The sequence below is a fragment of the Nocardioides fonticola genome, from assembly GCF_039536805.1.
In the GTDB taxonomy this organism is placed as follows: Bacteria; Actinomycetota; Actinomycetes; order Propionibacteriales; family Nocardioidaceae; genus Nocardioides; species Nocardioides fonticola.
Map to the genome: position 1 here is coordinate 115,344 of NZ_BAAAZH010000001.1, position 45,776 is coordinate 161,119.

Annotated in this window: 38 protein-coding genes and 1 tRNA gene (1 of these 39 only partly in view); 12 read left to right on the plus strand and 27 right to left on the minus strand. The window is 70.8% G+C overall.

Translation table 11 applies throughout. The features are described 5' to 3' along the window. The 3 genes in view from ABD671_RS00515 to ABD671_RS00525 are tightly spaced (at most 46 nt apart) and all read left to right on the plus strand, a layout consistent with a single transcriptional unit that may run on beyond the window. A protein-coding gene (locus ABD671_RS00515; protein ID WP_344731225.1) for a hypothetical protein crosses the window boundary here: on the plus strand, positions 1–2,273 show its 3' portion. 1,996 nt of this gene lie to the left of the window's left edge; 2,273 of the gene's 4,269 nt are visible here — the last part of the coding sequence; its start codon lies beyond the left edge, outside the window; its stop codon occupies positions 2,271–2,273. Positions 2,274–2,311: 38 nt separating this feature from the next. Beyond that, on the plus strand, positions 2,312–3,106 hold the full coding sequence (locus ABD671_RS00520; protein WP_344731226.1) for a septum formation family protein: 795 nt from the start codon (positions 2,312–2,314) through the stop codon (positions 3,104–3,106). A gap of 46 nt (positions 3,107–3,152) precedes the next feature. Next, positions 3,153–4,058 carry a septum formation family protein gene (locus ABD671_RS00525; protein WP_344731227.1) on the plus strand — a complete coding sequence of 302 codons (906 nt, stop codon included), beginning with the start codon at positions 3,153–3,155 and terminating at the stop codon, positions 4,056–4,058. A 16-nt stretch (positions 4,059–4,074) separates the two neighbouring features. Here ABD671_RS00525 and era read toward each other — a convergent pair whose 3' ends face one another. The 8 genes from era to ABD671_RS00565 all read right to left on the minus strand — a co-directional run bounded on the left by era (position 4,075) and on the right by ABD671_RS00565 (position 11,775). Continuing rightward, positions 4,075–5,001, minus strand: coding sequence for a GTPase Era (gene era, locus ABD671_RS00530; protein ID WP_344731228.1), 927 nt, complete (start codon positions 4,999–5,001; stop codon positions 4,075–4,077). Next, positions 4,994–5,803 carry a siderophore-interacting protein gene (locus ABD671_RS00535; RefSeq protein ID WP_344731229.1) on the minus strand — a complete coding sequence of 270 codons (810 nt, stop codon included), beginning with the start codon at positions 5,801–5,803 and terminating at the stop codon, positions 4,994–4,996. Before ABD671_RS00535 ends, era begins: the two co-directional genes overlap by 8 nt. Before the next feature lie 14 nt (positions 5,804–5,817). Further along, a complete protein-coding gene (locus ABD671_RS00540) occupies positions 5,818–7,104 on the minus strand; it encodes a class I SAM-dependent methyltransferase (protein ID WP_344731230.1) in 1,287 nt (428 codons plus the stop codon). After that, positions 7,101–8,519, minus strand: coding sequence for an FAD-binding oxidoreductase (locus tag ABD671_RS00545; protein WP_344731231.1), 1,419 nt, complete (start codon positions 8,517–8,519; stop codon positions 7,101–7,103). The genes ABD671_RS00540 and ABD671_RS00545 overlap by 4 nt, the downstream gene beginning before the upstream one ends. A 108-nt stretch (positions 8,520–8,627) precedes the next feature. Further along, positions 8,628–8,981 carry a cytidine deaminase gene (locus tag ABD671_RS00550; RefSeq protein ID WP_344731233.1) on the minus strand — a complete coding sequence of 118 codons (354 nt, stop codon included), beginning with the start codon at positions 8,979–8,981 and terminating at the stop codon, positions 8,628–8,630. Continuing rightward, the gene (locus ABD671_RS00555; protein WP_344731234.1) at positions 8,962–10,299 is read right to left on the minus strand and encodes a hemolysin family protein; all 1,338 of its coding nucleotides are present in this window, start codon (positions 10,297–10,299) and stop codon (positions 8,962–8,964) included. Before ABD671_RS00555 ends, ABD671_RS00550 begins: the two co-directional genes overlap by 20 nt. Positions 10,300–10,321: 22 nt before the next feature. Continuing rightward, positions 10,322–10,783 (minus strand): rRNA maturation RNase YbeY, encoded by a 462-nt coding sequence (gene ybeY, locus ABD671_RS00560; protein ID WP_344731235.1) that lies wholly within the window; start codon positions 10,781–10,783, stop codon positions 10,322–10,324. Continuing rightward, complete coding sequence (locus ABD671_RS00565; RefSeq protein ID WP_344731449.1) at positions 10,780–11,775, minus strand: PhoH family protein; 996 nt, start codon at positions 11,773–11,775, stop codon at positions 10,780–10,782. The genes ybeY and ABD671_RS00565 overlap by 4 nt, the downstream gene beginning before the upstream one ends. Positions 11,776–11,993: 218 nt before the next feature. On the opposite strand from ABD671_RS00565, the gene ABD671_RS00570 reads away from it, so the two are divergent. Continuing rightward, positions 11,994–14,795 carry an ATP-binding protein gene (locus ABD671_RS00570; protein ID WP_344731236.1) on the plus strand — a complete coding sequence of 934 codons (2,802 nt, stop codon included), beginning with the start codon at positions 11,994–11,996 and terminating at the stop codon, positions 14,793–14,795. Between the two features lie 27 nt (positions 14,796–14,822). Here the strand turns inward: ABD671_RS00570 and leuA are convergent, their stop codons facing one another. Both leuA and polA read right to left on the minus strand, forming a co-directional pair. Next, positions 14,823–16,508 carry a 2-isopropylmalate synthase gene (gene leuA, locus ABD671_RS00575; RefSeq protein ID WP_344731450.1) on the minus strand — a complete coding sequence of 562 codons (1,686 nt, stop codon included), beginning with the start codon at positions 16,506–16,508 and terminating at the stop codon, positions 14,823–14,825. Positions 16,509–16,932: 424 nt separating this feature from the next. Beyond that, the gene (gene polA / locus ABD671_RS00580) at positions 16,933–19,632 is read right to left on the minus strand and encodes a DNA polymerase I (RefSeq protein ID WP_344731237.1); all 2,700 of its coding nucleotides are present in this window, start codon (positions 19,630–19,632) and stop codon (positions 16,933–16,935) included. A gap of 43 nt (positions 19,633–19,675) precedes the next feature. Between polA and ABD671_RS00585 the strand changes: the two genes are divergently transcribed. Further along, positions 19,676–20,125, plus strand: a complete 450-nt coding sequence (locus tag ABD671_RS00585; RefSeq protein ID WP_344731238.1) for a hotdog fold thioesterase — start codon at positions 19,676–19,678, stop codon at positions 20,123–20,125. A gap of 22 nt (positions 20,126–20,147) precedes the next feature. Here ABD671_RS00585 and ABD671_RS00590 read toward each other — a convergent pair whose 3' ends face one another. Further along, the gene (locus tag ABD671_RS00590) at positions 20,148–20,840 is read right to left on the minus strand and encodes a GNAT family N-acetyltransferase (protein ID WP_344731239.1); all 693 of its coding nucleotides are present in this window, start codon (positions 20,838–20,840) and stop codon (positions 20,148–20,150) included. A gap of 35 nt (positions 20,841–20,875) precedes the next feature. Between ABD671_RS00590 and ABD671_RS00595 the strand changes: the two genes are divergently transcribed. From ABD671_RS00595 to ABD671_RS00615, 5 genes are all read left to right on the plus strand, one after another. After that, a complete protein-coding gene (locus tag ABD671_RS00595; RefSeq protein WP_344731240.1) occupies positions 20,876–21,625 on the plus strand; it encodes a DUF554 domain-containing protein in 750 nt (249 codons plus the stop codon). A gap of 47 nt (positions 21,626–21,672) precedes the next feature. Beyond that, on the plus strand, positions 21,673–22,500 hold the full coding sequence (locus ABD671_RS00600; protein ID WP_344731241.1) for an ABC transporter substrate-binding protein: 828 nt from the start codon (positions 21,673–21,675) through the stop codon (positions 22,498–22,500). A 1-nt stretch (position 22,501) separates the two neighbouring features. Beyond that, positions 22,502–23,290, plus strand: coding sequence for an amino acid ABC transporter permease (locus ABD671_RS00605; protein WP_344731242.1), 789 nt, complete (start codon positions 22,502–22,504; stop codon positions 23,288–23,290). Continuing rightward, positions 23,287–24,024 (plus strand): amino acid ABC transporter ATP-binding protein, encoded by a 738-nt coding sequence (locus tag ABD671_RS00610; protein ID WP_344731243.1) that lies wholly within the window; start codon positions 23,287–23,289, stop codon positions 24,022–24,024. The genes ABD671_RS00605 and ABD671_RS00610 overlap by 4 nt, the downstream gene beginning before the upstream one ends. A gap of 134 nt (positions 24,025–24,158) precedes the next feature. Next, entirely contained in the window at positions 24,159–25,235 is a 1,077-nt protein-coding gene (locus ABD671_RS00615; RefSeq protein ID WP_344731244.1) for an NAD(P)-binding domain-containing protein, read from the plus strand. Here the strand turns inward: ABD671_RS00615 and ABD671_RS00620 are convergent. From ABD671_RS00620 to ABD671_RS00650, 7 genes are all read right to left on the minus strand, one after another. Further along, on the minus strand, positions 25,232–25,945 hold the full coding sequence (locus tag ABD671_RS00620) for an ABC transporter ATP-binding protein (RefSeq protein ID WP_344731245.1): 714 nt from the start codon (positions 25,943–25,945) through the stop codon (positions 25,232–25,234). The two genes, ABD671_RS00615 and ABD671_RS00620, sit on opposite strands and share 4 nt — an antisense overlap. Continuing rightward, positions 25,935–26,720, minus strand: a complete 786-nt coding sequence (locus ABD671_RS00625; RefSeq protein WP_344731246.1) for an ABC transporter ATP-binding protein — start codon at positions 26,718–26,720, stop codon at positions 25,935–25,937. The genes ABD671_RS00620 and ABD671_RS00625 overlap by 11 nt, the downstream gene beginning before the upstream one ends. Beyond that, the gene (locus tag ABD671_RS00630) at positions 26,713–27,933 is read right to left on the minus strand and encodes a branched-chain amino acid ABC transporter permease (protein ID WP_344731247.1); all 1,221 of its coding nucleotides are present in this window, start codon (positions 27,931–27,933) and stop codon (positions 26,713–26,715) included. The genes ABD671_RS00625 and ABD671_RS00630 overlap by 8 nt, the downstream gene beginning before the upstream one ends. Further along, entirely contained in the window at positions 27,930–28,946 is a 1,017-nt protein-coding gene (locus ABD671_RS00635; protein WP_344731248.1) for a branched-chain amino acid ABC transporter permease, read from the minus strand. Before ABD671_RS00635 ends, ABD671_RS00630 begins: the two co-directional genes overlap by 4 nt. Before the next feature lie 87 nt (positions 28,947–29,033). Then, a complete protein-coding gene (locus tag ABD671_RS00640) occupies positions 29,034–30,176 on the minus strand; it encodes a branched-chain amino acid ABC transporter substrate-binding protein (RefSeq protein ID WP_344731249.1) in 1,143 nt (380 codons plus the stop codon). Positions 30,177–30,368: 192 nt separating this feature from the next. Further along, entirely contained in the window at positions 30,369–31,007 is a 639-nt protein-coding gene (locus ABD671_RS00645; RefSeq protein WP_425574866.1) for an ANTAR domain-containing response regulator, read from the minus strand. Further along, a complete protein-coding gene (locus tag ABD671_RS00650) occupies positions 31,004–31,180 on the minus strand; it encodes a hypothetical protein (protein ID WP_344731251.1) in 177 nt (58 codons plus the stop codon). Before ABD671_RS00650 ends, ABD671_RS00645 begins: the two co-directional genes overlap by 4 nt. A 114-nt stretch (positions 31,181–31,294) precedes the next feature. Between ABD671_RS00650 and ABD671_RS00655 the strand changes: the two genes are divergently transcribed. After that, positions 31,295–31,367, plus strand: a tRNA-Leu gene (locus ABD671_RS00655). Positions 31,368–31,415: 48 nt separating this feature from the next. On the opposite strand, the gene pyk is transcribed toward ABD671_RS00655, so the two are convergent. From pyk to trpC, 9 genes are all read right to left on the minus strand, one after another. Further along, on the minus strand, positions 31,416–32,870 hold the full coding sequence (gene pyk, locus ABD671_RS00660; protein ID WP_344731252.1) for a pyruvate kinase: 1,455 nt from the start codon (positions 32,868–32,870) through the stop codon (positions 31,416–31,418). 595 nt (positions 32,871–33,465) lie between these two features. After that, positions 33,466–33,858 (minus strand): hypothetical protein, encoded by a 393-nt coding sequence (locus ABD671_RS00665; RefSeq protein WP_344731253.1) that lies wholly within the window; start codon positions 33,856–33,858, stop codon positions 33,466–33,468. 672 nt (positions 33,859–34,530) lie between these two features. Then, positions 34,531–35,997, minus strand: a complete 1,467-nt coding sequence (locus ABD671_RS00670; RefSeq protein ID WP_344731254.1) for a glutamate synthase subunit beta — start codon at positions 35,995–35,997, stop codon at positions 34,531–34,533. A 56-nt stretch (positions 35,998–36,053) separates the two neighbouring features. Continuing rightward, complete coding sequence (gene gltB / locus ABD671_RS00675; protein WP_344731255.1) at positions 36,054–40,610, minus strand: glutamate synthase large subunit; 4,557 nt, start codon at positions 40,608–40,610, stop codon at positions 36,054–36,056. Positions 40,611–40,738: 128 nt separating this feature from the next. Next, entirely contained in the window at positions 40,739–41,749 is a 1,011-nt protein-coding gene (gene lgt, locus ABD671_RS00680) for a prolipoprotein diacylglyceryl transferase (protein WP_344731256.1), read from the minus strand. Beyond that, a complete protein-coding gene (locus ABD671_RS00685; protein ID WP_344731257.1) occupies positions 41,746–42,369 on the minus strand; it encodes an SCO family protein in 624 nt (207 codons plus the stop codon). Before ABD671_RS00685 ends, lgt begins: the two co-directional genes overlap by 4 nt. Next, positions 42,362–43,174, minus strand: a complete 813-nt coding sequence (trpA, locus tag ABD671_RS00690; protein WP_344731259.1) for a tryptophan synthase subunit alpha — start codon at positions 43,172–43,174, stop codon at positions 42,362–42,364. The genes ABD671_RS00685 and trpA overlap by 8 nt, the downstream gene beginning before the upstream one ends. Then, positions 43,171–44,439, minus strand: a complete 1,269-nt coding sequence (gene trpB, locus ABD671_RS00695; protein WP_344731260.1) for a tryptophan synthase subunit beta — start codon at positions 44,437–44,439, stop codon at positions 43,171–43,173. Before trpB ends, trpA begins: the two co-directional genes overlap by 4 nt. Further along, entirely contained in the window at positions 44,436–45,218 is a 783-nt protein-coding gene (trpC, locus tag ABD671_RS00700) for an indole-3-glycerol phosphate synthase TrpC (RefSeq protein WP_344731261.1), read from the minus strand. The genes trpB and trpC overlap by 4 nt, the downstream gene beginning before the upstream one ends. 130 nt (positions 45,219–45,348) lie before the next feature. Here trpC and ABD671_RS00705 point away from each other — a divergent pair, with 130 nt between their 5' ends. Then, a complete protein-coding gene (locus ABD671_RS00705; protein ID WP_344731262.1) occupies positions 45,349–45,750 on the plus strand; it encodes a DUF4190 domain-containing protein in 402 nt (133 codons plus the stop codon). The last annotated feature ends 26 nt before the right edge of the window (positions 45,751–45,776 follow it).

Sequence of the window (45,776 nt, forward strand, 5' to 3'; positions counted from 1 at the left end):
CGGCCGACCCCGCGACGGTCTCGGTCGGCGACACGACCGCCTGGACCCTCACCGTCACCAACGCCGGTCCGTCGGCGTCGACCGGCTCCACGATCGTCGACCAGCTGCCCGACGGCCTCTCCTTCGTCTCCGGCAGCCCCGGCTGCGTCAGCGGCGGGACGGCGTCCCAGGTGGTCTGCGAGGTCGGCGCCCTGACGCGCGGTCAGCAGGCGTCGGTGACGATCCGCACCCGGGCCGACCTCGGCACCGCCGGCGCCACGCTCACCAACAGCGCGACCGTCGTCGCCCACGAGGACGACCCCGACCACACCGACGACACCGCCACCGCGGACCTGTCGGTGCGACCGGTCGACCTCGCCGTCACCGCCCGCATCGACGGCGACCCGACCACCCTGACCCCGGGGACGCCGTACACGTGGCTCCTCGACGCCCGGAACCTCGGAGGCTCACCGGCCGCCGACTCCGAGCTGCGCTTCACCCTGCCGAGCGGCGTCACGGTCGACACCGGCGCCCTCGACCCGCGCTGCCACCTCGACGGCTCCGCCGGACCGGGCAGCACGCAGGTCGTCTGCCCGCTCGGCACCGTGGCGGCGAACGCCACCGTGCCGCGGGTGCGGGTGACCGCCACCGTCGGCACGCCGGCCCCTGCCGTCGTGGAGGCCAGGGCGACGGTGAGCACCACCGAGCCCGACGTCGACGTCTCCAACAACACCGCCCTCACCTCGACGCCCACCGGCGGCGCGGGCACGGCGTCCCTCTCGATCACCAAGACCGCCGACAAGGCGAGCGCGGCACCGGGCGACCAGGTGACCTACACGCTGACCGCCCGCAACGACGGCCCGGGCGTGGCGAAGGACGTCGTCATCACCGACGCCCTGCCCGCCGGCGTCACCTACGTGGCCGCGAGCGAGAGCACCTGCCACGTGACGAGCGGCGTCCTGAGCTGCCTGGTCGGCGACCTGGCGGCCGGCGAGGAGTCGACGGTCGACGTGCAGACCACCGTCGACGCGGTGGCCGCGGCCACCGGCAGCGAGACCCACCAGCTCGACGTCACCAAGGTGGAGACCCACCTCGCGGTGCCGGCCGGCGGGACGGCGACCGCGCAGGCCGACTGCCCCAGCGGCTACCTGGCCACCGACGGCTCGGTGCGCCTCGACGACCTCGACCAGGGCACCGGCTCGATCGCCGACACCGAGGTGCTCACCAGCACCGCCACCGCCGACGGCACCGGCTGGATCGGCACGGTCCGCAACCCCGCGACCGGCCAGTTCCAGGGCAAGGTCGAGGTGGTCTGCCTCTCGGCGCGCACCGTCTCCGGCGAGGACCACCAGCACCCGGTGGTCGTCTCCGCAGCCGTCACCAGCCACGTCGCGGCTGCCGCCGGCATCGCGAGCACCGACCTGGCGTGCGGCCCCGGGCAGGTCGCCATCGCCCCGGGCTGGCAGATCACCGACGGCGTCGCGCACGTGACGACGAGCCGCCGCGACGGCGACCTCGACGGCACCGGCTGGACCTTCGGCGCCACCATCCCCGACCACGTCGAGGGGACGGTCTCGATCCGCTGCCTCAGCACGACGCTGGGCGTCGCCCAGGGGCACACCCATGCGCTGCGGCTCACCCAGCTGCGCGACACGGTGACCGTGCCCGCCGGGCAGACCGTGCAGGCGCAGCTGACCTGCGCCGACGAGGCCAAGGGCATCGTGGCCTCCTGGGCGGTCGACCCGGGCCTGGTGTTCCGGGGCACCGACCCGCAGCCGAAGACCCGCCTGTTCCGGTTCACGAACCCCACCGGCGCGACCCTCCAGGCCCGCATCGGCCTGCTGTGCCTGGAGACCCGCACCACCGCCGAGCTCGGCCTGACCCAGGTCGTCAACACGGCCACGGTCACCACCAGCAGCCCCGACGCGACCACGGACGACGACACCGCCTCGGCCACCGTCGACATCGCTCCCGCGAGCTCGGGCACCGTCGTGTGCACCTCCTCGCGCGCCCGGGTCGACGACGCCGCCCGCCGCGTGGTCCTCACCCTGCGGGCCGCGACCGCGAAGCGCGCGACGGTGACCGTGCGGGCCGCCGGCACCGGCGGCGGCGTCCACCGTGGCGACCTGCTCGGCCACCGGGCGGTGCGTCTGGGCGCCGGCGAGCACCGGGTCGGCATCCCGCTGCGGGCCGCCGTCCGGAAGGCCGTGCGCACGGGGCGGATCGACCGGGTGCAGGTCGTCGTCCGCACCGCCGACGGAGCGAGTGCGAGCCGTACCCTGCGCCTGGGCTGAGGTCGGACGGAGCGCACGGCGGCGTTAGAGTCGCCGCCGTGCGCTCCGTGCTCCTCGCAGGTCTCCTGACGCTCGCCCTCGCGGGCTGCGGCGGGACCGCCCAGGAGCAGGGCTCCCACGCCGATCCCGACCAGGTCGACGCCGTCGCCGTGCCGACGGTGGGCGCCTGCCGCGATCTCACCGGCGCCGACCTGGCGCTGCCGACCAACGCCTCCCGCACCGTGCCGTGCACCGAGGACCACACGGCCGTCACCATCGAGGCCGAGGAGTTGCCCGAGGACCTCGCCGACCTCGACGTCGACGACCCCCAGATCGTCCAGTGGGTCGGCCGCACCTGCACGACCGCCTTCGAGCGCTACCTCGGGGCGGAGGAGTCGACGGCGATGCGCACCATCCTCGACTGGGTGTGGTTCCGGCCCTCCGACGCCGCCTGGGACGACGGCGCCCGCTGGTACCGCTGCGACCTGACCGGCGGAGCGCCGGGTGCACGGCCGCTGGCCCTGCCGGCCGACGCCGAGGGCCTGCTCGCCGGCGTCCCCCAGGATCGCTGGATGGCCTGCGCCCGCGGCGACCGCGTCGACGACGCCCCGCGGGTGCCGTGCACCCGCCCCCACGACTGGCGGGCGGTCACGACCATCAAGCTGGGCGAGCCCGACGACCCCTACCCCGGCGACAGCGTCTCGGAGAAGCGCACGTCGGCCTTCTGCCAGGATTCCGTGGCGGCCTGGCTGCGCTACCCCGAGACCTTCGACTTCGGTTACACGTGGTTCCATCGGGCAGAGTGGGAGCGGGGGAATCGCCGCTCGGTGTGCTGGGCGATGACCACCCACTGATCCCCGCACCCGACCCGCCGACCAGCAGACGACCGGAGAGCCCACCTTGGCCGCCCCTCGACGCCGTGCGAAGCCACGCCGCCAGCCCGCCGTCCTCGCCGTCGTCGCCGTGCTGGCCCTGGTCGCGGTCATCCTCGTCGTCGTCACCCGCGTCGGCGGCTCCGACCGGCCCGCCGGCTCCAGCGACTCGGCCGCCGGCCCCGGCACGTCGGCGTCGGACGCCAGCACGCCGTCGGCGTCCCCGACTCCCCCGCCGCGGCCCCGGCGCGCCCAGTGCCGCGAACTGAGCTACCAGGCCGCGCTGGCGACCAGCGACGACAGCACCCCGATCTCGTGCGCCCTGCCCCACACCGCGATGACCATCGCCGTCGAGGCGCTGCCGCGCGACACCGCCGGCACCCTCCTGCCCACCACCACCGTGCGCTCCCGCGCCCGCGTGGCGGCGACGTGCCGGCGTGAGGCCGCCGCGTTCCTCGGCGGCACCGCCGAGGAACGCGAGCTGAGCATGCTCCAGGTCGTGTGGTTCGTGCCGACACCCGCGCAGATCGAGGCCGGAGCCGACTGGTTCCGCTGCGACCTCATCGCCCTGCGCGCCGAGGCCCGGCTGCTGCCGCTGACCGGCCGACTGCGCGACGTCATCGCCGGCGACGGAGCGGCCCGTTACGCCATGTGCGGTACCGCCGCACCGGGCACCACCGGCTTCTCGCGTGTCGTGTGCTCGGGCCCGCACCGCTGGCGGGCGATCAGCATCGTCCCGCTCGCCGACGCGGCCGGGGCCCAGGGCCGCTACCCCGGCCAGGACGTCGTCCGCGAGCGGGGGCAGGAGCCGTGCCAGAACGCGGGGCAGGACGCCGCCGACGACCCGCTCGACTTCCAGTGGGGCTACGAGTGGCCGACCGCCGAGCAGTGGAGCGCCGGGCAGACCTACGGGATCTGCTGGATCCCCGCCTGAGCGTGACGCGGAGCAGTCAGAAGCCGAGCCGGCGCAGCTGACGCGGGTCGCGCTGCCAGTCCTTGGCGACCTTGACCCGCAGGTCGAGGTAGACCGGGGTGCCGAGGATCGCCTCGATCTGCTGGCGCGCGGCCTGGCCGACCTCGCGCAGCCGGGCGCCCTTGTGGCCGATGACGATGCCCTTCTGGGAGTCGCGCTCGACGAAGAGGTTGGCGTGGATGTCGAGCAGCGGCTTCTCGGCGGGCCGCCCCTCACGCAGGCCCATCTCCTCGACGACCACCGCGATCGAGTGCGGCAGCTCGTCGCGGACGCCGTCGAGCGCGGCCTCGCGGATCAGCTCCGCGGCGATGGCCTCCTCGGGACTGTCGGTGAGCTCGCCGTCGGGGTAGAGCGCCGGCCCCTCGGGCATGCGGGCGATGAGGAGATCGGCGAGCAGCTCGATCTGGTCGCCGGCCACGGAGCTGACGGGCACGATCTCTGCCCAGTCGGTGCCGGTCTCGGTGCCGAGCCGCGCGATGTCGAGCAGGTGCTCGCCGATGCGGTCGGGGGTGGCGAGGTCGGTCTTGGTGGCCACCGCGATCTTGATCGTGCGCCGTACCTTGGCCAGCTCGGTGACCAGGAACCGGTCGCCGGGGCCGATCTTCTCGTTGCTCGGGAAGCACACCGCGACGACGTCGACCTCCGCCCAGGTGGTCTTCACCAGGTCGTTGAGGCGCTCGCCGAGGAGGGTGCGGGGGCGGTGCAGGCCCGGGGTGTCGACGAGGATCAGCTGGGCGTCGGGGCGGTGCACGATGCCGCGCACCACCGTGCGGGTGGTCTGCGGCTTGTCGCTGGTGATGGCGACCTTGGTGCCGACCAGGGCGTTGGTCAGCGTGGACTTGCCGGCGTTGGGGCGGCCGACGAAGCAGGCGAACCCGCTGCGGTGGGGAACCTGCTCAGACATCGGCGTCGGCCTCCTCGCGGGCACGGTCGTAGTCGGCCCAGATCTCCTCGTCGGACTTGCCCGCGGCCTTGCCCGCCCGCCAGATCGGCGCCGGGTCGACGGCGCGCGGCTGCCGACCGGGCGTGCCGCGCCAGTACCCCATCACGTCGTAGGCCTCGGAGGGCAGCTTCACCTCGCGCATCAGGTGCTTGCGGATCGCCCGCATCTGCGCCGACTCCCCCGCCATCCAGAAGTAGCCGGGCTCGGCGGGCCAGGACAGCTCCTCGACCGCGGCGGCCAGCGCGCTGGCGCCGTCCCCGGGCTGCGGCAGCCAGGTGATCTCGACGCCGTCGCCGGGTGCGAGGTAGTCGGCCGGGATCTCGGGCACCTCGGCCCAGATGTGCACCGGCACCCGACCGCGCAACTCCTCGGTGATACGGGCCATCGCCGGCAGCGCCGTGAGGTCGCCGACCAGCCGCAGCCACGCGGCGTCCGCGGGGAGGCTGAAGGAGCCCTTCGGCTCGGTGATCGTCACCGTCTCGCCCACGACCTCGCCGACGCCGTCGCGGCGCGCCCACTCGGTGACCAGCCCGACGTCGTGGACGACGACGTCGAGGGTGAGCTCGGCGCCGTCGACGGAGCGCACGGTGTAGTAGCGGCTCTGGAACTGGCCCGGGACGACCAGGCCGACCCACTCGTCGAGCACGCCGGTGCTCGCGAAGCCCGCCAGACCCGGGCCGCCGAGCACGAGCCGGACGAGGTGCTCGGAGATCGGCTCACGACGCAGCACCTGCGCGTCGTAGGTCCTGGCCCGGGTGCTCACCCACGGGAGGGTAGTCACCACGTGGGGCGCAGCGGGAATCCTCCGTCGTCGCCGTCCTCGGTGCGCACGGCCAGCACCTGGTGCAGCTGGATCTCGTTGCGCTCGAACGCCAGCCGGCTGCCGGCCATGTAGAGGCCCCACACGCGGGCGGTGCCCTCGCCGACCTCGGCCACGCAGGCGTCCCAGTTCTCCACGAGGTTGCGGCACCACTCGCGCAGCGTCATCGCGTAGTGCAGCCGCAGGTTCTCCTCGTGCATGACCTCCAGGCCGACGTCCTGGGCGACGGTGATGATCGTGCCCGAACCCGTCAGCTCGCCGTCGGGGAAGACGTAGCGGTCGATGAACTGGCCGGTGTCGGTGGGCTCGTTGGTGGCGCGGGTGATGCAGTGGTTGAGCAGCCTGCCGCCCGGGCGCAAGTGGTCGCGCAGGAACCCGAAGTAGTCGGGGTAGTTGCGCACGCCGATGTGCTCGGTCAGGCCGATCGAGCTGATGGCGTCGAAGTCGCCCTCCAGCACCTCCCGGTAGTCGCCGTGGCGCACCTCGGCGAGGTCGCCGAGCCCGTCACGGTCGATGGCTGCCTTGGCCCAGGAGGCCTGCTCGGCGCTGAGGGTGACCCCGAGGGCCTGGACGCCGTACTCGCGGGCGGCGTGGCGCACCATGCCGCCCCAGCCGCAGCCGACGTCGAGCAGCCGCATGCCGGGCCCGAGACCGAGCTTGCGGCACACGAGGTCGAACTTCTCGGCCTGCGCCTCCTCCAGGCTCGCGCCCTCCTTGGGGAAGACCGCGCAGGTGTAGGCCATCGAGGGGCCGAGCACGTACTCGTAGAACTCGTTGGAGACGTCGTAGTGGTGGTGGATCGCCTCGGCGTCGCGCGACAGCGAGTGCCGCACGCCCTCCAGCGTCCGGCGCCACCGCGGCAGGTGCTCCTGGGGCGGCGGGGCCGGTGGACGCAGGTGCGAGAGGCCGAGACCGCGCAGCAGGGTGATCGCCTCGGTGACGCTGGGGACCCGGAAGCGCAGGTGGTTCTGGAGCAGCTTCATCGCCTCGTACGGGTCGCCGGGGTGGACGCCGTGGACGACGAGGTCGCCGGAGACGTAGGCCCGCGCCATGCCGAGGTCGCCGGGGGCGGTGAGCAGGTAGGACAGGCCGCGGGGGGTGCGCAGCTCGAGCCGGATGTCGGCGTCGACCGGACCGGCGCTCGAACCGTCGTAGGCCTCGAGGCGCACCGGCATGCCGTCACGCAGGAGGGAGGCGACGGCGTCGCCGATGGAGAGCTGGGGACGTGAACCGAGAAGGGTCACTTCTTCTTCACCGCCTTGTCGTAGAGGGATGTGAGCCGTCCGTCGGGGTCGTGGGTGGCCCGCACGGCGTCGAGATGGGAGACGTGGTAGAGCGACTCGAAGGTGTCGCGGTCGTAGAAGGCCTCGGAGTACAGGGACTTGTGGCCGCCGAGGGCGTGCACCCGCTCCTCGATGGCCCGGTTCGTGGGGCCCTCGGGCGCCTCGGGGCCGACGTGCACGGTGCCCCAGAAGCCGGCGTTGACGTAGACCCGACCAGGTTCGAGCGGGTAGATCGGCCACTGCGCGCCGGTGGCGGTGCCGCGGGAGACCAGCGGGCACAGCCAGACCGGTCGCATGCCGACCTCGGCGTCGAACCAGTCGAGGAAGGCGGGCAGCTGCTCGACCGGCACCTCGATGTCCTGGATGACCTTCTCGCGCAGCGGGCGACCCGCGCGACGATCGAGGCGGCGCACGATCCCGAAGCGCTCGTCGAGCCCGATGAGCCGGTGGTAGACGTCCGAGCGGCGCCAGCGGCGCGGCCACACCCGCCGCACGAGCGGGTGCTGCACCCCGAACGCGCCCGAGCACCAGAACCAGTCGGTGTCCCAGCGCCACAGGTAGTCCTCCATCGTGAGGACGTCGTCGGTGCGCTGCTGGATGCTGCGGTAGAAGATCTGCTGCCCGGTGTAGTCGGAGGGGGCCTGGGCGATGCCGTCGCAGGTGGCGGGGCTCGCGCTCCATGTCGCCAGGGTCAGGTAGTACTCCCCCGGCGCGAACGCCACGCCGTCCAGGCCGTCGACCGGGACGCCGTCGTGGGTGCCGTCGGCGGTGATGCGCGCGATCGCCTCGACCAGCCGCGCGGCGTCGTCGAAGCGCACATGCCGCAGCGCGACGTAGGCCGGCACCGACTCCAGGGAGATCCGCAGCCGGGTGGCGTAGCCGAGGCTGCCGTAGGAGTTCGGGAAGGCGTCGAACAGCTCGTCGCCGGGGCGGCAGGTGACGATGCGACCCGACCCGGTGAGCACGTCCATCTCCAGCACCGATTCGTGCGGCAGGCCGTTGCGGAAGCTGGTCGACTCGATGCCGAGGCCGGTGACCGCTCCGCCGAGGGTGATGGTGCGCAGCTGTGGGACGACGTAGGGGATCAGCCCGTACGGCAGCGTGACCTCGACGAGCCGCTCGTAGGTGCACATGCCCTGCACGTCGGCGGTGCGGGCGACCGGGTCGACCGCGATGACGTCGTCGAGCCCGCTGACGTCGAGCCCGACCACGCCCTCGGCGCCGCGCGGACGGAAGAGGTTCGAGGTGCGCTTGGCCAGGCGCACCGGGGCGCCGGCCGGGATCGCGGCGTAGGAGGACTCCAGGCGGGCGACCGCCTCGCGGTGCCGCCGCCAGGAGCGACTGTCGAGGGTGTCGCGCAGGCTGTTCGCAGTCACAGCCAGCAAGCTACTCCTGACGTGCGTCGGAGCTGTTGCGGAGCGGTGGCGGACGCGTCGCGCCTACTCCAAAGGGTGGTGGCCGCACCCCGCCGCGGCTGCTGGCGTCTAGACCGCGGCGGACGACGTGCCGCTGGCCAGGATCGTGCCGCGGTGGTCGCCGCGATGGACGACGACGGCGTCGCCCGCGAAGTCCCGCAGCGCGGCGAGGTCGCCCTCGGCCACGGACGTCGCCGCGGTGAGGACGACGGCCGCCTCCAGGCCGCGGGAGCCCGAGGCCACGGCCATCGCGATGCAGGTGCCGAGCGCGGAGACCCGGAGCGAGGGCAGGTCGACGGTGGCGGCGGCGTAGGTGCGCCCGTCGCTGTCGCGCACCGCGGCGCCCTCGGCGGCGCCGGTGCGGGCCCGGGTGGCGCGGGCGAGGGTGACGAGCTTGGCGTCCTCAGCGCTCAGATCGGGCATCGGCGGGCTCCTCCTCGGGGGCCGGAGCCTCGACATCGTCGGCTCCGGGGACGGTCACGGGACTGATCAGCACCGAGCTGATCTTGTTGCGGCGGCCGGCGACGGCCTCGGCCACGAAGCGCAGGCCGTGGGCCTCGACCATCGAGCCGGGGATCGGCACCAGGCCGAGATGCTTGGCCATCAGCCCGCCGACGGAGTCGACGTCCTCCTCCTCGACGTCGAAGCCGACGAGCTCCTCGAGGTCGTCGACGGGGTAGCGCGAGGAGACCCGGAAGACGCCGTCGCCGAGGTCCTCGACCTCCGCGCCCTCGACGTCGTACTCGTCGGTGATCTCCCCGACGATCTCCTCGAGGATGTCCTCGATGGTGACCAGGCCGGCGGTGCCGCCGTACTCGTCGATGACGATCGCGAGGTGCTGGCGGCGGGCCTGCATCTCCTTGAGCAGGTCGTCGACCGGCTTGGACTCCGGCACCCAGTAGGCGGGCCGCATGACCTCCTCGACGCGCTGCACGAGCTCGGCGTCGGGCGCCTCGAAGTCGCGGCGCACGACGTCCTTGAGGTAGACCACGCCGAGGATGTCGTCGAGGTTGTCGTCGATGACCGGCAGCCGCGAGAAACCCGAACGCAGGAACAGCGAGGTGGCCTGCCGCAGGTTCTTGTAGCGCTCGACAAAGACCACGTCGCCGCGCGGCACCATGACCTCCCGGGCGGTCGTGTCGCCCAGCTCGAAGACCGAGTGGATCATCTTGCGTTCCTCGGACTCGATCACCGCCGTGGCCTCGGCCAGGTCGACGAGCTCGCGCAGCTCGTTCTCGGTGGCGAAGGGGCCTTCGCGGAACCCCTTGCCCGGGGTGATCGCGTTGCCGAGCACGATCAGCAGCCGCGGCAGCGGACCCAGCACCCGGGTGAGCACGATGAGCGGCCCGGCCGTCAGCAGCGCGACGGTGGTGTCGTGCTGACGGCCCAGGGTGCGCGGGCCGACGCCGACCACGACGAAGGAGACCAGCAGCATGATCCCGATGGCGATCAGCGCGCCGATCCATCGCGGGCCGCCGGCGATCTCCTCGACCTGGTAGGCGACGATCACGATCGCGGCGATCTCGCAGGCGAGTCGGCCGAACAGCGCGGTGTTGAGGTAGGAGGCGGCGTCCTCGACGAAGACCGTCAGCCGGGCGGCGCCCGGACGCCGTTCGGCGACCAGGTCGGCGGCGCGACTGTGGGAGAAGGAGGCCAGCGCGGCCTCGGCGGCCGAGAAGAGCCCGGCGAGGACGACGAGGGCCGCGGCGCCGAGGAGCGGCAGCAGATGCGGGGTGGTCACGGGTGCGGGAGGGGTCGCCCGGTCAGCGGACGGGGGTGCGGGTGCGCCAGGCGAGCAGCAGGTCGTCCTGGAGACCGAACATCTCGCGGTGCTCCTCCGGCTCGGCGTGGTCGTAGCCGAGCAGGTGCAGGATGCCGTGCACCGTGAGCAGCTCGATCTCGGCCTCGACACCGTGGCCGGCCGCCTCGCCCTGCTTCTCCGCGACCGCGGGGCAGAGCACGAGGTCGCCGAGCACGCCCTCCTCGGGCTCCTCGTCGAGCAGACCGGGACGCAGCTCGTCCATCGGGAAGGCCAGCACGTCGGTGGGGCCCTCCTTCTCCATCCACTGCTCGTTGAGCTCGGCGATGGTGGCCTCGTCGACCGCCTTGATGCACAGCTCGGCAAGCGGGTGCACCCGCATGCGGTCCATCACGAACCGGGCGAGCTGCTGCAGGCCCCGCTCGTCGAGGTCGATCCCGGACTCGTTGAGGATCTCGATGCTCACCGACGCTCCTGGTTGCGCTGGGACGGGCGCTGGGCCCGCGCCACCGGACCGGCCGGTGCGGTGTCATCCTGGCCGAGTTCGCGGCGCGCGTCGAACTCGTCGTAGGCGGCGACGATGCGGCCCACCAGGCGGTGGCGCACGACGTCGCCGGCGGAGAGCCGGTTGAAGGAGATGTCCTCGACGCCGTCGAGGATGCTCTCGATGACCCGCAGGCCCGACTTCTGCCCGGTCGGCAGGTCGACCTGGGTGACGTCGCCGGTGACGACGATCTTCGAGCCGAACCCGAGGCGGGTCAGGAACATCTTCATCTGCTCCGGCGAGGTGTTCTGGGCCTCGTCGAGGATGATGAAGGAGTCGTTGAGGGTGCGCCCGCGCATGTAGGCGAGCGGCGCGACCTCGACCGTGCCGGCCGCGAGGAGCTTGGGGATCGTCTCGGGGTCGACCATGTCGTGCAAGGCGTCGTAGAGCGGGCGCAGGTAGGGGTCGATCTTCTCGCTCAGGGTGCCGGGCAGGAAGCCGAGACGCTCGCCGGCCTCGACCGCCGGGCGGGTGAGGATGATGCGGTTGACCTGCTTGGACTGCAGCGCCTGCACCGCCTTGGCCATCGCCAGGTAGGTCTTGCCGGTACCGGCCGGACCGATGCCGAAGGTGATGGTGTGGGCGTCGATCGCGTCGACGTAGCGCTTCTGGTTGAGCGTCTTGGGGCGGATCGACCGGCCGCGGTTGCTGAGGATGTTGAGGCTCAGCACGTCGGCGGGGCGTTCGGTGGTCTCGGCGCGCAGCATCGAGTGCACCCGCTCGACCGTCTCGGAGGTGATGCCCTGCCCGGTGCGCAGGATCGTGACGAGCTCCTCCAGGAGCCGTTCGACCAGGGCGATCTCCCCGGGTTCGCCCTTGAGCGCGATGCGGTTGCCGCGCACGTGGATCTCAGCGTCGAAGGCGCCCTCGATGATCCCGAGGTACTCGTCGCCGGGTCCGAGGAGGCTCACCATGTCGATGCTGGTGGGCACCACCACGGTGTGACGGGTCTGGTGGACGGGTGCCGAGGCACCCTGCTGGCGGGAGGAACCGGAGGCGGAGTCAGTCATGGATGCCCGGGCGGGCGTCTCTTTCTGTTCGGCGATCGACCCCACCATGCTACGTCGGGCTGCCTGGACCACCCAGCGAGTTCTCCCGCGGGCGGACGCGCGCAGGCACGAGAATGACCGGCATGACCGGTGGGAAGGTCCTGGGGCTGCGGGCGGCGACGCTGCTCGTCGTCCTCATCGTGGCCGCCACCGCCCTCGCCGTCCGCCTGGCTCCCGGCGAGGATCCCGTCACGGTCTTCTGGCCCACGGCCGGTTTCTCGGTGATGCTGCTGGCCGGGCTGCGGCCGGGCCTGCGCTCCTGGGTGCCGGCCACCGTCGTGGTGGCCGCGGCGGTGGCGCTGGGCCAGGAGCTCGCAGGGCGCGGCGGCTCCGTCGCCTCGGCGGTGGCGGTCTCGCAGGCCGTCGACGCACTGGTCGCCGCACTCGTCCTGCGCGCCGACCCCCGCGACCTCCGCACGCCCCGTGACCTGCGCCTGACCACCGTCGAGGACTTCCTGCGGTTGCTGCTCGCCTCGACCGTCGCCGCAGTGGTCGCTGGTGGCGTCGCCAGCGCGTGGATCTCCGCCCTCGCCGCCGACGCCCCGTGGTCGGGGCTGGAGGTCTTCCGCGCGGTCGCGACCGCGTACGCCGCCGCGACGCTCGTGCTGGTGCCGCTCGTGCTGGCCCGCCGGTTCCACCGCAGCGCCGGCTCCTCGGAGGAGCTGGCACTCCAGGTCGTGGCCCTCCTCGGCGCCCTGGCCTACGTCTTCGCCCCCGGTCAGGACCTGCCGGTGGCCTTCGCGCCGCTCGCGGTGCTGGTCTGGGGCGCCTTGCGTTTCGACACCCTCACCATCGCCGGCGAGGTGGCGGTGGTCGCGGTCGTCGCCGCCGCCACCACCCGCGAGGGATGGGGCCCGATCGGCAACGCGCGCGCCGAGGGCACGATCAGCGAACTCACCGCGACGACGCTGACCCAGGTGCTGCTGGTCTCGACGGTCGTGGTGGCGCTGCCGCTCGTCCTGACCGCCCAGCAGCGGCGCTACCTGCTGCGTCGGCTCTCCTCCGACGAGCAACGGTTCCGGCGCAGCTTCGCCCAGTCGGCGGTCGGCCAGGTGCTGCTACGACGCGAGGGCGAGGCGCTGGTCATCTCCGACATCAACGCCGCCGCCGTCGACCTGCTCGGCCTCGCGCGCGAGCAGCTGGTCGCCACCCGCATCGACCAGCACCTGCGGGGGCGGGCCCTGACGGCGGCGATCGCCGGTGCCGTGGCCGGACGCGGCGGCGGCCACCGCATCCAGGCCGACGTCGCCGCCCGCACCGCTCGGGTCGACGTCGCGCTCTCGAAGGTCTCCGGGCCCGGCGAGCCCGACCTGTTCTCCGCGCAACTGCTCGACGCCACGGCCGAGTACGACGCCCGACGACGGCTCGAGCAGGCCGAGAAGCTGACCAGCACCACCCTCGACACGACCGCCTGCATCGTGCTCGTGACCGATCTCGACGGCCGCATCGTGCGGGTCAACGCCGCCACGACCGAGATCACCGGCTACGCGGCGTCCGAGCTGGTCGGGCGCCCCGTCTGGAAGACCACGCTGGCGCCGAGCGACGCCGCCGACCTCGAGGCCCTGTTCCTGTGGCCCAACCGTTCGGGCACCCCCGTCGTGCGCGAGAACGACGTCGTCGTCCGCGACGGCAGCCGTCGGCGCATCGTGTGGACCTCGAACATGGTGCGCGACGAGCTCGGCCTGCCCGCGTACGCCGTCATGACCGGCATCGACGTCACCACCGAGCGGGCGGCCGCGGGGCTGGTCACCCATCTCATGCAGGCCTCCATCACCACGGCGCTCGTCGGTGTCGACGCGGCCGGCCTCATCACCGTCTTCAACTCCGGAGCCCAGCGCCTGCTCGACTTCGAGGCCTCCGAGCAGATCGGACGCCCCTTCACCGGGCTCTTCGATCCGGTGCAGCTGCTCGAGCGCACCGGCACCGACGACCTCGACGTCGCCTTCCGCAAGCTCACCACCGAGCTCCGCGAGGACGGCGAGCTCCCCCACCGGGACTGGACCTGGATCGACCGCGCCGGCCGGCAGCACGCGGTGTCGATGTCGTTGAGCGTCGCCGATCCGCTCGGCGGCACCGGCGGCGGCACGCTGCTGTGCGTGGCCCGTGACGTCACCGAGCAGCGCCGCAGCCAGGAGCTGCTGGTCGCGGCGCTGGAGAAGGAGCGTACGGCCGTGGAGCGCCTCCGGGTGCTCGACGACGCCAAGAGCGACTTCGTCTCGACGGTCTCCCACGAGCTGCGCACGCCGGTGACCAGCATCCTCGGCTACACCGAGATGCTGCTGGACGGTTCGATGGGCGAGCCCGACCCCGACCAGCGTCCGCTGCTGGAGACCATCCGGCGCAACGGCGAGCGGCTCATCGACCTGTGCAACGACCTGCTCACCCTCAGCGGCCTGGACTCCGGCAGCGTGCAGTGGAAGGCCGAGGAGGTCGACCTGGGGCGGCTCCTGCGCGACGTGGCCGGCACGATCGCGCCGCTGCTCAAGGGCCGCGACCTGCACTTCGACGTCGAGACCCCGGCCGCACCGGTCGTCGTCGCAGGCGACGGCGCCCAGCTCGAACGCGTCCTGGACAACCTGCTGAGCAACGCGGTGAAGTTCACCGAGGACGGCGGTCTGGTGCGGGCCGAGGTCTCCAGCGACGGCGAGTCGGCGATCATCAAGGTGCGCGACACCGGCATCGGCATCCCGTTGGAGGAGCAGGACCGCCTGTTCCAGCGCTTCTACCGCAGCTCGACCGCACAGCGGCAGGCGATCCAGGGCACCGGCCTCGGGCTCTCGATCGTGCAGTCGATCGTCGCCTCCCACGGCGGCACGGTGCGGGTGCGGTCGGCGCACCAGGAGGGCAGCAGCTTCACCGTGACGATCCCGCTCGCGCGTTCGTGACGCGAGCGGGACCGTCCGGCGTCGGGCTCAGCCCTCGGCGACGGCGCGGTTGACCGCGCTGATCACGGCCTTGAGCGAGGCGGTGACGATGTTGGCGTCGATGCCGACACCCCAGTGGATGCGGTCGCGCACCGAGCACTCCACGTAGGCGGCCGCCACGGCGTCGCCGCCGGCCGAGAGGGCGTGCTCGGCGTAGTCGAGCACCCGGACGTCGAAGTCGTGCTCGAGCTCGTTGATCGCGTTCACGAACGCCGCGATCGGGCCGTTGCCCAGACCCTCGAGGCTGCGCACCTCGCCGTCGACGTAGAGGTTGACCGAGAGGGCGTCCTTCTCCCCCGCCGCCGAGGAGGTGTGCACCGAGTTGAGTCGCAGCGGCACCTCCTTGTCGAGGTACTCGCGGCGGAAGATCGCCCAGATCTCCTCCGGGGTCACCTCGCCGCCCTCGGCGTCGGTGTGCTGCTGGATGACCCGGCTGAACTCGATCTGCGCGCGGCGCGGCAGGTCGAGCTTGTGCTCGGCCTTCAGCACGTAGGCGACACCGCCCTTGCCGGACTGGCTGTTGACCCGGATGACCGCCTCGTAGCTCCGGCCGACGTCCTTGGGGTCGATCGGCAGGTACGGAACCGCCCAGGTGTGCTCGTCGACCGGGACGCCGGCGGCCGCGGCGTCGCGCTCGAGCGCCTCGAACCCCTTCTTGATGGCGTCCTGGTGGGAGCCGGAGAAGGCCGTGTAGACGAGGTCGCCGCCGTAGGGGTGGCGCTCGGCGACCGGCAGCTGGTTGCAGTACTCGACCGTGCGGCGGATCTCGTCGATGTCGCTGAAGTCGATCTGCGGATCGATGCCCTGGGTGAACAGGTTGAGGCCGAGGGTGACCAGGCAGACGTTGCCGGTGCGCTCGCCGTTGCCGAACAGGCAGCCCTCGATGCGGTCGGCGCCGGCCAGGTAGCCCAGCTCGGCCGCGGCCACGGCGGTGCCGCGGTCGTTGTGCGGGTGCAGCGACAGCACGACGTGCTCGCGGTAGGCGAGGTGGCGGTGCATCCACTCGATGGAGTCGGCGTAGACGTTGGGCGTGGCCATCTCGACGGTGGCGGGCAGGTTGATGATGACCGGCTTCTCGGCCGTCGGCTCGAAGACGTCCATGACGGCGTTGCAGACGCGGACGGCGAACTCCAGCTCGGTGCCGGTGTAGCTCTCCGGGCTGTACTCGTAGAAGACCGTCGTGCCCGGGATGGTCTCCTCGTACTTCTTGCACAGCCGGGCGCCCTGCACGGCGATGTCGAGGATGCCGTCCATGTCGAGGCCGAAGACCACGCGACGCTGCAGCGTGGAGGTGGAGTTGTAGAGGTGGACGATCGCCTGCTTGGCGCCGTTCAGCGACTCGTAGGTGCGGGCGATCAGCTCCTCGCGGGCCTGGGTCAGCACCTGGATGACGACGTCATCGGGGATGTGGCCCTCCTCGATGAGCTGGCGCACGAAGTCGAAGTCGGTCTGGCTGGCGCTGGGGAAGCCGACCTCGATCTCCTTGTAGCCCATGGCCACCAGCAGCTTGAACATCTTCAGCTTGCGGGCGGGGCTCATCGGGTCGATCAGCGCCTGGTTGCCGTCGCGCAGGTCGACGGCGCACCAGCGCGGCGCCTTCTCGATCTGCTTGTCCGGCCAGGTGCGGTCGGCCAGGACGACGGGGATGAAGGGCTCGTAGCGGCCGAACGGCATGCCGGAGGGCTGCTGCGGATTGTCGGCCGGGTTGGAACGGATGCTGCTCACGGGACTCTCTCCTGCTGATGGATGCGGTGCCGGCGCACGAGGACTCCGCAGCGAGGAGGTCGGCGGATCAGACCTCGCTGCGGCAGCGAAGGAGGAGCAGGCGCATCATGGTGAGCCCAGGGTAGCCCACGGTGGTCGTGGAGGTCACACCGGTGGGCGATCGCACCCGCTGGCGCGCTCGGTCACTGAGGTGCGAGCGCAGCGAGCCCACCCGGTCACTGAGGTGCGAGCGGAGCGAGCCTCGAAGTGCCCGCTCCGCGAGACCGCCGGTACCGGACGGCGCCCGCCTCGACGGGTTTCGAGGCGACTCGCTGGCGCTCGTCGCACCTCAACCACCGACCACCGACGATCGCATCCGCTGGCGCGGCTGCGATCAGTGCGCGGCCTCGTGCCAGCTGCGTCCGGTGCCCACCGACACGTCGAGCGGGACGGTGAGCGCGGCGGCTGCACCCATCCGCTCGCGGACGACGGCCTCGAGCGCCTCGGCCTCCCCCGGCGCGACCTCGAGCACGAGCTCGTCGTGCACCTGGAGCAGCAGCCGCGACCGGAGACCCTGAGTCTCCAGAGCCTCCTGGACGCCGAGCATCGCGATCTTGATGAGGTCGGCGGCCGAGCCCTGGATGGGTGCGTTCAGCGCCATCCGCTCGGCCATCTCGCGGCGCTGGCGGTTGTCGCTGGTGAGGTCGGGCAGGTAGCGGCGGCGTCCTTCGATCGTCTCGGTGAAGCCGGACTTGCGGGCCTCCTCGACGATGCCGCCGAGGTAGTCGCGCACCCCGCCGAAGGTCTCGAAGTAGTCGTCCATGAGCAGACGGGCCTCGCCGGGGTCGATGCCGAGCTGCTGGGAGAGGCCGAAGGCGGAGAGCCCGTAGGCCAGGCCGTAGTTCATCGCCTTGATCTTGGCCCGTTGCTCGACCCCGATCTCACTCTCCGGCAGGTCGAAGACCCGGGCCGCGGTGATGGAGTGGAAGTCGCTGCCCGAGCGGAACGCCTCGATGAGCAGGGCGTCCTCGGAGAGGTGCGCCATGATCCGCATCTCGATCTGGCTGTAGTCGGCGGTCATGAGGGACTCGAAGCCCTCGCCGACCACGAACCCCTCGCGGATGCGGCGTCCCTCCTCGGTGCGGATCGGGATGTTCTGGAGGTTCGGCTCGGTGCTAGAGAGCCGGCCGGTGGCCGCGATCGTCTGGTTGAACGTGGTGTGGATGCGCCCGTCGGGGGCGACCGACTTGAGCAGCCCCTCGATGGTCTGGCGCAGCCGGGTGACGTCGCGGTGGCGCAGCAGGTGCAGCAGGAACGGGTGCTCGGTCTTGGCGTAGAGCGCCTGGAGAGCGTCGGCGTCGGTGGTGTACCCCGTCTTGGTGCGCTTGGTCTTGGGCATGTCGAGCTCGTCGAAGAGCACGACCTGGAGCTGCTTGGGCGAGCCGAGGTTGATCTCCTTGCCGATGACGGCGTAGGCCGCGTCGGCAGCGGCGCGCACCTCGGTGGCGAAGTGCTCCTCGAGACCACCGAGATAGTCCGTGTCGACGGCGATGCCGGTCTGCTCCATGCGCGCCAGCAGGTGGACGAGGGGCAGCTCGATCTCCCCGAGCAACCGGGTGCCGCCGTGGTCGGCCACCGCCTCCTGGAGGGTCGCGCCGAGGTCGACCACGGCACGGGCCCGCAGCATCGCGGCGTCGGCCAGTGCGGTGTCGGAGCCGGGGCCCTCGTCGAAGAGCATGCCCTGGTCGCCGCCGGACTCCTCCTTCAGCTCCCGCTTGAGGTAGCGGACCGTGAGGTCGGCGAGATCGTAGGAGCGCTGGTCGGGGCGGACCAGATAGGCCGCCAGCGCCGTGTCGACGGCGAGCCCGGCGACCTCCCACCCGTGGGCGGCCAGGGCCAGGATCGGCCCCTTCGCGTCATGGAGGACCTTGGGGACGCCCGCGTCGGCGAGCCAGGCGGCCAGCGCGGCGTCGTCGGCCGGGGTCAGCTCGGCGACGTCGACGTACCCGGCCTCACCCTCGGAGGTGGCGAGCGCGAGCGCCTCGACGCTGCCGGTGCCGGCGCCCCAGGTGCCCCGCACGTCGACGCCGACCGGACCGGCGCCGAGGGTGGCCAGGAAGTCGGCCACGGCACCGGGCTCGACCCGGCGTCCGGAGAGCTCGAAGCCGCCCTCCTCGACCTCCTCCTCGCTGGTGAGGGTCTCGAAGAGCCGGTCGCGCAGCACCCGGAACTCCAGGCTGTCGAAGAGGGTGTGCACCTCCTGGCGGTCCCACGGGCGCATGCCGAGATCGGCCGGGCCGACCTCGAGGTCGAGGTCGGTGACCAGGCGGTTCAGACGGCGGTTGCGCATGACGTCGCCGAGGTGGGCGCGGAGGTTCTCCCCCGCCTTGCCGGTGACCTTGTCGGCGTGGGTGATGAGGTTGTCGAGGCCGTCGTAGGTGGCCAGCCACTTGGCCGCCGTCTTCGGGCCCACGCCCGGGATGCCCGGGAGGTTGTCGGAGTCCTCCCCGACGAGCGCGGCGAGCTCGGGGTAGCGCGCCGGTGCGACGCCGTACTTCGCCTCGACCGCCTCGGGCGTCATGCGGGCGAGGTCGCTGACCCCGCGCATCGGGTAGAGGACCGTCGAGTCGTCGCTGACCAGCTGGAGGGAGTCGCGGTCGCCGGTGAGGATCAGCACCTCCATGCCGGCGGCGGTGGCCTGGGTGGCGAGCGTGGCGATGATGTCGTCGGCCTCGTACCCCTCCTTCTTCAGGAACGGGATGCGCAGGGCGTCGAGCACCTCCTCGATCAGCGGCAGCTGGCTGGAGAACTCGCCGGGCGTCTTGTTGCGCTTCGCCTTGTACTCGGCGTACTCCTCCATGCGGAAGGTCTGGCGGCTGACGTCGAAGGCGACGGCGAGGTGGGTCGGCTGCTCGTCGCGGAGCACGTTGATGAGCATGCTGGTGAAGCCGTAGACCGCGTTCGTGAACTGGCCGGTGGTGGTCGAGAAGTTCTCGACCGGGAGGGCGAAGAACGCCCGGTACGCCAGCGAATGGCCGTCGAGGAGCAGCAGGCGGGGACGTCCCTCGGCGGACGTCGGCGTCGATGCGGTCACCCGCCGACTCTAACGAGCCCTACCGACAGCTAGCGTTCGCCTCATGACCGAGCCGCAGCAGGACGCCCCGTCGAGCCGCGTCGAGGAGTACCTCGCCGCCATGCCGCACACGATGGGGGCGCTCAACGAGAAGATGGGCGTCGAGATCGTCGAGATCTCCCCCGACCGGATCGTCGCGACCATGCCGGTCGAGGGCAACACCCAGCCCTACGGACTCCTGCACGGCGGGGCCTCGGTCGTGCTGGCCGAGTCGCTCGGCTCGATGGGCTCCGCGCTGCACGCCTTCCCCGACCGGGTGGCCGTGGGCGTCGACATCAACGCCACCCACCACCGCTCCGAGATGGCCGGCAAGGTCATCGGGGTGGCGACCCCGGCCCACCTCGGCAAGGCGTCGGCGACCTTCGAGGTCGTCATCAGCAACGAGGCCGGTCAGCGGGTGTGCACCGCCCGCATCACCTGCGCGTTGATCCCGAAGGAGAAGGTCGGCTTCTGATCCGCCGCCCGTGCTCGGGGCCTCACTCGGGGGCGGGCAGGTCGCGGCTCTCGACGCTGACGTCGTGGCGGCGCATCGAGCGCCGGGCGGCCAGGAGCTGCCCCAGCTGACGGCGTCCGGCGATCCGCTCGGCCGCCGGGCGCTGCGCCTCGATCTTGCTGCGGACGACGTGGGTCGGCGCGATGCGCACCGTGACGTGCGAGGCGAAGCCGAGGCGCGCCATGTAGCGGTTGGCGTCGCGGGAGCCGGAGGTGGCCGCCGTCATGACGTGGGCGATGCCGTGCTCCTCGGCCCACGACACGGCGGCCTCCATCAGCATGCGGCCGATGCCGTGGCGGCGGAACGCGGGGAGCACGTGCGGGGAGACCGCCTGCACGAGCGGCTCGAGGTTGAGCGGGCCCATCGTGGTGATGGTCAGGAAGACCGCCCCAGCGGGCTCGCCGTCGTACTCGGCGATCACGATGCGCTGCTCGGAGGAGACCACTGCCGCCTTGACGATCAGCTCGACCTCGGCGACCTGCTCCTGCGGGTCGGCACGGCGCAGGCTCTCGCTCCACAGGTCGGCCAGGAAGTGCGCGTCGTCCAGGTCGGCGCATCGCAGCGACACCATCGAGCGGCCCATCGACCCCGCCTCTCCCGGGCCGGAGCCCGACTGCCAGCTGTCCGTGGTCGCGCCGCTCTTCGCCCCCTCGAGCGCGTCCGTCGGAGAGGACACTACGCTCCCCTGGTCCCGTCTGTCAGAGGAGTCCCGTGATCCCCGGAATCGGCACCGCGACGAACGTCGCCACCGTCCTCCTCGGTTCCGGAGTGGGACTCGCGCTCGGCAATCGGCTGCCCGAGCGCACCCGCGAGGTGGTCACCGACGCGCTCGGCCTGGTGACCCTCCTCATCGCGGGCACCTCCGCCATGGCGGTGCTCTCCGACGACCTCTCCGACGCCGTCGGAGACAGCGCCCCCCTGCTCATCGTGCTCGGCGCACTCCTCCTGGGCGGCATCACCGGATCGCTGCTGCGCCTGGAGGACCGGGTGGAGGACGCCGGGCGGTGGCTCCAGCGCCGCCTCACCCGCGGTGCGGACGGGTCGGCGGAGCGCCAGCGGTTCGTGGAGGGGTTCGTCGTCTCCTCCCTCGTCTTCTGCACCGGGCCGCTCACGATCCTCGGCTCGCTCAACGACGGTCTCGGCAACGGCGCCGACCAACTGTTCCTGAAGTCGGCACTCGACGGCTTCGCCGCGATCGCCTTCGCGGCCTCCTTCGGGCTGGGGGTCGCCGCCTCGGCGATCACCGTGGTCGTCGTGCAAGGCGGGCTGACCCTGGTCGGGCTCGGCCTGGGCGACGTCCTCCCTGCCGCCCACCTCGACGCGGTCACGGCGACCGGTGGCCTGCTGCTCGTCGGCGTCGCGCTGCGGCTCCTGCGCCTGCGGGAGGTCCCCGTCGCGGATCTGCTGCCCGCGCTCCTCTTCGCCCCTGTTCTCGTCGCGATCGTGGCGTCCTTCCGCTGAAACCGAACCGTGACCCAGGAGGCACCCGGCGGGTCTATGGTGCAGCCATGCTGATTCGCCCCACGCACCGCGCCACGTTCGCAGCCGCCGTCCTGTCCGCCCTCGCGCTCACCGCAACCGCCTGCGGCGGCGACGACAGCAGCTCCGCGAAGGACACCTCGGCCGGCCCCGATCTCGGCCTGATCTCGGCCGGCACGCTCTCGGTGTGCTCCGACGTCCCGTACCCGCCGTTCGAGGACTTCGACAAGACCGCGCCGACCGGGTTCAAGGGCTTCGATGTCGACATCGTGAACGCGATCGCGGCCGAGCTCGACCTGAAGGTCACGATCAAGGACTCCTCCTTCGACGCGCTCCAGAGCGGTCTGGCCCTCAACTCGAACCAGTGCGACATGGCCGCCAGCGCGATGACCATCACTCCGGAGCGCGAGGAGAAGATCGGCTTCTCCGACGGCTACTACTCCTCCGAGCAGTCGCTGCTCGTCCCCTCGGACTCGACCATCGCCGGCATCGGCGATCTCGCCGGCAAGAAGGTCGGCGTGCAGAAGGGCACCACCGGCGAGTCCTACGCGAACGAGAACGCCTCCGACGCCGACATCGTGGTCTTCCCGAGCGACGGCGAGATGTACGCGGCTATCAAGGCCGGACAGATCGACGCGATCCTCCAGGACCTCCCGGTCAACCTCGACCACCAGAACGACCCCAAGGCAGCCGGACAGTTCAAGGTCGTCGAGACCTACGACACCGGTGAGGAGTACGGCCTGGCCATGAAGAAGACCAACACCGGCCTCATCGAGGCTGTCGACAAGGCGCTCACCACGCTCAAGGACAACGGCGAGTACCAGAAGATCTACGACTCCTACTTCGCCACCAACTGAGGTGAAGCGCTCCACTCGACGCCACCTGCGGGACGGCGGCCTCTACGCCGTCCTGCTGGTGGTGGTGGTGACCATCGGCCTGTCAGCCGATTGGCATGCCATCCGGGTCAACTTCTTCGACAGCGACACGATCAAGGCGCTCTGGCCGGATATCGTGACGATCGCAGCCGTCAACACGATCAAGTACACGGTGCTGTCCTTCGCCGGCGGCCTCGCACTGGCGCTGGTGCTCGCGCTCATGAAGCTCTCGCCTCTGCGGTTGTACCGGTGGCTCGCAACCGCCTACATCGAGTTCTTCCGTGGCCTGCCTGCTCTTGTCGTCATCCTTCTGATGGCGTTCGGCGTGCCGTTGGCATTCCAGTGGACTCCGCCCGGCGGCAATGTCGGGGCCGGGATCATCGCGCTCATCATGGTGTCCTCGGCGTACATGGCGGAGACGCTCCGGGCCGGAATCCAGGCGGTTCCGAAGGGCCAGACCGAGGCGGCAGCGTCTCTGGGTATGGGCAGCTTCTGGACCCTCGTCTCGATCACCCTTCCGCAGGCGATCCGGATCGTGATCCCGCCCCTGACCAACGAGTTCGTCCTGCTCATCAAGGACACCTCGCTCTTGAGCGTCGGTGGATTCCTCTTCAGCCAGCAGGAGTTGACCTCCTTCGGCCAGAGCGGTCTCACGAGCTACGCGAACGCGACACCGCTCATCGCGGTCGCGGTGGTGTATCTCGTCATCGCCGTCCCGAGCACTCGTCTCGTCGCGTACCTCGAATCCCGCCAGCAGAAGGCAGCCCGATGAACGCCGTCCCCGCCATCCAGGTCGAGCAGCTGCACAAGTACTACGGTCAGAACGAGGTGCTCAAGGGCATCGACTTCCGGGTCGACGCGGGTCAGGTCGTCTGCGTCATCGGTCCGTCCGGATCGGGCAAGTCGACCCTGCTGCGGTGCGTGAACCGTCTGGAGGAGCCGACCTCGGGCCGCATCCTCGTCGAGGGCATCGACATCTGCGACCCCGAGACCGACCTCAACGCCGTGCGTTCGCGCATCGGGATGGTCTTCCAGCAGTTCAACCTCTTCCCGCACATGAGCGTGCTGCGCAACCTGTGCATCGCCCAGCAGCGGGTGAAGGGGCGCGGCAAGGACGAAGCGGTCGAGATCGCCCGACGCAACCTCGCCAAGGTCGGCCTCTCGGAGAAGGAGGACGCCTACCCGGCGCACCTCTCCGGCGGCCAGCAGCAGCGCGTCGCCATCGCCCGGGCGCTCTCGATGGACCCCGACATGATGCTCTTCGACGAGCCGACCTCGGCGCTCGACCCCGAACTGGTCGGCGACGTGCTCGCCACCATGAAGGAACTCGCCTCGGAGGGCATGACGATGATGGTCGTCACCCACGAGATGGGCTTCGCGCGCGAGGTCGGCGACAAGCTGGTCTTCATGGACGGCGGCGTCATCGTCGAGGAGGGCGACCCGCGCGAGGTGCTGGGCAACCCCCACCACGAGCGCACCCAGTCGTTCCTCTCGAAAGTCCTCTGACAGCAGCCGGGCGCGAAGCGCCGGCGGCGTCGTCGGAGGAGGTCGAGCAGCGCCGCGAGCGAGGAACGAGGTCGCGACGTGCGTGTCGAGGCCGGAACTGGAACACTCCCTCGTCCTCGCCGGTTGAGGAGGGCGTGGACGTCCTCGACAGCCTCGTCATCGGTGCCGGCCAGGCCGGACTCTCGGCGTCCTACCACCTGACCCGTACGGGGGTCCGGCACGTCGTCCTCGACGCGAACGCAGCCCCGGGCGGCGCCTGGCAGCACCGGTGGGACGAGCTGACGATGCACGACGTCCATGGCATCGCCGAGCTGCCCGGCGACGAGCGTCCCGCCGGCCACGAGGACGAGCCGGCCAACCGCGTGGTGCCGGAGTACTTCGCCGCCTACGAGAGCAGCCATCGTCTGCCGATCGTGCGGCCGGTGCTGATCGACCGGGTCGAGGACGTCGACGGGGCGCTGGTGAGCACGTCGCGGGACGGCCGGGTCTGGCGATCGCGCACCCTGGTGAACGCCACCGGCACCTGGACCCGGCCCTTCCTCCCCTACTACCCGGGTCGCGAGACCTTCGCGGGCGATCAGCTCCACACCGCCGACTACCCCGGCGCCGGGCACTTCCGCGGACGCCGGGTGGTGGTGGTCGGGGGCGGTGCGTCGGCCGTGCAACTGCTGGGGGCGATCGCACCCGTGGCGGCCCGGGCCGTGTGGGTGACCCGACGCCCCCCGGTCTGGCGCACCGGCCCGTTCACTCCCGAGGTCGGACTCGCGATCGTCGGCGAGGTCGAGGAGCGCGTCCGGCAGGGGCTACCGCCCACCAGCGTCGTCGGCGTCACCGGTCTGCAACTGCGCGAGCAGGAGCGGGCCGCGGAGGAACTCGGCGTCTACCGCGACCGGCGTCCGATGTTCAGCCGGATCGAACCCGACCGGGTCGTCTGGGACGACGGGAGCGCCGAGGAGGTCGACGTGATCCTGTGGGCCACCGGCTTCCGCTACGCGGTCGAACACCTGGCGCCGCTGCGGCTGCGCAGCCCGGCGGGCGGGATCGCGCTCACCGGTCGGCCGGGGTCCGGATCGACAGTCACGTCGGTCGCCGATCCCCGGGTGCAACTGGTCGGCTACGGCCCCTCGGCCAGCACGATCGGCGCGAACCGCGCCGGCCGTGCCGCCGCGCGCACGGTGCGCGAGCAGCTCGGCGTCGTCGCCTCGGCCTAGACGTCGCCGCCGAGGTAGGCCGCCTTGACCGAGTCGTCGCCGGCCAGCTCGGCGCCCGTGCCGGAGCGCACGATCTCGCCGGTCTCGAGCACGTGGGCGGTGTGGGCCCGCTTGAGCGCCTGGGCCGCGTTCTGCTCGACGAGGAGCACCGTGGTGCCCTGCTCGTTGATCTCCGTGATGATCGAGAAGATCTGCTGGATCAGCTTGGGGGCCAGACCCATCGACGGCTCGTCGAGCAGGACGACGCGCGGGCGCGCCATGAGCGCGCGGCCGATGGCGAGCATCTGCTGCTCTCCGCCGGACATGGTGCCGGCGAACTGGCTGATGCGCTCCTCCAGACGCGGGAAGAGCGCCATCACCCGGTCGAAGTCCTTGGCCATCTCGGCCTTGTCCGAACGGACGTAGGCACCCATGTCGAGGTTCTCGCGCACCGTCATGCCGGGGAAGATGCCGCGACCCTCCGGGGATTGGCTCAGCCCGAGCTTGACCCGCTCGTACGGAGGCAGGTGCGTGATGTCCTTCCCGTCGAACATCACGCGGCCGGCGCGCACCTTGCGCAGACCCGAGAGGGTCTTCATCGTCGTCGTCTTACCGGCACCGTTCGCGCCGATGAGGGTCACGACGGTGCCCTCCTCCACGCTGAAGGTGACGTCGCGGATCGCCTCGATGTGGCCGTAGTTCACGCACAGGCCCTCGACCTCAAGAAGCATCTTCTTCATCCACTCCCAAGTAGGCGGCGATGACGGCGGGGTTGTCGCGGATCTCCTCGGGCGTGCCCTCGGCGATCTTGCGCCCGAACTCCAGGACGACGATCCGGTCGGTGACGCCCATGACCAAGCGCATGTCGTGCTCGATCAGCAGCACGGTGTACCCGTTGTCGCGGACCTTGCGGATCAGCTCCATGAGGCGCTGCTTCTCGGCGGGGTTGAAGCCGGCCGCCGGTTCGTCGAGGCAGAGCAGCTTGGGGTTGGTCGCCATCGCCCGGGCGATCTCCAGGCGACGCTGATCGCCGTAGGAGAGGTTGGAGGCGAGCTCGTCGTGACGGGCCTTGATGCCGACCAGGTCGAGCAGTTCCTTGGCGCGCTCGATCGACTCGGCCTCGGTGCGGCGGTGCCGCGGCAGCCGGAACAACGCCTCGACGAAGCTCACCTTGCTGTGGGCGTCGGCGCCGACCATCACGTTCTCGAGCACCGTCATCGCCTTGAAGAGGCGGATGTTCTGGAACGTGCGCGCGATGCCGAGCTTGGTGATCTTGTTGCGCTTCATACGGGCCAGGGGCTGGCCATCGAAGCGGATCTGGCCCGACGTCAGCTGGTAGACGCCGGTCATCGCGTTGAAGCAGGTGGTCTTGCCGGCGCCGTTCGGCCCGATGAGGCCGAGGATCTCGCCCTCCTTGATGTCGAAGCTGACCTCGTTCAGCGCGGTGAGTCCACCGAACTTCAAGGTGGCGTTCTGGACCTCGAGGATCGCCTTGCGGTCAGCCATGGGTCGTCTCCTCCAGTTCGCCGTCCTCGAGCGCCTCGATCTCGGCCTCCGCCTGCTTCGCCCGTCTGGCACGACGTGGTGGCAGCAGGCCCTCCGGACGCCAGACCGCCAGCACCGTCAGCGCCAGACCGAACACGAGCAGGCGGTAGTCGGCGAAGTCGCGGAAGCGCTCGGGCAGGTAGGCGACGATGGCGCCGCCGGCGATCGCGCCCCACCGGTTGCCCGATCCACCGACGATGACCGCGGCGACGAAGAGCATCGAGAGCAGTAGCGGGAAGGAGTCGGGACTGATGTAGCCGCCCTGACCGCTGGCGTAGAAGGACCCGGACAGTCCGCCGATCGCGGCACCGAGGGCGAAGGCCATCAGCTTGTACTTGAAGGTCGGCACGCCCATCAGCTCGGCGGCGTCCTCGTCCTCGCGGGTAGCTTCCCACGCGCGACCGACGCGGCTGTTCTTGATCAGCCGGTCGCCGATCACCACGAGGATCAGCGCGGTCAGGATCAGCCAGTAGTAGGGCACCGCGTCGAGTGCACCGAAGATGAGGAACCTCGTCGCGTGGTCGTGGTCGAGGGACGGCGTGAAGCCGTTCCACTCCAGACGCGGGATCGCGAACAATCCGCCCTTGTCGTAGGGCAACACCGGATCGGGGCCGATGTTGTTCGGGTGCGGGATGTCCTTGATACCGGCCGAGGAACCGAGCCAGCCGACGTTCTTCACGGTGATGCGGATGATCTCACCGAAGCCGAGCGTCACGATCGCGAGGTAGTCGCCGCGCACCCGCAGGGTGGGGGCGCCGAGCAGGACGCCGCTGATCATGGTCACCACGACGGCGACCGGCAGCGCCAGGAAGAACGGCCAGCTGCCGTGGTACACGGTCAGGACGGCCGTGGTGTACGCGCCGACCGCGTAGAAGCCCACGTATCCGAGGTCGAGCAGACCGGCGTACCCGATCACGATGTTGAGACCGAGCGCGATGAGCGCGAACGCCGCAACACGGAACATGACGCCGCCGAAGTCGATCGAGTTGGTCGTCAGGATCGGCGGACGCAGCAGCGGCAGGGCGTAGGCGAGGGCGATCGCGACGGCGACCACGAGCGCCTTCACCGGCAGCGGCTGACGGGCGTAGCCGTCCACGACGCCGTCCCACCACGAACCGACCGCGCGCAGCGGGTTGCGCCAGGTGCCGACCGGCGGCTGGGTGGAGGTGCTCATGCGCGCGCCTTTCCGAGGGCCTCGCCGAGCAACCCGGAGGGTCGCACGAGGAGGATCAGGACCAGCAGGACGAAGGCGGTGACGTCCTTCCAGTTGGGACCGAAGACCGCGGAACCCCAGTTCTCCATGACACCGAGGATGAGCCCACCCAGGAGCGCTCCGCGCAGGTTGCCGATGCCGCCCATGACGGCGGCGGTGAAGGCCTTGACGCCGAGGATGAAGCCGGCGTTCTGGCGGGTGGAACCGATCTTCATCATGTAGAGCGTGGCGGCGACACCGGCCATCAGGCCGCCGATGAGGAAGGTCATCTGGACGACGCGGGTGGAGTTGACGCCCATGAGGGCGGCGGACTCGGGGTCCTGGGCGGTGGCGCGGATGCCACGGCCGAACCGGGTGCGACGCACGAACTGGTCGAGCGCGACCATCATCAAGATGGCGGCCAGGACGACGACGAGGTCGACGTCGGTGATCGAGTAGCCGCCGACGTCGAAGAGGTTGTGCGGCTGGATCGTGACCGGGTTGGAGTAGACGTCACGCGCCTTCTCGGGCGAGACGTAGTTGGCGAGGTCGTCGTCGAGCCCGACCCACGAGGCGAACCGGTCGCGCAGGCCCATCGCCTCGGCGAGGGCGAAGGAGGCGCCGATCGCGGAGATCAGCGCGATCAGCTTGGGGGCGTTCTTGTTGATGAGGGGGCGGTACGCCACCCGTTCGAGCAGGAGAGCGATGCCTGCTGACACCGCCATCGCCACCACGAGCGAGGCGAGCAGCATCGGGGCCGCCCTCCCCAGGCTCCAGGTGACAGGTTCGGAGCCGTGGAGGAAGTAGAAGGTCCACGCCATGCCGAAGGTGCCGAACATGAAGACTTCGGAGTGGGCGAAGTTGATCAGTTGCAGGACGCCGTAGACCATCGTGTAGCCCAGCGCCACCAGCGCATAGATCGCGCCGAAGACGAGCCCACCTGTGGTGTAGCTCAGGAAATTGTCGAAGCTGCCGAACAGCGCGTCCAGATGCACGGGCTCACCCTCCGCCGAACTGATGCGTCGGAGCCGGGGTGGTAACACCCCGGCTCCGACGCGTGGTCAGAAGCCGTCAGGCCTCGATCACTCGATGACCTCGGGGTTGTCGACGTCGAGCTTGCCGTCCTTCACGAAGTAGGCGTAGATCTTGGACTCCGTGATGTCGCCGTTCTCGTCGAAGGCGATCGGACCGCTGACGCCGGTGCCCGTGTAGCTGCCGATGAACTCGTTGAGAGCCTGGGCGTCGGAGACGCCCGAGTCGACGGCGGCCAGGAAGATGTTGGTCGCGTCGTAGGCCTGGGTCGAGTAGAGACCGGTCGCACCGAAGTCGGCCGGCGGCGGGCCCGCGGGGGCCGAGAGGACGGCGCCCTCGGCGGCGTCCGCACCGGCGACCTTGACGAAGGACGGGTCCTCCGAGCCGTCACCGGACATGAACGTGCCGGTGAAGCCGCCCTGGCGCAGCTGCTTCACGAGCAGACCGGCTTCGGTGTAGTAGCCACCGTAGAAGACGGCGTCGGCACCGGCGGACTTCACAGCCTGGACGACGGCCGACATGTTGGTGTCGCCGACCGAGATCTGGTCGTCGCCGGCCAGCGCGTCGCCGAGCGAGTCCTTGACCTTGCCGGCCAGACCCTTGGAGTAGTCCTGGCCGTCGTCGACGACGAAGACCTTCGTCGCGCCGGCGGTGCCGGTGAGGTACTGCGCGTCGGCAGCGCCCTGGGCGTCGTCGTTGCCGATGACGCGGTGCCAGGTGGTCCAGCCCTGCTGGGTGATGGTCACGTTGGTGGCCGAGGGCGAGATCGAAGGCAGACCGGCCTCGAAGAAGGTCTTGCCGGTGGCGAGCGACTCACCCGAGAAGCCCGGGCCGACGAGACCGAAGATGGTGTCGTCGTTGACGATCTGGGTCGCCAGACCCGGGGCGTTGTCGGGGCTGCCCTGGGAGTCGAACTTCTTCAGGTTGACCTGGCAGTCGGCGTTCTTGTCGTTGTGCTCCTTCAGAGCGAGCTCGATGCCGTTGACCATGTTCTGGCCGAGGGCACCGGCGTCGCCGGTGAGGGCGCCGAGGAACGCGATGTTCTTGCCACAGAAGGCGCTCGCGCCACCGCCGCTGCTGGAAGCGGCTGCGTCGGGGGTGTCGCTGGAGTCGTCGCTGCCGCACGCGGACAGCGCCAGTCCGGCGACGGCCACAACAGCCAGCGCACGGGCAGGCTTGGAGAAGCGGATCATGATGTGCCTCCGTCAGGCTCACGGTCCTCCGGGCGTGGGAGCTCGGAGGAATCGACTATCGATGGCCGACAACCTAGTGGCACCTCGGGGCCCGGCGGCAAGCATTCGATCGGTCCGGTATGGACTTTGTCGAAATGTGACCTGATCTCCGCCGACGTCGCCGCAGGATCCTCCGAGACGACGGCACCGCCGCTATTCCGCGGCGATCGCCGGTCCGTGCTCGACGACGCCCTCGGCGACCTGGCGCATCGAGAGGCGCAGATCCATGGCGGTCTTCTGGATCCAGCGGAACGCCTCGGGCTCGGAGAGGTGCAGCTGCTGCTGGAGGATGCCCTTCGCGCGGTCGACGGCCTTGCGGGTCTCGAGCCGCTCGGTGAGGTCGGCGACCTCGCCCTCGAGCGCGGCGAGCTCGGAGAAGCGGCTGACCGCCATCTCGATGGCCGGCACGAGGTCGGTCTGGGAGAACGGCTTGACCAGGTAGGCCATGGCGCCGGCGTCCCGTGCCCGCTCGACGAGGTCGCGCTGGGAGAAGGCGGTGAGGATGACGACCGGCGCGATGCGCTGCTTCGCGATCGCCTCGGCGGCGGCGATCCCGTCGAGCACCGGCATCTTGACGTCGAGGATGACCAGGTCGGGTCGCAGCTGCTCGGCGAGCTCGATCGCGGTCTGGCCGTCGCCGGCCTGGCCGACCACCTGGTAGCCCTCCTCGCCGAGCATCTCGGCCAGATCCATCCGGATCAGCACCTCGTCCTCGGCGATGACCACGGTGCGGGGCGTGCTCTCCTGGCTCACGCGCGTAAGGCTATCGGGCGCGCGGTCCCCGCGGGTCAGGCCCGGCGACGGGTGACGGACGCAACGCCGCGGCCGTCAGCGGAACGGCGTTCGAGGTAGAGCTCGACCTCACGTCGCTCGACGCCGCGGCGGGCGCACTCGATGGCCGCCGCGCGGGCGTTGCTGATCGCCCGATCGTTGCTGGCACGCGCCCAGGCCCGGAACCGTCGCACCGTCCACCCCCTCGTCTCGTCGACTGCCCGAAAGTCTAGCGATCCGATAGACAATGCGCGAGTGCGGGCGCGTGCGGGGGTGAGCGGAGCCTCCGGTAGCCTCTGCGAGGTCCCGCCCCGGTAGCCCAACGGCAGAGGCAACGGTCTCAAACACCGTCCAGTGTCGGTTCGAATCCGACCCGGGGTACTCGCCCGCATCAGGCGACCAGGCCGCTCGCCGGTCGGCCGGTCGGCGTCAGCCCTCGCGACGGTAGGCGGGCGCCACCTCGTTGATGGCGTCGCCCATCCGGTGGATGCGCAGGGCGTTGGTCGAGCCGGGGATCCCCGGAGGGGCGCCCGCGATGATGACGACGAGGTCGCCCTCCTGGACGCGACCGATGCGCAGCAGCTGCTCGTCGACCTGGCGCACCATCTCGTCGGTGTGCTCGACAGGCGAGGTCTTGAAGGTCTCCACGCCCCAGGACAGCGCGAGCTGGGACCGCACCCGCGCCTCCGGCGTGAAGGCCAGGAGCGGGATCGGCCCGCGCAGCCGCGACATCCGGCGCGCGGAGTCGCCGCTCTGGGTGAAGGCGACGACGTACTTGGCGCCGATGCGCTCGGCGACCTCCTCGGCCGCCTTGGCGATGACGCCGGGCTTGGTGTGGGGGTCCCAGTCGATGGGCGCGAGGTCGCCGGCGTCGAAGGCATGGCGCTCGGTCGCCGCCACGATGCGCGCCATCGTCTCCACGGTGTGCACCGGGTACTCCCCCACACTGGTCTCGCCGGAGAGCATGACGGCGTCGGCGCCGTCGAGGACGGCGTTGGCGACATCGGAGGTCTCGGCGCGGGTCGGCTGCGGGTTGCCGATCATCGAGTCGAGCATCTGGGTGGCCACGATGACCGGCTTGGCGTTGAGGCGCGCCTTGCGGATGATCTCCTTCTGCAGGAACGGGACCTCCTCCAGCGGACACTCCACGCCGAGGTCGCCGCGGGCGACCATGAAGCCGTCGAAGGACTCGATGATGTCGTCGAGGTTGTCGATGGCCTGCGGCTTCTCGATCTTGGCGATCACCGGCAGCCGGACCCCGACCTCGTCCATGATCCGCCGCACGTCACCGGCGTCCTCGCCGTCGCGGACGAAGCTGAGGGCGATGAAGTCGACCCCGAGCTTCAACGCGAAGCGGAGGTCCTCCTCGTCCTTCTCCGACAGCGCCGGCACCGACACCGCGACACCCGGCAGGTTGATGCCCTTGTGGTTGCTGACCTTGCCGCCGACGAGCACCTCGGTGCGGACGTCGGGTCCGTTGACGTCGGTGACGCGCAGCCGGATGCGGCCGTCGTCGATGAGCAGCGGGTCGCCGACGCTGACGTCGCCGGGCAGTCCCTTGTAGGTCGTTCCGCAGACGGTCGCGTCGCCGGGGACGTCGCGGGTGGTGATGGTCCACTCCTGGCCGCGGCGCAGGATGACCGGGCCGTCGGCGAAGGTCTCCAGTCGGATCTTCGGCCCCTGGAGGTCGGCGAAGATGCCGACCCCGTGACCGCTCGCGTCGGAGGCCTCGCGCACGAGGCGGTAGGCCTCGGCGTGGTCCTCGTGGCTGCCATGGCTCATGTTCAGCCGGGCGACGTCCATCCCGGCGTACACCAGTTCGCGGATCCGCCGCGGTGAGGACACCGCAGGACCGAGGGTGCACACGATCTTCGCTCTACGCACGCCGCCACCCTAGCGACCGACATTGGATCGTTCTAACGAACCCGGCGGTAACGTCCCGGAAACGCAGACGGACCCGCAGGGGACTCCCCACGTAGCCTTTGATGGTCCACCCGTTGGACTCAGACCAACCGGAGTCGGGCGGGCCCCCGTCGCTAGCCAACCTGCGTCAAGCGCGGCGAACCAATCGAGTCAGGGCAACCATCCGGGTCTGGAGATCACACCTCTCCGAACACGGACCGCGACGAACGAGCCCCACCGTCATGTCTCCACGAAAGTCGTGCCGAGACAACTGGAATCACAAATCACCGCAGTCATCGAATTCCATAGCCCAGTGCGAATGGCTCTGACGTGACAATCGCTTCCTACGCACGATTCGATTCCCGCATCAAAGACTCAGGGCGAAGTAACCCTGGATTTCATCGCCGCTCACGTCTCCGAGATGAGAGGGCCCCACAAATCCGACAGTCGGCGTCGGCTTGCGGGGCCCCCAAGGAATCATCCGTCACGGCGAATCATGCATGTCGAATCGCGGCACTTGTGTTGTGACAACTCCAGATGAATCCGGCAGCAGATCCACCATATTCCTCCCAGATGGCTAGTCAGCAAGCAACACCGCAAGTGCCCATAGTCCGTACTTCTTGGCGAGGTCCCACACAGCGCCGCCCAGCACGACGCCGCACCACCAGTTCGACTTGCACTGGTCGAACAGGCAGGTGGCATTGCAATTCGTCGTCGTATTCGCCAAGGCGCGGATGCGGCCCATATCCGCGAAGCCGTGCTGCCCCGTATCCCAGGTGCTGTAGACGCGGACTACGTCGCCCCACTGCTTGTAGCAGACGGAAGGGGAGGAGACGGTCCATGTATCCGCCCCTTGAAAACACTTGTAAATCGGCTGTGCCGTGTCGGCGCTCGCGGGCTGCGGCGCCAAGAGCACAGCACCCCCTAATGCCAGCAATACGGACAACGTAAAGGCAATCAGACGTTTCACCTGTGTACTCCCTCCGAATATCCAACTTCGACTTTCGGAACTTAGCTCACAGGACACTAAACGGTCCATGGTCAAGCACCTTGGAATTTCCTGAATTTTCGAGTCCCACCCGATCGACCGCCGCCAACCCCATCAGGCTCAGGGAAAGTGATACAGCGCCCTTGCGCGCAATTCTCAAATCGCCGACCGCAGCATCCTGCTCATGTCGTCACGTGGACGTGCATGCCCTGACGACGGGCAAGGGGAGCCGGGATCCCCACGGCCGAGGAGCGGCTCCTCGCTGGATCGGCTCGCATGGCCGGTGTGTCGGCAACACGATTCGCTGTTGGACCTTGGAGAGGAGGGGCCTCGCACTTCGTTCCGAGTCGCATCGTCGGCGGCGCCGACATTGAGGGAACTGATCAGATCTCGGCCTCTGGGGTCCTGGTCACCGAGTGCGCCACGCTGTGAGCGGACCTGTGCGTAAGGCAGCCAACCTCGGGGTCCGTCACGCGCCCAGCATGCATCGCGTTGCTCGGTCCAGGAGCCCAGCGGAGGTCGAGCGACAATCCACAACACCGCGGTGCAGCGTTTCTGCGCTGGCTCTGTATGGCTGTTTGACTCGCACCGGAAACCGACGACGGGCGTGCGGGGGCTCCCCCGCACGCCCGTCCAAACGGCGTCTCGGCGTGCTCAGACGACGAGCGGGCGGTCGGTCGGGCGCACCGGCGCCGGCAGGTCGGTGCTGCCGGTGAGGAACGCGTCGACCTTCGAGGCCGCGGCGCGGCCCTCGGCGATCGCCCACACGATGAGCGACTGACCGCGGCCGGCGTCGCCGGCGACGAAGACGCCCGGCACGCTCGACTGGTAGTCGGAACCGCGGACGACGTTGCCGCGCGCGTCGAGCTCGACGCCCAGCTGCTCGAGCAGACCCGGCTTCTCGGGGCCGAGGAAGCCCATCGCGAAGAGCACGAGCTCGGCCGGGATGACCCGCTCGGTGCCCTCGTGCTCGACGAGCTTCCCGCCCTCGAAGCTGACCTCGACCAAGCGCAGCTCCTTGACGTTGCCGGCCTCGTCGCCGATGAACTCCTTCGTCGAGACGGCGTACACGCGGTCGCCGCCCTCCTCGTGGGCCGAGGAGACCCGGAAGGTCATCGGGTAGGTCGGCCACGGCTGGCCCGAGGGCCGCTCGGTGGTCGGCTGCGGCATGATCTCCAGCTGCGTGACCGAGGCCGCGCCCTGGCGGATCGAGGTGCCGAGGCAGTCGGCACCGGTGTCGCCGCCGCCGATGATGACGACATGCTTGCCGGTGGCCAGGATCTGGCCCTCGACGGTCTCCCCCAGCGCGACGCGGTTGGCCTGCGGCAGGAACTCCATCGCCTGGTGGATGCCGCCGAGCTCACGGCCGGGCACCGGGAGGTCGCGGGCCTCGGTGGCGCCGATGGCAAGGACGACGGCGTCGTAGCGGTCGCGCAGCTGGTCGCCGGTGATCTGGGTGCCCACGTCGACACCGGCCCGGAAGACCGTGCCCTCGCGACGCATCTGGTCCAGGCGCCGGTCGAGGTGCTTCTTCTCCATCTTGAACTCGGGGATGCCGTAGCGCAGCAGGCCGCCGATCTTGTCGGCCCGCTCGTAGACCGCGACGGTGTGGCCGGCCCGGGTCAGCTGCTGGGCGGCCGCGAGGCCGGCCGGACCCGAGCCGATGACCGCGACGGTCTTGCCCGAGAGCCACTCCGGCGGCTGGGGCCGCACGAAGCCGGACTCCCACGCCTTGTCGATGATCGAGACCTCGACGTTCTTGATGGTCACGGGGTCCTGGTTGATGCCCAGCACGCAGGCGGTCTCGCAGGGGGCCGGGCAGAGGCGACCGGTGAACTCCGGGAAGTTGTTGGTCGCGTGCAGGCGCTCGATCGCGCCCTCCCAGTCCTGGCGCCAGACCAGGTCGTTCCACTCGGGGATGATGTTGCCCAGCGGGCAGCCCTGGTGGCAGAACGGGATGCCGCAGTCCATGCAGCGGCTCGCCTGCGGCGTGATGATGGGCAGCAGCGCCTTGCCGATGCCGTCGGGGTAGACCTCGTTCCAGTCCTGGACGCGCTCCTCGACCGGACGACGGGACGCGACCTGGCGCCCCTCCTTCAGAAAGCCCTTGGGGTCAGCCACGGCTGGCCACCTCCTCCACTCGGAGTCGCGATGCGGGACGGACGACGGGACGGCGCTCAGCCATGGAGGGCCTCCATCATCGCGTTGGCGATCTCGGCCTCGTCGAGACCGTCGGCCTCGGCCTTCGCCTTGGCCTCCAGCACGATCCGGTAGTCGCGCGGCATGACCTCGGTGAAACGGGTCAGCGCGGTCTCCCAGTCGGCCAGCAGCTCCTCGGCGACCTCCGACCCGGTCTCCTCGAAGTGCTGGCGCACGAGGTCGTGGAGCTCGTCGGCGTGCTGGGCGACCGGACCGAGCTCGACGAGCTCGGTGTTGACCCGGAACGGCTTGAGGTCGAGCACCCAGGCGATGCCGCCGGACATGCCGGCCGCGAAGTTGCGACCGGTCTTGCCCAGGACGACGACCCGGCCGCCGGTCATGTACTCGCAGCCATGGTCGCCCACACCCTCGGTGACGACGCTGGCACCGGAGTTGCGGACCGCGAAGCGCTCGCCGACCCCACCCCGGAGGAAGATGTTCCCCGAGGTGGCACCGTAGGCGATGGTGTTGCCGGCGATGATCTGCTCGTTGGACTTGAACGGCGCGGTGCGGTCGGGGCGAACGACGATGCGGCCGCCCGAGAGTCCCTTGCCGACGTAGTCGTTGGCGTCGCCCTCGAGGCGCAGCGTGATGCCGCGCGGCAGGAACGCACCGAACGACTGGCCGGCCGAGCCGGTGAAGGTGATGTCGATCGTGCCCTCGGGCAGACCCTCTCCGCGGTACCGCTTGGTGACCTCGTGGCCGAGGATCGTGCCGACGGTGCGGTTGACGTTGCGGATCTCTACCTGGGCGCGCACGGGCTCGCCGCGCTCGAGGGCCGGCTCGGCCAGCGGCACCAGGGTCGTGACGTCGAGCGAGCGCTCGATGCCGTGGTCCTGGGTCTTGGTGCAGCGCAGGTCCTGATCGGGGAAGGCCGACAGGTCGGGCGCGTGCAGGATCGGCGTGAGATCGAGACCGGAGGCCTTCCAGTGGTCGACGGCGCGCGAGACGTCGAGCGCGCCGACCTGGCCGATGGCCTCGTCGAGGGTGCGGAAGCCCAGCTCGGCCAGGATCTCGCGCACCTCCTCGGCGATGTACTCGAAGAAGTTCACGACGAACTCGGGCTTGCCCGAGAACCGCTGGCGCAGCACGGGGTTCTGCGTCGCGACGCCCACCGGGCAGGTGTCGAGGTGGCAGACCCGCATGAGGATGCAGCCCGAGACCACCAGGGGCGCGGTCGCGAAACCGAACTCCTCGGCGCCCAGCAGAGCGGCGATCACGACGTCGCGACCGGTCTTGAGCTGGCCGTCGGTCTGGACGACGATGCGGTCGCGCAGGCCGTTCAGCAGGAGCGTCTGCTGGGTCTCGGCGAGACCCAGCTCCCAGGGACCGCCCGCGTGCTTGAGCGAGGTGAGCGGCGAGGCGCCCGTGCCGCCGTCGTGACCGGAGATCAGGACGACGTCGGCGTGCGCCTTGGAGACGCCGGTGGCGACGGTGCCGACACCGACCTCGGAGACCAGCTTCACGTGGACCCGTGCCGCCGGGTTGGCGTTCTTGAGGTCGTGGATCAGCTGGGCGAGGTCCTCGATCGAGTAGATGTCGTGGTGCGGCGGCGGGCTGATGAGGCCCACGCCGGGGGTGCTGTGCCGGGTCTTGGCCACCCACGGGTAGACCTTGTTGCCCGGCAGCTGACCGCCCTCGCCGGGCTTCGCGCCCTGCGCCATCTTGATCTGGATGTCGTCGGCGTTGGTGAGGTACTCGGCGGTGACGCCGAACCGGCCCGAGGCGACCTGCTTGATGGAGCTGCGGCGCTCGGGGTCGTGGAGGCGCTCGGGGTCCTCGCCGCCCTCACCGGTGTTGGACTTCGCGCCCAACCGGTTCATGGCGATCGCGAGGGTCTCGTGGGCCTCGCCCGAGATCGAGCCGTAGGACATCGCGCCGGTGGAGAACCGCTTGACGATCGAGGCCACCGACTCGACCTCGTCGAGCGGCACCGGGGTGCGACCGGTCTCGCCGGCGTCCTTGAAGGTGAACAGGCCGCGCAGCGTCATCAGCCGCTCGGACTGCTCGTTGACCCGCTCGGTGTACTGCTTGAAGACGTCGTAGCGTCCGGCGCGCGTGGCGTGCTGGAGGCGGAAGACGGTCTCGGGGTCGAACAGGTGCGGCTCGCCCTCGCGGCGCCACTGGTACTCGCCGCCGATCTGCAGCTCGCGGTGGGCGGGCGCGATGCCGCCGCGCGGGTAGGCGGTGTGGTGGCGCCGGGCGACCTCCTCGGCGACGACGTCGATGCCGATGCCGCCGAGCTTGGAGGTGGTGCCGGTGAAGTAGGCGTCGACGAGCTCCTGGGAGAGGCCGACGGCCTCGAAGATCTGCGCGCCGGTGTAGGAGGCGACCGTCGAGACGCCCATCTTGGACATGACCTTCAGCACGCCCTTGCCGAGCGCCTTGATGAGGTTCTTGACCGCCACCTCGGGCTCGGTGGTGACGTAGTACCCCTCGCGGGCGAGGTCCTCGACGGACTCCATGGCCAGGTAGGGGTTGACCGCGGCGGCGCCGTACCCGACCAGGAGCGCGACGTGGTGGACCTCGCGGACGTCGCCGGCCTCGACGAGCAGGCCGACCTGGGTACGGGTCTTCTCGCGGACGAGGTGGTGGTGCACGGCCGCGGTGAGCAGCAGCGACGGGATCGGGGCGAGCTCGGCGGTGCTGTGCCGGTCGGAGAGCACGATGATGCGGGCGCCCTCGGCGATCGCACCGCTGACCTCCGCGCAGATCTCCTCGATGCGGGCCGCCATCGCCGCGCCGCCGCCCTCGACCTCGTACAGGCCGCGGGAGACGTGGGTGATGAAGCCGGGCATGTCGCCGTCGCGGTTGATGTGCCGGATCTTCGCGAGGTCGTCGTTGGAGATGACCGGGAAGGGCAGCACGACCTGGCGGCAGGACGCCGGCGTCGGCTCGAGCAGGTTCGACTCCGGGCCGATCGTGCCGTTCAGCGAGGTGACGAGCTCCTCGCGGATGGCGTCGAGCGGCGGGTTGGTGACCTGCGCGAACAGCTGCGCGAAGTAGTCGAAGAGCAGCCGCGGCTTCTCCGAGAGGGCCGCGATCGGGGTGTCGGTGCCCATCGAGCCGATCGGCTCGGCGCCGGTGTTGGCCATCGGCGTGAGCAGGACGCGCAGCTCCTCCTCGGTGTAGCCGAAGACCTGCTGACGACGGGTGACCGAGGCGTGCGTGTGCACCACGTGCTCGCGGTCGGGGAGGTCGGTGAGGTTCACCAGGCCCGCGTGCAGCCACTCGGCGTACGGGTGCTCGGCGGCGAGCTCGGACTTGATCTCCTCGTCCTCGATGATGCGGTGCTCGTCGGTGTCGATGAGGAACATGCGGCCCGGCTGGAGGCGGCCCTTGCGGACGACGGTCGCGGGGTCGATGTCGAGCACGCCCACCTCGGAGGCCAGGACGACGAGGCCGTCGTCGGTGACCCAGTAGCGCGAGGGGCGCAGGCCGTTGCGGTCGAGCACGGCGCCGATCTGGTCGCCGTCGGTGAACACGACGCACGCGGGGCCGTCCCACGGCTCCATGAGGCTGGAGTGGAACTCGTAGAACGCCCGGCGGGCGGGGTCCATCTCGGTGTGGTTCTCCCACGCCTCGGGAATCATCATGAGCACGGCGTGCGGCAGCGAACGGCCGCCCATGTGCAGCAGCTCCAGCACCTCGTCGAAGGAGGCGGAGTCGGAGGCGCCCGGGGTGCAGATCGGGTAGAGCCGCTCGAGATCGCCGGGGATGAGGTCGCTGGCGAGCAGCGCCTCGCGGGCCCGCATCCAGTTGCGGTTGCCCATGACGGTGTTGATCTCGCCGTTGTGGGCGATGAACCGGAACGGGTGCGACAGCGGCCAGCTCGGGAAGGTGTTGGTCGAGAACCGCGAGTGGACGACGACCAGCGCCGAGGCGATGCGCTCGTCGACCAGGTCGGGGAAGAAGCGGTCGAGCTGGTCGGTGGTGAGCATGCCCTTGTAGACGAGCGTGCGCGAGGAGAGCGAGGGGAAGTAGACGTCGGTCTCACGCTCGGCGCGCTTGCGCAGGCAGAACGCCATCCGCTCCAGCTGCATGCCGGTGACCCGCTGGGTGGCGCCTGCGACGAACAGCTGGCGGAACTGCGGCATGACGCCGAGCGCGGCCGAGCCGAGGATCGAGGGGTCGACGGGAACGTCGCGCCACCCGACGACCGTCAGGCCCTCCTCGGCGGCGATCTCCTCGATGCGCGCCACGGTGGCGGCGACGTGCTCGTCGTCGCCGGGCAGGAAGGCCGTGCCGACGGCGTAGTTGTGCTGGGCGGGGAGCTCGAGGCCGAGCTCGGCCGTGACCTCGCGCAGGAACGCGTCCGGCACCTGCATGAGGATGCCGGCGCCGTCGCCGGAGTTGATCTCAGCGCCGGCCGCGCCTCGGTGGTCGAGGTTGCGCAGGGCGGTGAGCGCCTTGGCCACGATGTCGTGGCTGGCGACGCCGGTCAGGGTCGCGACGAAGGCCACACCGCACGCATCGTGCTCGTGGACCGGGTCGTACAACCCCTGCGGCGGCGGGAAGGCGTGCGAGTAGGGCACCGGGAACTCCCGTCGTCGGTTGCAGAGAAGCCTGGTCGGCTGCTGGTGGAACGAAGCAGGGGACGGCGTTGGCCCGAGCGGGTGCCTCGAAGATTACCACCCGGTTACGGAACCACCGAAGGCCCTGTCTACGTGGTGGATGTCTCGGGTTCGGCGGCAGGCGGGACGTCGTCGTCCGCCGGCTCCGGATCGACCTCGGCACCGGCCGCGGAACCGGCCTCGGAACGGGCCCCGGCACCGGCCTCGGCACCGGCCTCCTGCGCCTCCTCGGCGTCCGGACCGCGGCCCGGGAGGTACACCTCGCTCTCGCGGGTCAGCCCGCGACGGGTGGCCACCACGAAGTAGATGCCGGCCAGCACGAACAGCACGATCGAGGTCCAGACGTTGAACCGCAGGCCGCCGACGTCGGAGAGCTCGACGTTGTCGATGCGCAGCATCTCGATCCAACCGCGGCCCAGCGTGTAGGCCATCACGTAGAGGGCCACGACCCGCCCACCGCCGAGGCGGAAGCGGCGGTCGGCCCAGATCACGAACCCGAAGGCGCCGAGGTCCCACAGGCACTCGTAGAGGAACGTCGGGTGGAACGTCGTCCCGGGGTCGTAGCCGTACTCGGCGGCCGTGGCCGGACTGACCTCCAGGCCCCACGGCAGGTCGGTGGGCTTGCCGAAGAGCTCCTGGTTGAACCAGTTGCCCCAGCGGCCGATGCCCTGGGCGACCAGCACCGCGGGGGCGATGGCGTCGAGCACGGGCGGCAGACGGATGCCGGCACGCCGCGCACCGATGAACACACCGAGGGCACCGAGCGCGACCGCGCCCCAGATGCCCAGCCCGCCGCGCCAGATGTAGAGCGCCGTGACGGGGTTGCGGCCCTCGCCGAAGTAGAGGTCGTGATCCGTGGCCACGTGGTAGAGCCGGCCGCCGACCAGGCCGAAGGGCACCGCCCAGATCGCGAGGTCCTGGATCTCCCCCAGCCGGCCCCCGCGCGCCACCCACCGGCGTTCGGCGATCACGATCGCCACGACGATGCCGAGGATGATCGAGAGGGCGTACCCGCGGATCGGGAACGGCCCGAGGTGCCACACGCCCTGGCTGGGGCTCGGGATGCTCAGCGGGAGCACGCCCGCCGCGAGGTCGATCACGGGACCCCCTGGGTGAGGACGGTGTGGATGTCGGCGGCGAACTGGGCCGCCGAGGTGCTCTGGCTCCAGAAGACCGGCGCTTCGCCGTCCTCGATGCCGGTGACCTGCGTGCTGTGGGTGTTGAGGTCGTAGCCGCCGCTGGGCAGCTTCTGGCCGTCGGTGACGCCGACAGCCACCGACTTCCCGAGGGCGGCGATGTCGTCGAGGTCGCCGGTGAGCCCCTCGAAGTCGGGGTCGAGCCGGTCGAGGTAGCGGCGCAGCACCTGCTCGTCGTCACGGGCCGGATCGGTGGTCACGAAGACGACCTGCACCTGCTCGCGGTCGGACTCCGAGAGCCGGGTCATGGCGGCCGCGAGGTTGCCCATCACCAGACCGCACACGTCGGGGCAGTGGGTGTAGCCGAAGAAGGCGAGGGTCAGCTTCGCGCCGGTGCCGCCGCCGTCGGCGAGCTCGTAGGAGTCGCCTGCGGTGTCGGTGAGGGTGATGGGGGCGACGGTGAAGGGCGGATCGACCTTCGACCCGGCGAAGGAGCCGCCGTCACCCGAGGCCGAGCCGCCGCAGCCGGCGAGCAGCGCCGGCAGGAGCAGCCCGAGGGCCGCGAGCGCCGCCGGCCTACGCACGACGGACGCCGCGGGCGAGATCCTCGGTCAGCTCACGCAGCGCCTTGAGACCCGTGGCGCGGTCGTCGGCGTGGTCGAGCAGGCAGCGGACGAACGCCGAGCCCACGATGACGCCGTCGGCGTAGGCGGCGACCTCGGCCGCCTGCGCGCCGTTGCTGACGCCCAGGCCGACGCCGACCGGCAGACCCGTGCCCTGCTGCTCGACGGCCGCCCGCGTGCGCGAGACCAACGGGCCGGCGAGATCGCTCGTGGTCGTGCGGGCGCCCGTGACGCCCATGACGGCGGTGGCGTAGACGAACCCGCGACTGGCGGCGGTGGTGTAGGCGATGCGCTCGTCGGTCGAGGACGGCGCCACCAGGAAGATCTTGTCGAGGTCGCGGGCGTCGGCGGCCTCGATCCACTCCGGTGCGAAGTCGGGAGTGAGGTCGGGGGTGATCAGGCCGGCTCCCCCGGCGTTGGCCAGGTCGGTGGCGAACCGCTCGACGCCGTACCGCTCGACGGGGTTCCAGTAGGTCATGATCACCGTCGGGACGCCGGTGGCCGCCACCGCCTCGACCGTGCGCAGCACGTCGGCGGTGCGCACCCCGCCGTCGAGCGCGATCTGGGCGGCGGCCTGGATCGTCGGGCCGTCCATCACCGGGTCGGTGTAGGGCAGGCCGATCTCGATGACGTCGCAGCCGGCGTCGACCATCGCCGTCAGCGCGTCGATGGCGCCGGGCACGTCGGGGAACCCGGCCGGCAGGTAGCCGACGAGGGCCGCGCGGCCCTCGTCGCGAGCGGTGTCGAAGGCGGCCCGCACGCTCACTGGGCGGCCTCGTCGCCGAGTCCGAAGTACTCCATCACGGTGCCCATGTCCTTGTCGCCGCGGCCGCTGAGGTTGATCAGCACGGTGGCGTCGGGGCCCTTGGTCGCCGCGAGCTCCTCGGCGACCCGCAGCGCACCGGCGATCGCGTGCGCCGACTCGATGGCCGGGATGATGCCCTCGGTGCGGCTGAGCAGCGAGAGCGCCTGCATCGCCTCGTCGTCGGTGACCGGCACGTAGGTGGCGCGACCGATGGCGGCCAGATGCGCGTGCTGCGGCCCGACACCGGGGTAGTCGAGCCCCGCGGAGATCGAGTGCGACTCGACGGTCTGCCCGTCGTCGTCCTGGAGCACGTAGGTGCGTGCGCCGTGCAGGACGCCGGTGGCACCCGCGTGGATCGTCGCCGCGTGGCGCGGGGTCTCGACGCCCTCTCCTCCGGCCTCGAACCCGTAGATCGCGACCTCCGGGTCGTCGAGGAAGGCGGTGAACAGGCCGATGGCGTTCGAACCGCCGCCGACGCAGGCGGCGATGGCGTCGGGCAGGACGCCGTACTGCTCGAGGCACTGGGCGCGCGCCTCGTCGCCGATGCCGCGCGTGAAGGCGCCCACCATGCTCGGGAACGGGTGCGGACCAGCCGCGGTGCCGAACAGGTAGGCGGTGTGGTCGACACTGGCGACCCAGTCGCGCATCGCCTCGTTGATGGCGTCCTTCAGCGTGGCGCTACCGGACTCGACCGGCACCACCTGGGCGCCGAGGAGGCGCATGCGGGCGACGTTGAGCGCCTGACGACGGGTGTCGACGGCGCCCATGTAGACCGTGCAGTCGAGGCCGAAGTACGCGGCGGCCGTGGCGCTGGCGACGCCGTGCTGGCCGGCGCCGGTCTCGGCGATGACGCGCTTCTTGCCCATCCGCTTGGTGAGCAGCGCCTGGCCGAGCACGTTGCGGATCTTGTGCGCGCCGGTGTGGTTGAGGTCCTCCCGCTTGAGCAGGACCCGGCAGCCGACCCGCTCGGAGAGCCGCGTGGCGTGGAACAGCGGCGAGGGCAGGCCGGCGTACTCGCGCAGCACCTGCTCGAACTCGGCGGTGAAGGCGGGGTCGGCCATGGCCTCGTGCCAGGCGACGGTCAGCTCGTCGAGGGCCGCGATGAGCGCCTCGGGCATGAAGCGGCCGCCGAAGCCGCCGAACCAGCCCTGGGCGTCGGCCTCGAACCGACCGCCCTGCAGGAACTGCTCGGCCACAGCCGTCTCGGGATCGGAATGGAGGGTCATGCCGTCACTCCCGTCATCGAGCGGACCCCGCCCTCGGGGTCCCCGTCCTTCACCAGCGCCTCGCCGACGAGGACCACGCGGGCCCCCTCGGCGACGAAGCGCCGGACGTCCTGGGGTCCGGTGATGCCGGACTCCGCGACCTTCACCCGGTCGTCGGGGATGAGCGGTGCGAGACGCCCGAAAGTGGCGTCGTCGACCGCGAGGGTCTTGAGGTTGCGGGCGTTGACGCCGATCAGCTCGGCGCCCAGCGCCACCGCCCGCTCGGTCTCGGCCTCGTCGTGCACCTCCACGAGCACGGTGAGCCCGAGCTCGCGGGCGTACTCGTGCAGGGCGCGCAGCCGGTCGTCGTCCAGTGCAGCGACGATGAGCAGGGCGAGGTCGGCGCCGGCGGCTCGGGCCTCGAGGAGCTGGTACTCCTCGACGATGAAGTCCTTGCGCAGCACCGGGACGTCGACGGCCGCACGGACCGCGCGCAGGTCGTCGAGGCTGCCGCCGAAGCGCCGCTGCTCGGTGAGCACGCTGATCGCCGCGGCGCCGCCGGCGGCGTAGTGCGCCGCGAGCTCGGCGGGATCGGCGATCTCGGCGAGGTGTCCCTTGCTCGGCGAGCGGCGCTTGACCTCGGCGATCACGCTGGAGCCCGCCGCCCGGAAGTGGGGCATGGGGTCGCGCGGCGGGTCGACGTCGGCCAGCGCGGCCCGCACGTCGGCCTCGGGGACGCCGGCACGGCGGGCCTCGAGGTCGAGGCGGACCCCGGCGACGATCTCGTCGAGTACGGACATCAGGGGTGGACTCCTCGCGGGGTGGGACGTCCCCGAGTCTGTCACGCCCACGTTAGGGTCCGAGCATCCGGTGTCGCGGGTGAACACCCCACCCCTGCGACGCGGACCGACCATCCACGAGAGGGAGACGATGAGCTACAACGAACCGCCGCCCACCGGCGCCGAGCCGCCGAACTACGGCGCCCAGCCCCCGGGCTACGGTGCCCCGCCGCCTCCGCCGCCGGGCTACGGCGGCCCCGGCTACGGCGGCCCCGGCTACGGTGGCGCACCCCAGGGCACGAACAAGAAGGCGATCTGGGCGCTCGTGCTCGGCATCCTCGGCCTCCTGTGCTGCGGCTTCATCACCGGCATCCCGGCGCTGATCCTCGGCAACAGCGCGAAGAAGGAGATCGACGCCGGCAACGGCAGCGGTCGCGGTCTCGCCCAGGCCGGGTTCATCCTGGGCATCATCAGCATCGTGCTGACGGTGCTCTCGATCATCCTGATCGCCGCCGGCGTCATCAACGTCGACGGGTCGGTGCAGACGAGCTGACGCCACCGCGCGTCGAACCCGCAGAC

Excerpts from the sequence above, each read along its gene's own strand:
- trpC (WP_344731261.1), bottom strand. The coding sequence starts at position 45,218 with ATGTCCGTACTCGACGAGATCGTCGCCGGGGTCCGCCTCGACCTCGAG.
- ABD671_RS00640 (WP_344731249.1), bottom strand. The coding sequence starts at position 30,176 with ATGATCCGCTTCTCCAAGCCTGCCCGTGCGCTGGCTGTTGTGGCCGTC.
- ABD671_RS00585 (WP_344731238.1), top strand. The coding sequence starts at position 19,676 with ATGACCGAGCCGCAGCAGGACGCCCCGTCGAGCCGCGTCGAGGAGTAC.
- ABD671_RS00570 (WP_344731236.1), top strand. The coding sequence starts at position 11,994 with ATGACCGGTGGGAAGGTCCTGGGGCTGCGGGCGGCGACGCTGCTCGTC.
- ABD671_RS00550 (WP_344731233.1), bottom strand. The coding sequence starts at position 8,981 with ATGCCCGATCTGAGCGCTGAGGACGCCAAGCTCGTCACCCTCGCCCGC.
- ABD671_RS00705 (WP_344731262.1), top strand. The coding sequence starts at position 45,349 with ATGAGCTACAACGAACCGCCGCCCACCGGCGCCGAGCCGCCGAACTAC.
- ABD671_RS00620 (WP_344731245.1), bottom strand. The coding sequence starts at position 25,945 with ATGCTTCTTGAGGTCGAGGGCCTGTGCGTGAACTACGGCCACATCGAG.
- ABD671_RS00600 (WP_344731241.1), top strand. The coding sequence starts at position 21,673 with ATGCTGATTCGCCCCACGCACCGCGCCACGTTCGCAGCCGCCGTCCTG.
- era (WP_344731228.1), bottom strand. The coding sequence starts at position 5,001 with ATGTCTGAGCAGGTTCCCCACCGCAGCGGGTTCGCCTGCTTCGTCGGC.
- ABD671_RS00625 (WP_344731246.1), bottom strand. The coding sequence starts at position 26,720 with ATGGCTGACCGCAAGGCGATCCTCGAGGTCCAGAACGCCACCTTGAAG.
- trpB (WP_344731260.1), bottom strand. The coding sequence starts at position 44,439 with ATGACCCTCCATTCCGATCCCGAGACGGCTGTGGCCGAGCAGTTCCTG.
- ABD671_RS00630 (WP_344731247.1), bottom strand. The coding sequence starts at position 27,933 with ATGAGCACCTCCACCCAGCCGCCGGTCGGCACCTGGCGCAACCCGCTG.
- ABD671_RS00565 (WP_344731449.1), bottom strand. The coding sequence starts at position 11,775 with ATGGTGAGCCTCCTCGGACCCGGCGACGAGTACCTCGGGATCATCGAG.
- ABD671_RS00610 (WP_344731243.1), top strand. The coding sequence starts at position 23,287 with ATGAACGCCGTCCCCGCCATCCAGGTCGAGCAGCTGCACAAGTACTAC.
- leuA (WP_344731450.1), bottom strand. The coding sequence starts at position 16,508 with ATGCCGTTCGGCCGCTACGAGCCCTTCATCCCCGTCGTCCTGGCCGAC.